Genomic DNA, 57,671 nt, shown 5'->3' with positions numbered 1-57,671 from the left:
CAACACCAGCCGCACCGGCCCGGTGTATCGATGTTGTGGTTGATAAACCGTACGCAGGGCGGTGCCAAAAGCCCGCGCCGGCCCGCGCATCGAATCCACCGCCGAACGCTGCGGCAGCATGCCGGCACGGACCATGCCGGCATGCAGCAAACGCATCTGCGCGTTATCGTCCTGGGCACCGAACACCGTGGCATCGATACCCAGGGACTTGCCGGAAGCCAGCTGCATCGCCTCGATCAACCGGTTCAAGACCCCCGTTGCGGTATAAGGCCTGCCCACCACCCCATTGCCGCCCGGCGACTCACTGTCGATCAGCGTCAACGAGGCCACCTTGCGACCACGGGCATGCAGGCGGGCGGCCATTTCGAAAACGATCCAGCCACCGAAGGAATGGCCAAGCAGATGCACCGGGCCCTGCGGTTGCACCTTGTCGATTGCTTCGAGATAGGCCTGGGCAGCGGTTTCCACGAGGCTGAAAGGCTCGGTGCTGCCGTCCAGTCCGCGAGGTTGCAACCCATGGATGGGCCAGTCCGGGCCGAAGGCATCGGTCAGGCCGATAAAACCGGTCACGCTGTCGCCGGCACCAGGCACACAGAAAATCGGCGCCCGATCGGCGCGCCCGCCCTGGATTGTCAGCAGTGGCTGGTAGCTGTTGCGCCGGGAAGGCGCCGGGCGCGAAGCGACGGTGCGCAATGCATCGTCAATGGCCTGTCCCAAAGCCTTGACCTGTGGCAACTGCATCATCGTCTGGTGGTTGCCCGGAACCTTGACACAATGCATCTGCGCCTTGGGCAGGACAGCGTCCCAGCCCAGGTAGCCGGAATGTTCGGGCGCATCGTCCTTGCGCTCCTCGGCGACCAGCAAGTGCACCGGCACGGAGATCGGATACACCGAGTAATGGGCCAACGCATGACCGTGGGCGACTTCGCGATCCAGGTATTGCCAGAGCTGGGCCGCGCTGTAGTCCGCCAGTTCCGGCGGTAGCAGGCCTTGCTCAGCGCACCGCTGCACCAGCCCCTCGAACTCGAAGTCACTCAGTTGAACCTGCAGGCTGGCCAATTTTGTGAGGACCAGGGCGAGGTCCCCGTCGGCCACTGTCCCAGCCTTCCAAAACACCTCGCAGCGGTCGAGCAAATGACGTTTGTGCGCTTCGTCCGGCGACCAGCGGTCCCTGCCCTGGTCCACCAACCGAGGCAGGTAGCTGTCGATCAGGCCGAGGAACTCGACCTCTTCGTCCAGGCCAATGAGCTGGATGGCGATCTCGTACGCCAGCACGCCACCGAATGACCAGCCCGCCAGGCGATAAGGCCCCTTGGGCTGGACTGAACGGATGATGCCCACCAGCCGCGAAGCCAGGCACTCCATCGTGTGCAACTGTGGTTCACCCCACGCAATGGCGGGCAGGCCATAGACCGGGATATCCGGATCGATGTGCTTGCCCAGCGCCGGGAAGTAGAGATCCAGGCCGCTGAACTCATGCACCAGGAACAACGGGTTCTGCTGGCCGGTGGTGCGCACCGGCACGAACGGCTCCTTCACTTGGACCTCAGTGGTACGGTTCTGCAGCAGCGACGCCATGGACGCGACACTTTCATGCTGGAACAACTCGGCCAGTGACACCGTCAGGTTGGCTTGCGCCAGCAGCCCCACCAAGCGGATCGCCAGTAGGGAATGCCCGCCCATTTCGAAGAAGTTGTCATGGCGACCGACCTGTTGCAGGCCCAGCAAGTCTTGCCAGAGTTGCGCCAGCAGGGTTTCCACCTCGCCTTGCGGGGCTTCATAGGCACGGCTGACGACGGCGTCCTGGTCCGGTGCCGGCAGTGCCTTGCGGTCGAGCTTGCCATTGGCGGTCAGCGGCAATGCATCGAGGCGGACATAGGCGGCCGGCACCATGTAGTCGGGCAACTGCCCATGCAGGTACCCGCGCAAGTCCTCGACTGGCACCGTCTCGCCCAGCGCCTGCTGAGTAAAGTAAGCCACCAGGCGCTTCTCACCCGGGACATCTTCGCGCACCAGGATCACCGCGTCCTTGACGTGCTCGTGTTGGGCCAGTCGGGCTTCGATTTCACCCAATTCGATACGGAAACCACGGATCTTCACCTGGTCGTCGTTACGCCCCAGGTAATCCACCGTGCCGTCCGCGCGCCAGCGCGCCAGGTCGCCGGTGCGGTAAAGCAAGGCACCGGGGTCGGCATTGAACGGATCGGCGACGAACTTCTCGGCGGTCAGTTCTGGGCGGTTCAGATACCCTTTCGCCACGCCGTCGCCACCGATGTACAGCTCACCGGCCACGCCGATGGGCACCGGTTGCCGATTGGCATCCAGTACATAGACGCGGGTGTTGCCAATCGGACGACCAATCGGAATACCGCCCTCGCCCACGGTTTTGATTTCGTGGGTGGTGGTGAAGGTGGTGGCCTCGGTCGGGCCGTAGCCGTTGAGCAGGTGCAGCGGCGCGCCTTCGTTCAGGACGCGACCGATCACCGCCGGGTCGAGCACATCGCCGCCGACGATCAGGTAGCGCAACTGGCTGAACACCGCCATCAAGCCACTGGCGTACTGGTGGAACAGGCCGGCGGTCATCCACAACACGCTAACCGATTGCTCTTGCAGCAGCGCCGCAAAACGCGCTTGCGTCAGCAGTACGTCCTGATCGACCACCACCACGCAGCCGCCGTTGAGCAACGGTGCCCAGACGTCGAGGGTACTGGCGTCGAACGCCGGGTTGGAGGCGAATGCCACCCGGTCCTCGGTGTTGAAGTCGGCGTAGCCATTGTTGATCACCAAGCGGTTGATCGCCCGGTGCGGCACCAGCACGCCTTTCGGGGTGCCGGTGGAGCCCGAGGTGTACATGATGTAGGCGACCGATTCGGCGCTTTGCACCAGACCAGGGTTGTCGCAAGCGCAGTCCAGCACCAGGGTGTCCAGGTTCACGCGCAACGCGCCTTCAGGAGCCATAGCCGTACTCAGCGTGAGCAAAATCCGCGCGCCACTGTCCTGCACCATGAACTGCTGACGCTCCAGAGGTGCGCCGACATCCAATGGCACGTAGACAGCAGCACACTTGAGGGTCGCCAACTGGCTGACCACCAGTTCGGTGGAGCGCTCCAGTGCAATCGCCACGCGATCCCCCGGTTGCACGCCGAGGCCGACCAAATGGCGGGCCAGGCGATTGGCCCGACGATTCAACTCGGCGTAGGTCAAGCGGCTTTCGTTGTGCACAACCGCCGTTGCATCCGGACGGGCCAGCGCCTGGGCTTCGAACAGGCCATGGACGGTCCTGTCCCGCGGATAGCGACGCGTGGTGGCGTTGAAATCCACCAGCAATTGCCGGCGTTCGGCGGACGGCAGGATCGACAGACTGTGCAACGGCGCCTGCGGTGCTTGCTCCAGCGCCTGCACCAGATGCTCCAGGGCAATGTTCATGTAGACACACATCCGCTGCGCGCCGATCCGCGGCAGCGCCAGTGCCGACACGCTGAAACCCTCGCCCAGGTCATCCACCGACAAGGTCAACGGATAGTTGGTGCGTTCCTCACTGCTCAGGGCCTCGATGCCCTCCCAGGCGCTCAGGGCTTCGCTCGAAACCGTCTGGCCAGCGCTGTGTCGGTAATTGAGCAAGGCACTGAACAACGGCAGCGGCGCGGCCACGCCGCTGCAACGTTGGGCCAGGGCCAGCGAAGCGTGCTCATGGCCGAGCAGACCGGTGAGGCGAGCGTGGGTGGCTTTCACCCCGTCACGCACACCCTGGCGACCGAGATCCACTCGCAGCGGCAAGGTGTTGATGAACATGCCCAGTGCCCGGTCGGCGCCCTCGCCACCCTGCATCCGGCCCATCAATACGGTGCCGAACACGACGTCCTGCCTGCCGGACACCTGCCCCAGCACCTGCGCCCAAGCCAGGTGATGCAGGCTCGCGGCGCTCACACCCAATTGACGAGCCTGGGCCCGCAAACGGCGGCTCAGATCGGCAGACAGGTTCAGCCCGGCGGCTTCGATATCGCTGCCGTCGCCACGTACATCCAGCACGCCGAACGGTAATGTAGGCTCGTCCACATCGCCCAACATGTCCCGGAAGAACCCTTCGTGCTCCTGGCGACTGATGCCCAAACGGGCCTGGGCCACGTAGTTGCGGAACGGCACTGCTGTGCCCAACTGATCGGCCTGGCCTAGCAAATGCGCCTGCATCTCGTGCTGCACCACCTCCAGCGCCGTGTGATCGAGGGCCATGTGATGGAACAGCAGGATCGCGATCCAGCGCTGGTTGGCCGGGTCATGGGCGAACGCCATGCGCATCAGCGGTGCCTGGCGCACATCGAGGCTGTAGTGTCGAGGGTTGAAGCGCTCGAGCAGTTGCGCGGTGATGTCATTACTTGGCTCGAAAACACACTCTTGCAGAATCAGTTGCGCCTGGCGAAGCACCACCTGGACCGGTTCGCGCAGTCCTTCCCAGAGCACGGCGGTGCGCAGAATGTCGTGCCGATCGATGACAGCTTGCAAAGCGTCGACAAAAGCCTCCAGCCGGGTACGATCCTTGAAGTTGAACGTGGCCTGCTGCACATAGAGATCGCCCTGCTGCGAAGCCAGGTGGTGATACAGGATCCCTTCCTGCAATGGCGCCAGGGCGTAGATGTCCTGGACGTTTGCCACGCCGCCGGGCACCGTCGCGGCAATCTGATCGATCTCGTCTTGGGACAGGTCGATGAGGGGCAGCATGTCCGGCGTGATGCGTTGGCCTGCCTGGGTAATTCCGTTGTCCGGCACCACGACCTCCGTCGCACCGCCCACTGCCGCCGCCAATGCCGCCAACGTCGGCTGGCCGAACAGTACGCGGACATCGGCGCTCAAGCCCACTTGACGCATGCGCTCGATCAACGTGACCGCCAACAGCGAGTGACCGCCCAGTTCGAAGAAGTGGTCATGCCGCCCCACCCGCTCAACCTGGAGCAAATCGGCCCAAAGCTGCGCCAGCGTTGTCTCGACCGTACCTTGCGGTGCCTCGTAATCCCGGGTGATCACCGCCGAAAGATCCGGCGCTGGCAAGGCCTTGCGGTCGAGCTTGCCGTTGGGGGTCAGCGGCAAGGCGTCGAGGCGCACGTAGGCACTCGGCACCATGTATTCCGGCAGTTGCCCTTGCAGATGGCCGCGCAGAACTTCGATATCGGCAGCGTCCTCGGCAGCGTGTGTGGTGAAATAAGCCACCAGACGCTTCTCGCCTGACGCCTCTTCACGGGCCAGCACCACGGTTTCCTTGATACCCGCGTATTGCGCCAGCCGGGCTTCGATCTCGCCCAACTCGATGCGGAAACCACGGATCTTCACCTGGTCATCGTTGCGCCCCAGGTAGTCGATGTTGCCGTCCGGCAAGTAGCGACCCAGGTCGCCGGTTTTGTACATGCGCGCGTTCGGGGCCGTGCTGAACGGGTCCTTGAGGAACCGCTCGGCCGTCAGTTCCGCACGGTGCAGGTAACCGCGCGCCACCTGGACCCCGCCGATATAAATCTCCCCGGCCACGCCCAGGGGCACCGGTTGTTGATGGGCATCGAGCAGGTAGATCCGCGTGTTGGCGATCGGCTTGCCAATGGGCGTGCTGTCGGGTGTTTCAGCCCCCGCGCAGTCCCACGCCGTCACGTCCACCGCCGCTTCGGTCGGGCCGTACAGGTTGTACAAGCCGGTCTGTGGCAGTTGCGCCTTGAAGCGCCGCACCAGATGCCCCGGCAAGGCCTCGCCGCTGCACATCACCCGCACCAGTCCTTCGCACGCGTCCGCCTCGCCATGGGCCAGGAACACATCGAGCATCGACGGCACGAAGTGCAACGTGGTGATGCCTTGGGCCTGGATCACTTCGCGCAGGTAGGCCGGATCGCGGTGTCCGCCGGGACGAGCCATCACCAACCGTGCGCCGCTGAACAGCGGCCAGAAGAACTCCCACACCGACACGTCGAAGCTGAATGGGGTCTTTTGCAGCACCGCGTCCGCGGCGCTCAATTTGTATTCGTCCTGCATCCACAACAGGCGGTTGACCACCGCGCCGTGCTCGTTCATCACGCCTTTGGGCTGACCAGTCGAACCCGAGGTGTAGATCACATAGGCCAGGTGATTGGCTTGCAGGCCCTCGACCTGTGGGTTGCTGATTGGCTGCGTCGAGAAACCGTCAGCCGCGTCCAGCAACAGAAGCCGGGCTTGCGTTGCTGGCAGGCTGGCCTGCAAGGCACGCTGGGTCAGCACCACTGATGGCGCGCTGTTTTCCAGCATGTAGGCCAGCCGATCGAGCGGGTAATCCGGGTCGAGCGGCACATAAGCCGCACCGGATTTAAGAATACCCAGCAGCCCCGCAACCATCTCCACGCTGCGATCCACGCAGATCGCCACACGGTCGTCCGGGCGGATACCCAGGGCAAGCAGTTGATGGGCAATCTGGTTGGCGCGGCGATTCAGCTCTGCGTAGCTCAGTTGTGCTTCGTCAGACACCACAGCCACCGCATCCGGACTCGTCGCAACCCGCGCCTCGAACAAGCCGTGCAGCGTCAGGCCTTGCGGATAATCGACCGTGGTGGCGTTGAATCCTTCCAGCAGATACTGGCGTTCGCTGTCACCCAACATCGGAATCTGCGCCACGAGGGCCTGCTCGTCAGCGACCATGGCGCGCAATACGCACTCGAGGTAACCGAGGTAGCGCTCCATCGTGGTCTGATCGAACAACGCCGTGGCGTACTCCAACGAACCGAACAGACGCCCGTCGATCAACGCCATGTCCAGCAATACGTCGAACTTCGCGGTGCGACTGGTCACGCCCAGCCCTTGCAGCGACATATCACCCAGTTCCAACCCGGCGGTTTCGTTGTTCTGCCAGGACAGCATCGCCTGGAACACCGGGCTGTGGGACAGGCTGCGCAATGGCCGGACCACTTCAACCACCTGTTCGAACGGCAAGTCCTGATGCGCCTGGGCCCCCAAGGTCTGGGCCTTCACCTGTTGCAGCAAGCCTTGGACCGTCAGTTCGGCCGCCACATCGACGCGCAGCGCCAGGGTGTTGACGAACAGACCGATCAGGCCCTCGACCTCTGTTTGCATGCGGTTCGCCACCGGCGTGCCGATGACGACATCGTGCTGACCGGCCATGCGACTGAGCACCGTGGCCCAGGCGGCCATGACCGTCATGAATAACGTGGCGCCATGGCGTTGGCTCAATGTCTTGAGGTCTTGGGTCAAAGTTTCGTCGAGGACGATCCCCACCGCACTACCGGAGTGGTCTTGCTGGGCAGGCCGTGGTCGGTCGGTTGGCAACGTCAGCAGCGCCGGCGCATCGGCCAGGGTTTGCTGCCAGTAGCGTTCCTGCCGATCCAGGATCTCACCGGTGAGCCAGCGCCGTTGCCAGAGGGCATAGTCGGCGTACTGGATTGGCAAGGCCGGCAGCGGATCATCCCGTCCCTGGCTGAACGCCTCGTACAGCACGCCCAGTTCATGGGTCAGGACATCGGCAGACCAACCATCCGAGACGATGTGATGCAGGGTCACCAACAGCACGTGATCATCGTCAGCCATCCGAACCAGCCGGCCACGAGCGAGTGGGCCGCGGGCCAGGTCGAACGTTTGACGAGCTTCTTGCTCGGCCATGCTCAACAACTCGGCCTCGGCATCCGGACGCCCGGCCAGGACATGCTGTTGCAAAGCGAAACCGATGTCAGCCGGGGCAATGCGCTGCTGCACGTCCTCCCCTTGCGCCTGGGCAAAGGTGGTGCGCAGGGTTTCGTGACGGGCAACGATGCGATCCAATGCGCGAGTAAGCGCCGGGATATCCAGCACCCCCCGTAAACGCAGGCCCGTGGGAATGTGATAGGCCGCACTGCTGCCATCCAGTTGCGCCAGGAACCACAGGCGCTGTTGGGCGAACGACAACGGCAGCATCTGCTCGCGGGACACCGGCACGATGTCTGGCCGGGTGCTGCGTACCGCCTGGAAAAGCACCTGGGCCAGCGCACTGAGCTGCGGTTGGGCGAAGACATCGCCAAGGTTCAACTCCACGCCCAATCGCTCGCGCACCTGGGCAATCAAGCGCATCACCAGCAATGAATGGCCGCCCAGTTCGAAGAAGTGGTCATGACGCCCCACCGACTCGACCTTGAGCAGGGCTTGCCAGATCTGCGCCAGGGCGATTTCAGTGCTGCCTTCAGGCGCTTCATGGCTGCGGCTGGCGTAGGCATCGGCATCGGGCGCCGGCAACGCCTGGCGGTCGAGCTTGCGGTTTGGTGTCAGCGGCAGCGCGGCCAGGCTGACGAAGGCGCTGGGCAGCATGTATTCAGCCAATTGCGTCGACAACAGCGTGCGCAGGGCCGCTGCGCTCAGGCTCGCGCCCACCTGCGGCACCACATAGGCCACCAGGCGTTTGTCGCCCGGGGTGTCTTCGCGCACGATCACCGCCGCTTCCTTGACTCCGGCACAATGACCCAACCGGGCCTCGATCTCGCCCAGTTCGATACGGAACCCGCGGACCTTGACCTGGAAGTCATTGCGGCCCAGGTACTCAAGGCGTCCGTCCGCACGATAACGGGCCAGGTCGCCGGTCTTGTACATCCGCGCATCGGGCTGGTCGCTGAAGGGATCGGCCAGGAAACGTTCAGCGTTGATAGCGTCAAGGTTCAAGTAACCACGCGCCACACCCTCGCCACCGATGAAGATTTCCCCCGCGACGCCGAACGGCACCGGCTGGCGGTACGCGTCGAGCAGGTAGATACGGGTGTTGGCCATCGGCTTGCCAATCGTTGCATTGCCACAGGCAGCGTCGTACTTCATATACGCGGCGGTGCAGGACACCGTCGCCTCGGTCGGGCCATAGGTGTTGATCAGTTGCGTATGGGGCGGACGAATCGCGTCCCACATCTGCAACTTCTGCGTCGACAAGGCATCCCCGGTGACGTTGATCAACCGCACGTCCCGCAGCAGGTCGCGGGCCTGGGCCGGGGTGTTGTGCCCCTCGGCCGCGAGGGTGTGCCAATGGGCCGCCGTCAGGTGCAGGAAGGTCGGACGGACGTCGCCATTGCTTTGCAGCTCGGCACTGCCAAACAGCTGCCGGGTCGGTGCCAGGGTGGCGCCGGCAAGCAGTGCCGGGAAGATCTCCTCCACCGACAGGTCGAAGTTCAGGGTGTTCTGTTGCAGCACCGTATCGGCCGCTGTCAGGTCGAACAGCCGGACCGCATCGACGCAGTAGTTGACCAGCCCCCGATGTTCGATCATCACCCCTTTGGGGTTGCCGGTGGAGCCCGAGGTGTAGATCACGTAGGCCAGGTGACGCACGCCCAGGGATGCTACGAACGGGTTATCGTCGCGCCCGGCGCAAATGCCGCTACGAACGCGCTCAGCGTGATCGAGCAACACCACTGGCACCGTCAATGCCGGCAGACGACCTTGCAATCCACCTTGAGTCAGCAGCGCCACCGGGGCGCTGTCGGCGAGCATGTAGGCCAAGCGCTCGGCCGGATACGCCGGGTCGAGCGGCACATAACCAGCGCCGGCCTTGAGGATCGCCAACAGGCCGACCAGCATTTCAGCACCGCGCTCGACGCAGATCGCCACCCGGTCATCCGGACGGATACCCAGTCCTATCAGGTGATGGGCCACCTGGTTGGCCTGGCGGTTCAGTTGCGCGTAGCTCAGCCGTTCACCGTCGAACAGCACCGCGACGGCTTCGGGTCGAGCCGCGACCTGGGCCTCGAACAACTGATGGATCGTCTGCCCGCGAGGGTACGGCGCCTGGTTAGCATTGAGTCCCACCAACAGATGGTCACGCTCGGCTTCGTCCAACAACTCGATTCGCGCAATCCTCGTCTGGTCACTGGCCACCATGGCCCGCAGCAGACGGTCCAGGTAGCCGATGTAACGCTGCACGGTGGCCTCGTCGAACAGCACCGTGGCATATTCGAGAGAGCCGAACATCTGCCCTTGGACCTCACCCAGCTCCAGGGACAGATCGAACTTGGCGACAGTGCTCGCCGCCCCCAGGCCTTCAAGTTTCAAATCGCCGAGCACCAACTCCGTGCTGTCCAGCGTCTGCCACGACAACATGGCCTGGAACAGCGGCGTATGGGCCAGGCTGCGCACCGGCTTGAGCACTTCCACCACTTGCTCGAACGGCAGGTCCTGATGCGCCTGGGCGCCCAAAGCCTGGGTCTTGACCCGCGCCAACAGGGTTTCAACCGTCGGCGCCCCCGAAACATCGACGCGCACCGCCAGGGTGTTGACGAAGAGACCGATCAACCCTTCGACTTCCGAGCGGGTACGGTTGGCCACCGGCGAACCGATCACCACCTCATCCTGACCGGAAAGCCGGCTCAGCAGCGCACCCCAGGCGGCCATCAACGTCATGTACAGCGTGACGCCGTGACGCTGGCTCAGCGCCTTGAGGCTCGCGGTCAGGTTCGCGTCAAAGGTCACTGGCAGTGTCGCCCCGGCATAGTCCTGCTGTGGCGGGCGCACGCGGTCGGTGGGCAACATCAGCAATGCCGGCGCATCGGCCAGGGTTTGCTGCCAGTAGCGGCTCTGGGTTTGCAATACTTCGCCGCTCAACCAGCGACGCTGCCAGACGGCGTAGTCGCTGTATTGCACTGCCAAGGGCGGCAATGGATCGTCCAGTTCATGCCGGAACGCCTCATAGAGCGCCGCCAGTTCCTTGATCAACACGCCGATGGACCAGCCGTCCGAAACGATGTGGTGCATGGTCACCAACAGCACATGGTCGTCGCTGCCGAGGCGAATCAATCGACCCCGGATCAACGGGCCGTGCTCCAGGTCAAAGGCGTCCATGGCCTCCTGTACCACCAACCCTTGCAGCTGGTCTTCGGCATCGGCGTGGCCGGACAAGTCATGCTGGAGCAGCGCAAAACCGGCGTCGACAGGCGCGATGCACTGCCGTGCCTCCTGGCCCTGACCCTGCACAAAGGTAGTCCGCAATGCCTCGTGGCGAGCGACGATGCGATCCAGCGCCCGCTGCAAGGCGGGGCGATCCAGCACGCCGCGCAGACGGAGCCCGGCGGGCATGTGATAGGCCGCGCTGGCACCTTCCATCTGCGCCAGGAACCATAGGCGCTGCTGGGCGAACGACAGCGGCAGGTCTTCATCACGGGAAACCCGGACGATCTCCGGCAATGTGCTGCGCCCTGCCCGAGTCACTGCCTGCGCCAACCCCATCAGTTGGGGATGGGCGAACAGCTCGGCCAGGCTCAGCTCAACGCCCAGGCGCAGGCGCACCTGGGAAATCAGCTGGATTGCCAGCAATGAGTGGCCACCCAGCTCGAAGAAGTGGTCATGGCGACCGACCTGTGGCAGGCCTAGCAGGTCCTGCCAGATTTGCGCCAGGGTGGTTTCGACCTCACCTTGCGGGGCTTCGTAGCCACGGGTGATCAATGCGTCGAGATCCGGCGCCGGCAAGGCCTTGCGGTCGAGCTTGCCATTGGGGGTCAACGGCAATGCATCCAGACGCACATAAGCGGCGGGCACCATATAGGCCGGCAGTTGTGCTTGCAGGTGCGCACGCAGGGCGTCGATGTCCGCTGCCTGACCCGATTGCGCGGTGTAATAGGCCACGAGGCGCTTATCGCCTGGAACATCTTCCCGGGCCAATACCACGGCCTCTTTCACGGCATCGTGTTGGGCAAGCTTGGCTTCAATCTCCCCTAGTTCGATGCGGAAACCGCGGATCTTCACCTGGTCGTCGTTACGCCCCAGGTATTCGATGTTGCCGTCCGGCAGGTAACGGCCCAGGTCGCCGGTTCTGTACATCCGGGCATTTGGCGTGGTGCTGAACGGGTCCTTGAGGAAACGCTCGGCGGTGAGGTCATCGCGATTCAGGTAACCCCGCGCCACCCCGGCGCCACCGATGTAGATTTCACCCGGCACGCCCAGTGGCACCGGTTGTTGGTGCTCGTCCAGCAAGTAGAACTGGGTATTGGCCACCGGTTTGCCGATGTGTGCCGCGAACCCGTCCTCACGGGCCATCGACACCCAACTCGAATACGTCGTAGTTTCCGAAGGGCCGTAGAGGTTGCACAGGCGCTTGACCTGGGTCTGTTCGAACAGCGTTTCCACCAGGCTGCGCTTGAGCGCTTCACCAGCGACGTTGACCGTGTCGACACCCTCGCCTACACCGCCCGACTCCAGCAACGCCTTGAGCGCCGACGGCACCGTGTTGATCAAGGTGATGTCGTGCTCGCCTTGTTGCAGTTCCAGCACATTAGTCACGACTTCGATGCTGCCGCCGCAGGTCAGCGGCGCGAAGCACTCGTAGACCGCCAGGTCGAAGTTCAACGAAGTCGAGAACAGGGTTTTCGCCAAGGTCTGCGAATCGAATGAACGATGCGCCCATGTGAGGAAATTCACCGTATTGCGGTGTTCGATCATCACGCCCTTGGGCAGACCAGTCGAACCCGAGGTGTAGATCACATAGGCCAGGTGCGACGAGGTCAGGCCCGGCACCTGTGGATTAGGCGCCGCTTCGTCCTGCCAGACACCTTTGTCGAGGTCGATCACCGGCACCATGGTCTCGCCCAGCAAGTGACGCGTGGTTCCTTGAACCAGGATCGCCGCCGGGGCACTGTCTTCGAGCATGTAGGCAATGCGGTCCTGCGGATAAGCCGGGTCCAGCGGCACATAACCACCACCGGCCTTGAGAATCGCCAGCAGGCCAACGACCATGTCGATGCCGCGTTCGACGCAGATTGCCACCCGCGAATCGGGTTTTACGCCCTGCCTGCGCAGGTAATGGGCCAAGCGGTTGGCCAGGCCGTTGAGCTCGCGATAGTTGAGCTGGCGTCGGCCATGGCGCACCGCCACGGCATCCGGCGTACGCTGCACCTGTTCTTCGAACAAGCCATGAATCGTCTGCTGCCGCGGATAGTCTGCCTCGGTGGCGTTGAACGTCACCAGCAGTTGCTCGCGCTCCGCCGCCGGCACAATCGACAGTTCACGCAACGCCAGATCAGGCGTGTGCTCCAACGCCATCACCAGGCTTTCCAGCGCCATGTGCATGTAACCACAGACACGCCGGGCGCCCACTGCGACCACGGCCTGGGCCGTGAGCCGGAAGCCTTCGCCCAGGTCGTCCACGTTCAGGCACAACGGATAGTTCGTCCGCTCCTCCATGCTCAGGGTTTGAATGCCGTGCCAGGCCGAAATGGCCGTGTCGGACACCGCTTCAGCCGCGCTGTGTCGATAGTTCAACAAGGTACTGAACAACGGCAGCGAGGTCGGTACGCCACTGCAACGCTGGGCCAGGGACAACGAAGCATGCTCATGCCCAAGCAAGGCCGACAGCCGCCCATGGGTCGCCCTGACACCCGCGCGGGCGCCTTGGGCGCCGACGCTGACGCGCAATGGCAGGGTGTTGATGAACATGCCCAGGGCCCGATCAGCCCCTTCGCCACCCTGCATCCGCCCCATCAGTACGGTGCCGAACACCACTTCTTCACGGCCCGAGACCCGGCCGACCACCTGCGCCCAGGCCAGATGGACCAGGCTTGCCGCGCTCACCCCCAGCTGACGGGCCTGCATCCGCAGGCGCTGGGCCAGTTTGGCATCCACGTCCAGGTGCTGTTCTTCGATACCGCTGCCGTCGCCCTGCACATCCTGCAGGCCGAATGGCAGCGTAGGCTCATCGATATCGGCGAGCATGTCGCGGAAAAACGCTTCGTGCTGCTCACGACTGACCCCAAGCCGGGCCTGCGCCACATGGTTGCGATACGGTACCGCTGGCGAAAGCAACTGGCCCTGCCCCAACAGACTGGCCTGCATTTCGTGCACCACCACTTCCAGCGCCGTATGGTCCAGGGCCATGTGATGGAACAACAGGATGCCGACCCAACGCTGATTCGCCACATCCTGGGCATAGGCCAGGCGCATCAGCGGTGCCTGAGCGATATCGAGACGGTAATGACGCGGGTCGAAGCGTTCGTGCAGTTGCTGCACCACGTCGTCCCCGGCCGGATCCACCGCGATCTCCTCGAGGCCCAGGGTTGCCTGGCGCCAGACCACTTGCACCGGTGTTTCCAGGCCTTGCCAGACCATGCTGGTGCGCAAGATATCGTTACGCAAGACCACGCTCTGCAAGGCATCGGCGAAGGCTTGCAGCCGCTCACGGTTGTCAAAGCCAAACAGCACCTGCAACACGTAGGGGTCGCCCTGCTCGGCGGCAAGGTGGTGGTAGAGAATCCCTTCCTGCAACGGCGCCAGGGCGTAGATATCCTGCACATTGGCCACGCCGCCCGGCACCGTGGCCACGATGCGGTCGATGGCAGCCTGGTCCAGATCGGCCAGGGGCAACATGTCTGGGGTGATACGTGTGCAGCCGTCCGGGATGGCGTTATCCGGCACGACGACATCCCTGCTCCCGCCCACCGCTGCGGCCAATGCCGCCAGCGTCGGCTGGCCGAACAGCACCCGCACATCGGCGGCCAGGTCGACCTGACGCATACGCTCGATCAACTTCACGGCCAACAACGAGTGCCCGCCCAGCTCGAAGAAATTATCGTGGCGACCGATCTGCTCGATCTTGAGCAAGTCCTGCCAGATTCGCGCGATAGCCACTTCGACTTCGCCTTGCGGAGCCTGGTATTCACGACTGATCACCGCCGACTGATCCGGTGCCGGCAGCGCCTTGCGGTCGAGCTTGCCATTGGCGGTCAACGGGAACGCGGCCAGCGTCACAAAGGCGCTAGGCACCATGTAATCGGCCAACGAAGCCAGCAACTGGGTGCGCAGGTCAGCGGCTGACAGTTGCGCCTCTTCTGCAGCGATGACATAGGCCACCAGGCGCTTGTCGCCCGGATCGTCCTCGCGGGTGATCACCACCGCTTCGCTGACACCCTCGCACGCGGCCAGCGCCGCTTCGATCTCGCCCAGTTCGATGCGGAAACCACGGATCTTCACCTGATCATCGTTGCGGCCCAGGTATTCGAGGCTGCCGTCCACCTGCCAGCGACCGAGGTCGCCGGTCCTGTACATCCGGGCATTCGGCGCAGAACTGAACGGGTCGTCGAGGAAACGCTCGGCGGTCAATGCCTCGCGGTTCAGATAACCGCGGCTGACGCCCGCCCCTGCCACGTACATTTCACCGACCACACCCACCGGCACCGGCTCGCGCTGGGCATCGAGCACGTACAGCTGCAAGTCAGGAATACGCTTGCCGATCGGGCTGACACCCGTCAATTGCGCGTCCGCTGCGGTCAGTGGACGGTACGTCACGTGCACCGTGGTTTCGGTGATGCCGTACATGTTGACCAGTTGCGTCCCGGCATTGATTCCACGGGCATACCACGGCTTGAGAATGCCGGTTTCCAGTGCCTCACCGCCGAAGATCACCTGGCGCAGGCTATGGCTCAGGTCGCTTTCGCCCTGGGCCGCGATCAACTGCCGGAAAGCACTCGGCGTCTGGTTCAGCACCGTGACACCCGCCTCGCACACCAGCGCGTAGCAGTCCTGTGGAGAACGGCTGACCAGTTGCGGCACCACCAGCAAGCGGCCGCCATGGGTCAATGCGCCCCAGATTTCCCATACCGAGAAATCGAAGGCAAAGGAATGGAACAACGCCCACACGTCGTGCGGACCGAAGTCGAACCACGGTTGTGTCGCCGAAAACAGCCGGGCGACGTTGCGGTGCTCGACCATCACGCCCTTGGGTAGGCCAGTGGAGCCCGAGGTGTAGATCACGTAGGCCAGATGGCTGGCATCCAGGCCCGGCACTTGTGGGTTGGCGTCGGACTGGTCCTGCCAGCTGCCGTCATCGAGCGCCAGCACCGGTACCGCGACTTCAGCCACTGCACGGTATGTGGCGGCCTGGGCCAACACTGCCATGGGCGCGCTGTCACGCAACAGGTAGGCAATACGTTCGGCCGGATAGGCCGGATCCACAGGCACATAACCGGCGCCGGATTTCAGGATCCCCAACAGACCAACGATCATGTCCAGGCCACGCTCGACACAGATCGCGACCCGATCATCCGGGCGAATACCTAGCGATAGCAAGCGATGAGCGACCCGGTTCGCCCTGGCGTTGAGTTCGCCATAGGTCAGCGTCCGATCTTCGAACACCACCGCCACCGCATCGGGCTGCGCGGCGGCGCGAACTTCGAATTGGCCATGGATCAATGAGTCATCGGCGTACAAGGCATCCGTCGTATTCCAGGTATCGAGCAACTGCCGACGCTCGGCCGGCGGCAGGATTGCCAACCCGTGCAACGGGGCCAGCGGTGATTGCTCCAGGGCCTGCACCAGGTTTTCCAGAACGCAGTTCACATAACCGCAAACCCTCGCGGCGCCAATCGGTGCCTGGGCCATGACCGTCAGGTTGAAGTCTTCACCCAGGTCATCCACCGACAACGTCAACGGATAGTTGGTGCGCTCTTCACCTTCCAGCGTCTGGATACCGTCCCAGGCGGCTACGACTTCGCTGGAAGCCGTCTGCGCACCGAGATGGCGATAGTTGAGCAACGCGCTGAACAACGGTGCCGGCGCGGCCACGCCGCTGCAACGTTGCGCCAGCACCAGCGAGGCGTGCTCGTGTCCCAGCAACGCCGTTAAACGTGCGTGGGTAGCCTTGACCCCGGCGCGCACGCCTTGCGCCCCCAGGCCTACGCGCAACGGCAGGGTGTTGATGAACATGCCCAACGCCCGGTCGGCGCCGTCGCCGCCCTGCATGCGCCCCAGCAACACAGTGCCGAAGACTACGTCATCCTGGCCCGATACCTTGCCCAACACCTGCGCCCAAGCCAGGTGATACAAGCTTGCCGCGCTTACGCCGAGCTGGCGCGCCTGCGCCCGCAGACGCCGGCTGAGCGGGGCATCGACCCTCTGGCGCACCTCCTCGATATCGTGTCCATCGCCCTGCACATTCTGCAAACCGAAGGGCAGCGTCGGTTCGGTCACATCACCCAGCATTTCGCGGAAGAAGGCTTCGTGGTCCTCGCGGCTCACGCCCAGCCGCGCTTGTGCGACATAGTTGCGATACGGCACCGATGCTGCCAATTGCAGCCCGTTCCCGCCCATGAAGGCGCCAATTTCCGCAGTGAGCATGCCCAGGGAGGTCGCGTCATCCACCATGTGGTGGAACAGCAACATGCCCACCCACCGGTTGTTCGTCACATCTTGGGCATAACCGATACGCATCATCGGCGCCTGGCGAATGTCCAGGCGATAGTGCCGCGGGTCCAGGTGTTGGCGCAGTTGCCGGGCAATATCCCCTGCCTCAGCGTCCAGTGCTATCTCCTCGAGCCCCAGTTGCGCCTCACGCCAGACCACCTGGACCGGGTCGTCCAAGCCTTCCCAGAGCACTGCGGTGCGCAGGATGTCATGCCTGGACACCACGTTCTGCAGTGCCTGGGCGAAGGTATCCAGATGTGCACGGCTGTCGAAAGCAAACAGCACGTATTGCAGGTAGGGATCGCCTTTGGCCGCCGCGAGGTGGTGATACAAAATCCCTTCCTGCAGCGGTGCCAGGGCGTAGATGTCCTGCACATTGCCCACGCCGCCGGGCACCGTCGCCACGACGCGGTCGATCTCGTCCTGGCTCAGCATGGCCAGTGGCAACAGGTCGGGCGTGATCCGCGAGCAGTCGTCCGGAATGAGGTTGGCCGGCACCCGCACTTCCTGGCTGCCACCCACCGCCGCAGCCAGGGCCGCCAGCGTCGGCTGGCCGAACAGTACCCGCACGTCGGCGGCCAGGTCGACCTGACGCATGCGCTCGATCAACTTCACCGCCAACAACGAATGCCCACCCATTTCAAAGAAGTGGTCATGACGGCCGACCCGGTCCACCTGCAACAGGTCTTGCCAGATCCGCGCAATGGTCGTCTCGACTTCACCTTGGGGCGCTTCGTATTCGCGGGTCACCACCGACGACTGATCCGGCACTGGCAAGGCCTTGCGATCCAGCTTGCCGTTGGTAGTCAGCGGGAAGACCGTCAGCATCACGAACGCGCTGGGCACCATGTATTCGGCCAGTGAACCCAGCAACTCAGCGCGAAGCTCAGCGGCCGACGGTGGCTCGCCCTCTTCGGCAATCACATAAGCCACCAGGCGCTGATCGCCCGGCGCATCCTGGCGGGCCATCACCACGGCCTCACGTACACCGTTGCAGGCCGCCAGCTTCGCCTCGATCTCCCCCAGTTCGATACGGAAACCGCGGATCTTCACCTGGTCGTCATTGCGCCCCAGGTATTCAATGCTGCCGTCCGCCAACCAGCGGCCGAGGTCACCGGTCTTGTACATGCGGGCGTTTGGCGCAGAGCTGAACGGGTTGTCGAGGAAACGCTCGGCGGTCAGTTCGTCACGGTTCAGGTAACCACGACTGACACCCGCCCCACCCACGTACATTTCACCGACCACCCCCACTGGTACCGGCTCACGCTGGGCGTCGAGCACGTACAGCTGCAGGTCGGGAATGCGTTTGCCGATCGGGCTGACACCCGTCAATTGTGCGTCCGCTGCGGTCAGTGGACGGTAGGTCACGTGCACGGTGGTTTCGGTGATGCCGTACATGTTGACCAGTTGCGTCCGAGCGTTCGCTTGGCGGGCATACCAGGGCTTGAGAATGCCGGTCTCCAGCGCTTCACCACCGAAGATCACCTGGCGCAGGCTGTGGCCCAGGTCGCTTTCACCTTGGGCGGCAATCAGTTGGCGGAAGGCACTCGGCGTCTGGTTGAGGATGGTCACGCCCGCTTCGCATAACAAGGCATAGCAATATTGCGGTGAACGGCTGACCAGTTGCGGCACCACCAGCAAGCGGCCACCGTGGGTCAGCGAGCCCCAGATTTCCCAGACCGAGAAATCGAAGGCAAAGGAATGGAACAGCGCCCACACGTCTTGCGGGCCGAATTCGAACCAGGGCTGGGTTGCCGAAAACAGCCGTGCGACGTTGCGATGCTCGACCATCACGCCCTTGGGCAGGCCAGTGGAGCCAGAGGTGTAGATCACGTAGGCCAGGTGGCTGGAGTCCAGGCCCGGGACGTCGGGGTTGTGCTGCGGTTGCTGGCTCATTTCGCCAGCGTCGGCCAGGTCGAGCACCAGGGTAGGCACCGGCAATACCGGCAGGCTGTCGCGCCATTGCGACTGGGTCACCACCGCCACAGGGCTACTGTCATCCAGCATGTAGGCGATGCGCTCGGGTGGATAAGCCGGGTCCAGCGGTACGTAGCCCGCACCGGCTTTCAGGATACCCAGCAGGCCAACGATCATGTCCAGGCCGCGTTCGACACAGATCGCCACTCGGTCATCCGGACGAACACCCTGGGCCACCAGGCTGTGGGCCAGTTGGTTGGCGCGGGCATTGAGCTCACCGTAGGTCAATGCCTGGTCTTCATATACGACGGCCACAGTGTCGGGTTGGGACGCGGCCCAGCCCTCGACTTGCCGATGGATCAGGGCATCGTCGGCATACGCGGCGTCGGTCGTGTTCCAGGTTTCCAGCAACTGCCGACGCTCGGCGGCTGGCAGGATCGCCAAGGTGTGCAGCGGAGTGTGCGGTGCCTGCTCGAGGGCCACGACCAGGTTTTCCAGGGCCACTTGCATGTAGCCGCAAATGCGCGGCGCACCGATGGACGTATCGACCATCGCCGTGAGGAGGAAGCCGTCGCCCATATCATCCACGTTGAGGGTCAACGGATAATTGGTCCGCTCATCACCGCCCAGCGCGTTGATCCCGCTCCAGGCCGACAGGGCGTCCTGGGTCACTTGGACCGCACTGTGGCGGTAGTTGAGCAAGGCGCTGAACAGCGGCGTCGGCGCGACCACGCCACTGCACCGTTGCGCCAGTGCCAGCGAGGCATGTTCGTGGCCCAGCAAGGCCGTCAATCGACCGTGAGTGGCCTTGACGCCGCTGCGTACGTCCTGACTGCCCACATCCACCCGCAACGGCAAGGTGTTGATGAACATCCCCAGGGCACGGTCCGCACCGTCGCCGCCCTGCATCCGCCCCAGCAGGACCGTACCGAACACCACCTCCTGTTTGCCGGACACCTTGCCCAGCACCTGTGCCCAGGCCAAGTGCACCAGGCTGGCGGCACTCACCCCCAGGTGGCGTGCCTGTGTCCGCAGGCGCCTGGACAACGCCAGATCCACCGGCTGGCGGACCTCATCGATACCGTGCCCCTCACCCTGCACGTCCTGCAGACCAAAGGGCAGCGTCGGCTCGTCGATATCGCCGAGCATGTCGCGGAAAAAGGCTTCGTGTTCTTGTTCGCTTGCCCCCAGACGGGCCTGGGCCACGTAGTTACGATACGGCATTGCTTCGCCCAATTGGCCGTCCTGGCCCAACAGGTGCATCTGCATCTCGTGCTGCATCACATCCAGCGCCGTGTGATCCAGGGCCATATGATGGAACAGCAGGATCGCTACCCAGCGATCCTGGGCCTCGTCGCGGGCGTAAGCCAATTGCAGCAACGGCGCCTGGCCCAAGTCGAGGCGATAGTGCCGGGCATCGAAGCGGCTGGCCAGTTGGGTGGCAATATCCCCAGCCGAGGCCTCTGGAACAATGCACTGCGGCTCCAGCACCACGTGGCGCCAGACCACTTGCGCCGGCTCATCCAACCCTTCCCAGACCACGCTGGTGCGCAAGATGTCGTGGCGATCGATCACCACTTGCAGCGCCCCGATGAAGGCGTCGAGGCGTTCACGGTTGTCGAAGGCGAATTGCGTCTGCAGTACGTACGGGTCGCCCTGTTCGGCGGCCAAGTGATGATAAAGGATGCCTTCCTGCAACGGTGCCAGCGGGTAGATATCCTGCACGTTGCGCGCCCCACCGGGAACGGTGGCGACGATCTGGTCGATGGCGTCCTGGGACAGGTTGACCAGCGGTAATAGCTCAGGGGTGATGCGTTCGCAACCCAGAGCAATCAGGTTTGCCGGCACGCTGACTTCCCTGCCGCTGCCAATCGCCGCGGCCAGCGCCGCCAGGGTCGGTTGGCTGAACAGCACGCGCACGTCGGCGCTCAAGCCAGCCTGGCGCATGCGTTCGATCAATGTCACGGCCAGCAGCGAATGGCCGCCCAGCTCGAAGAAATGATCGTGGCGACCCACCTGCTCGACCTTGAGCACGTCAGCCCAGATTCGCGCCAGGATCTGCTCCACCTCGCCCTGCGGCGCTTCATATTCGCGAGAGGCATAGGCCTCGGCGTCCGGCGCTGGCAGTGCGCGGCGGTCCAGCTTGCCGTTGGCGGTCAGCGGGAAGGCTGGCAACACCACGAAGGCGCTGGGCAGCATGTAGTCGGCCAGCACGCTCGACAATTGCCCCCGTAAGTCGTGAACCGACAAGGTCACGCCCGGTTCAGCAATCACATAACCCACCAGGCGCTTGGGACCGGCATCGTCTTGTCGCGCCAGTACCACCGCGTCTTTCACGCCAGGGCACTGGCCCAAGCGGGCTTCGATCTCGCCCAATTCGATACGGAAACCACGGATCTTCACCTGGTCGTCGTTACGCCCCAGGTAATCCACCGTGCCGTCCGCTCGCCAGCGGGCCAGGTCGCCGGTGCGGTAAAGCAAGGCACCGGGGTCGGCATTGAACGGATCGGCGACGAACTTCTCGGCGGTCAGTTCTGGGCGGTTCAGATACCCCTTCGCCACGCCGTCGCCACCGATGTACAGCTCACCGGCCACGCCGATGGGCACCGGTTGCCGGTTGGCATCCAGCACATAGACACGCGTGTTACCAATCGGACGACCGATCGGAATACCGCCCTCGCCCACGGTTTTGATTTCGTGGGTGGTGGTGAAGGTGGTGGCCTCGGTCGGGCCGTAGCCGTTGAGCAGGTGCAGCGGCGCGCCTTCGTTCAGGACGCGACCAATCACCGCCGGGTCGAGCACATCGCCGCCGACGATCAGGTAGCGCAACTGGGCGAACACCGGCATCAGCCCGGCGGCGTATTGATGGAACAGGCCGGCGGTCATCCACAACACGCTGACCGATTGCTCTTGCAACAGCGCCGCAAAACGTTCTTGCGTCAGCAGCACGTCCTGGTCGACCACCACCACGCACCCACCGTTGAGCAACGGTGCCCAGACGTCGAGGGTACTGGCGTCGAACGCCGGGTTGGAGGCAAACGCGACCCGGTCCTGGGCGTTGAAGTCGGCGTAGCCATTGTTGATCACCAACCGGTTGATCGCCCGGTGCGGCACCAGCACACCTTTCGGAGTGCCGGTGGAACCGGAGGTGTACATGATGTAGGCGACCGATTCGGTGCTTTGTATCAATCTCAGGTCGTGATCCGCCTCGCTATCCATGACAACGGTGTCCAGATCCACACGGGCAATCCCCTCGGGGGCCGTCATCGTGCTCAGGGTCAGAAGCGTCCGGGCACCGCTGTCGCGCACCATGAAATCCTGACGCTCCAGCGGTGCGCTGACGTCCAGCGGCACGTAGGCGGCGGCGCACTTGAGAATCGCCAGTTGGCTGACCAGCAGCTCGAGCGAACGCTCCAGCACAATCGCCACCCGGTCACCCGGTTGAATCCCCAGGCCGATCAGATGGCGGGTCAGGCAATTGGCGCGGCGGTTCAACTCGGCGTACGTCAGGCTATGGCCGTTGTGTACAACCGCCATTGCATCCGGACGCTCCTTGGCCTGGGCTTCGAACAGGCTATGGACGGTCCTGTCCTGGGGATAGCTGCGAGTAGTGGCGTTGAACTCCACCAGCAATTGCCGACGCTCAACCGACGGCAGGATCGACAGGCTGTGCAACGGCGTCTGCGGAGCGTGTTCCAGCGCCTCGACCAGATGCTCCAGGGCAATGCCCATGTAGGCACACATCCGTTGCGCGCCGATCTGCGGCACCGCCAGCGCCGACAAGCGGAAATCTTCGCCCAGGTCATCCACCGACAAGGTCAGCGGGTAGTTGGTGCGTTCTTCGTTGCTCAGCAGTTGAATACCGTCCCAAGCCACCAACGCTTCGCTCGAGGCAGCATCTGCGGCGCTGTGCCGGTAATTGAGCAAGGCGCTGAACAACGGCAGCGGCGCGGCCACGGCGCTGCAACGCTGGGCCAAGGCCAACGAGGCGTGCTCGTGCCCCAAAAGACCGGTCAGGCACGCGTGGGTGGCTTTCACCCCGTCGCGCACGCCTTGGGCTCCGACACCCACTCGCAGCGGCAAGGTGTTGATGAACATGCCCAGTGCCCGGTCGGCGCCCTCGCCACCCTGCATCCGGCCCATCAATACGGTGCCGAACACGACGTCCTGCTTGCCGGACACCTGCCCCAGCACCTGCGCCCAAGCCAGGTGATGCAGGCTCGCGGCGCTCACACCCAATTGACGAGCCTGGGCCCGCAGACGACGACTCAAGTCGGCAGGCAGGCTCAGTCCAGCTTCTTCGATATCGCTACCGTCGCCGCGAACGTCCAGCACACCGAACGGCAATGTCGGCTCGTCGACATCACTCAACATGTCCCGGAAGAACCCTTCGTGCTCCACGCGGCTCACGCCCAAGCGGGCCTGGGCCACGTAATTGCGGAACGGTACTGCGTCGCCCAACTGGTCGGCCTGGCCCAGCAGGTGCGCCTGCATCTCGTGTTGCACCACTTCCAGCGCCGTATGATCGAGCGCCATGTGGTGGAACAGCAGCATCGCCACCCAGCGTTGATTGGCCGGATCGTGGGCGTATGCGATGCGCATCAATGGCGCCTGTTGCATGTCCAGGCGGTAATGCAGGGTGTCGAAGCGCTCGCGCAACTGCCCGGCGATGTCGCCCGCCTCGGCGACCAGCGCCAGCTCTTCCACCGCCAATTGCGCTTTGCGCCAGACCACCTGTACCGGCTCGTCCAGGCCTTCCCAGACCACCGAGGTGCGCAGGATGTCATGGCGATCGATGACGCCTTGCAGAGCCAGGGCAAACGCCTCCAGCCGCTCGCGATCGGTGACGATGAACGTGGCTTGCAACACATAGGGATCCCCCGTGTGCGCAGCGATGTGGTGATAGAGGATCCCCTCCTGCAACGGCGCCAATGGGTAGATGTCCTGCACGTTGCGCGCACCACCTGGCACCGTCTCCACGATGCGGTCGATGTCTAGCTGGTCCAGCGCCACCAAGGGCAGCATCGATGGCGTGATCCGGGTACACCCCAGCAGAATGCCGTTGTCCGGCACCACAACCTCACCGCCACTGCCAACCGCCGACGCCAGCGCCGCGAGCGTTGGCTGGCTGAACAGCACCCGCACGTCCGCCGACAAGCCGAGCTGACGCATCCGGCCAATCAAGCTGACCGCCAGCAGGGAATGGCCGCCCAGTTCGAAGAAATGATCATGACGGCCCACGCGCTCAACCTTGAGCAAGTCTTGCCAGAGCTGCGCCAGGGCGGTTTCGACCTCACCTTGCGGGGCTTCGTAGCCACGGGTGATGACGGCATCGAGGTCCGGCGCCGGCAGGGCCTTGCGATCAAGCTTGCCGTTCGGCGTCAGTGGCAACGCGTCGAGGCGCACGTAGGCGGCGGGCACCATGTATTCCGGCAGTTGTGCTTGCAGGTGCGTGCGCAGGGCTTCGATTTCTGCTGTTTCGTCCAGCGAGTGCTGGGTGAAATAGGCCACCAGGCGCTTGTCACCCGGCACATCTTCCCGGGCCAGGACCACGGTTTCCTTGATGTTTGGAGCCTGGGCGAGCTTGGCTTCGATCTCCCCCAGTTCGATGCGGAAACCACGGATCTTCACCTGATCGTCATTGCGCCCCAGGTATTCGATGTTGCCATCCGCCAGGTAGCGCCCCAGGTCACCGGTCTTGTACATCCGGGCATTTTGCGTGGTGCTGAACGGGTCCTTGAGGAAGCGTTCAGCGGTGAGGTCATCGCGATTCAGGTAACCCCGCGCCACCCCGGCCCCGCCGATGTAGATTTCACCCGGCACACCCAATGGCACGGGTTGTTGGTATTCATCGAGCAAGTAGAACTGGGTATTGGCCACCGGCTTGCCGATGTGTGCGGCAAAACCGTCCTCACGAGCCATCGACACCCAGCTTGAGTAAGTCGTGGTTTCCGACGGGCCGTAGAGGTTGCACAGGCGCTTGACTTGGGTCTGTTCGAACAGGCTTTCCACCAGACTGCGCTTGAGCGCTTCACCGGCGACGTTGACCGTGTCGACACCCTCGCTTACACCGCCCGACTCCAGCAACGCCTTGAGCGCCGAAGGCACGGTGTTGATCAGGGTGATGTCGTGCTCGCCCTGTTGCAGTTCCAGCACATTAGTCACGACTTCGATGCTGCCGCCTGAAGTCAATGGCGCAAAGCATTCGTAAACCGCCAGGTCGAAGTTCAGCGAGGTCGAGAACAGGGTTTTCGCCAAGGTCTGCGAATCGAACGAACGATGCGCCCAGGTCAGGAAGTTCACTGTGTTGCGGTGTTCGATCATCACGCCTTTAGGCAGACCAGTCGAACCCGAGGTGTAGATGACATAGGCCAGATGCGCGGACGTCAGCTCGGCGACCATCGGATTCCGGACGGATTCGTCCTGCCACAGCCCGCTATCCAGATTGATCACTGGCATCGAAGCGCCGGCCAGCAGTTCGACCGTCGCGTCCTGGGCCAACACCGCCGCTGGCGCGCTGTCCTCCAGCATGTAGGCAATCCGCTCCAGCGGATAGACCGGATCCAATGGCACATAACCGCCACCGGCCTTGAGAATCGCCAGCAAGCCCACGACCATGTCGATGCCGCGCTCGACACAGATCGCCACCCGCGAATCGGGTTTCACCCCTTGCGAGCGCAGGTAATGCGCCAAGCGGTTGGCCCGTTCGTTCAACTCGCGATAGTTCAGGCGTTGCTCGCCACGGATCACCGCAACGGCATCCGGCGTACGCTGCACCTGCTCTTCGAACAACCCGTGAATGGTCTGCTGCTGTGGGAAATCGGCTTCGGTGGCGTTGAACGTCACCAGCAGTTGCTCGCGTTCCGTAGCGGGCAAGATCGACAGACGATACAGAGCCGCCTGTGGCGTCTGTTCCAGTGCCTGCACCAGTGTTTGCAGCGCTGCGTGCATATAGGCGCAAACCCGTTGGGCGCCGATCTGCTGCGCGACCAGCACCGTCAGGTTGAAACCGGTCCCCAGGTCATCGACGTTCAAGGTCAACGGATAATTGGTACGGTCTTCCCCATCCAGGACGTTGATACCGCGCCATGCTTGCAATGCCTGCGTCGACGCCTCGCCCGAGGCGCGGTGCCGATAGTTGAGCAAGGCGCTGAACAGCGGCAACGGCGCCGCCACACCACTGCAACGCTGGGCCAGCGCCAGCGAAGCATGTTCGTGCCCGAGCAAGGCCGTCAGTTGCCCATGGACCGCCTTGACGCCAGCCTTGACACCTTGGCCACCCAAGCTCACGCGCAGCGGCAAGGTATTGATGAACATCCCCAGTGCGCGGTCGGCGCCCTCGCCAGCCTGCATCCGGCCCATCAGGACCGTACCGAACACCACCTCCTGCTTGCCGGACACGTTAGCCAGCACTTGCGCCCACGCCAGGTGTATCAGGCTGGCGGCACTTACCCCCAGTTGGCGGGCCTGGGCCCGCAGGCGCAGGTCCAAGGCGGCATCCACTGCCTGGCTGCTTTCTTCAATGTCGCGGCCACCACCCTGCACGTCCTGCAGATTGAATGGCAGCGTCGGCTCGTCGATATCGCCGAGCATGTCGTGAAAGAACGCCTCATGTTCTTCCCGACTCACACCCAAGCGTGCCTGGGCCACGTAATTGCGATAGGGCACCGCTTCGGACAGTTGCCCGGCTTCCCCCAGCAAGTGCGCTTGCATCTCGTGCTGCACCACGTCCATCGCCGTGTGGTCCAGGGCAATGTGATGGAACAACAGTGTCGCGACCAAGCGATGATTGGCCTCGTCCCGTGCATAAGCCAAGCGCATCAGCGGCGCCTGGGCGACATCGATACGGTGGTGGCGCGGGTCGAAACGCTGGCGCAGTTGCCCAACGATATCGCCAGCGGCCGGGTCGAGATCGAGCGCTTCGAGGGGCAGCCTGGCTTCACGCCAGACCACTTGCATGGGCTCGTCCAGACCTTCCCACACGATGCTGGTGCGCAAGATGTCGTGACGATCGATGACGACCTGCAATGCCTGGACGAACGCCTCGAGACGTTCCTGGCTGTCGAAGGCAAACTGTGACTGGAGCAGATACGGGTCGCCCTGCTCGGCGGCGAGGTGATGGTAGAGAATGCCTTCCTGCAGCGGCGCCAACGGATAAATATCCTGAACGTTGCACGCACCACCTGGCACCGTCGCTACGAGACGGTCGATGGTCGCCTGGGACACGTTGGCCAGCGGTAGCAGCTCGGGAGTGATGCGCTCGCAGCCGAGCGCAATCAGATTGGCCGGAACGCTGACCTCCTTCCCGCTGCCGACAGCAGCCGCCAGCGCGGCCAGGGTCGGTTGGCCGAACAGCACACGTACGTCAGCGCTCAACCCGGCCTGACGCATGCGCTCGATCAGGCTGACCGCCAGCAGGGAATGCCCGCCCAGCTCGAAGAAATGGTCGTTGCGGCCTACTCGCTCGACCTTGAGCAAGTCTTGCCAGAGCTGCGCCAGGGCGGTTTCGACCTCGCCTTGCGGGGCTTCGTAGCCACGAGAGATGACGGCATCGAGGTCCGGCGCTGGCAAGGCCTTGCGGTCGAGCTTGCCGTTCGGCGTCAGTGGCAACGCATCGAGGCGCACGTAGGCGGCGGGCACCATGTATTCCGGCAGTTGTGCTTGCAGGTGCGTGCGCAGGGCTTCGATTTCTACTGTTTCGTCCAGCGAGTGCTGGGTGAAATAGGCCACCAGACGCTTGTCGCCCGGCACGTCCTCACGGGCCAGGACCACGGTTTCTTTCAGCGCATCGTGGCGAGCAAGTTTGGCTTCGATCTCGCCGAGTTCGATGCGGAAACCGCGGATCTTGACCTGATCGTCGTTGCGCCCCAGGTATTCGATGTTGCCATCCGCCAGGTAGCGACCGAGGTCACCGGTCCTGTACATCCGGGCATTTGGCGTGGTGCTGAACGGGTCCTTGAGGAAGCGTTCAGCGGTGAGGTCATCGCGGTTGAGATACCCACGAGCGACCCCAGCCCCGCCGATGTAGATTTCGCCCGGCACGCCCAGTGGCACCGGTTGTTGGTGCTCATCGAGCAAGTAGAACTGGGTATTCGCCACCGGTTTTCCAATGTGTGCCGCGAACCCGTCCTCACGGGCCATCGACACCCAGCTCGAATACGTCGTGGTTTCTGAAGGGCCGTAGAGGTTGCACAGGCGTTTGACCTGGGTCTGTTCGAACAGCGTCTCCACCAGGCTGCGCTTGAGCGCTTCACCGGCAACGTTGACCGTGTCGACGCCCTCGCCCAACCCACCGGACTCCAGCAAGGCCTTGAGCGCCGAGGGCACGGTGTTGATCAGGGTGATGTCATGCTCACCCTGTTGCAGTTCCAGCACATTAGTCACGACTTCGATGCTGCCGCCAGACGTCAGCGGCGCGAAGCATTCATAGACCGCCAGGTCGAAGTTCAACGAGGTCGAGAACAGCGTTTTCGACAACGTGGCGTCATCGAAGGAACGATGGGCCCAGGTCAGGAAGTTCACCGTGTTGCGGTGTTCAATCATCACGCCTTTAGGCAGGCCGGTCGAACCCGAGGTGTAGATGACATAGGCCAGATGCGCTGAAGTCAGCTCGGCAACCACCGGATTCTGGACGGACTCGTCCTGCCACAGCCCGCTATCCAGATTGATCACTGGCATCGAAGCGCCGGCCAGCAGTTCGACCGTCGCGTCCTGGGCCAACACCGCCGCCGGCGCACTGTCTTCGAGCATGTAGGCGATGCGGTCCAGCGGATAGGCCGGATCCAGCGGCACATAACCACCGCCAGCCTTGAGGATGGCGAGCAGCCCTACAACCATGTCGATACCACGCTCGACACAGATCGCCACCCGCGAATCGGGTTTCACCCCTTGCGTGCGCAGGTAATGCGCCAAGCGGTTGGCCCGTTCGTTCAACTCGCGATAGTTCAGGCGCTGCTCGCCACGGATCACCGCCACGGCATTCGGCGTACGCTGCACCTGCTCTTCGAACAACCCGTGAATGGTCTGCTGCTGCGGGTAATCGGCTTCGGTGGCGTTGAACGTCACCAGCAGTTGTTCACGTTCCGAGGCCGGCAGGATCGACACGTGCTGCAAGGGCTGGTCCGGCGTCTGTTCGAGCATGCCAACCAGGCTTTCCAGCGCCTGGCGCATATAGCCAGCAATGCGCTGGGCGCCAATCCCGGCCAGGGCCAGCACGCTGAGACTGAAACCTTCGCCCAAATCATCCACCGATAAGGTCAGTGGATAGTTGGTGCCCTCCGCTCCACCCAGCGAATGCAAACCTTCCCACGCCTCCAGCGTCTGTGCCGTGGGTGCTTGCGCCGTGCCGCTGTGTCGGTAGTTGAGCAACGAACCGAATAACGGAGCAGGTGCGGGCACGCCGCTGCAACGCTGGGCCAAGGCCAACGAAGCGTGTTCATGGCCGAGCAACGCCGTCAGGCCGGCGTGCGTGGCCTTTACGCCCTCGCGCACGCCCTGCCCGGCCAATTTCACCCGCAATGGCAGTGTGTTGATGAACATGCCCAGTGCGCGGTCGGCACCGTCGCCACCCTGCATCCGGCCCATCAGCACCGTGCCGAACACCACGTCCTGCCGGCCGGAAACAGCGCCGACCACCCGCGCCCAGGCCAGGTGATACAGGGCTGCCGCACTGACACCCAACTGACGGGCCTGCGCTCGCAAGCGACGGCTCAATTCTCCATCGATCGGCAGGTGGACTTCCTCGACCACCGATTCGCCTTCGGGCACCGCGGAAAAACCCAGCGGCAACGTTGGCTCATCGACATCGCCCAGCATCTCGCGGAAAAACGCTTCATGGGAATCGCCGCCCACACCCAGGCGGACCTGCGCCACATAGTTGCGATAAGGCACAGGCTCGGGCAACTCGTCGGCCTGCCCGAGCAGGAACGCCTGCATCTCATGCTGCACCAGCTCCAGCGCCGCATGATCCATCGCCATGTGGTGGAACAACAGGATCGCCACCCAACGCTGGTGGGTTTGATCCTGCGCACAGACCAGGCGCATCAGCGGCGCCTGACCGACGTCCAGTCGGTGATGCCGGGTGTCGAAACGCTGCTGCAGTTGCCAGAGGATGTCGCCATCGGCAGGGTCCAGCACGATCTCTTCGAGCGATAATCTGGCCTGGTGCCAGACCACTTGCACGGGCTCGTCCAAGCCTTCCCACACCATCGAGGTGCGCAATATGTCGTGGCGATCGATCACGCCTTGCAGAGCCTGGGCAAAGTCATCCAGTCGTGCGCGTCGGTCCGCGCCGAACAAGGCCTGCAGCACATAGGGATCACCCTGCTCTGCGGCGAGGTGATGATAGAGAATGCCCTCCTGCAACGGCGCCAGGGGGTAAATGTCCTGCACGTTGCCCGCACCGCCAGGAACGCTGTCGACGATCCGGTCGATCGCCTCCTGACTGAGGCGAGCCAGGGGCAACATGTCTGGCGTGATACGAAATGCCGGGCTCAGCCAGTCGCCACCGTTTCTCTCCACCAACTCAAGCAGTTCGCGCTTATGGGCAATGAGGCTGTCCCACAGCGCGTTGTCCAGTCCTTCGTCGTCGCCCAGGATCACAAGGTTGTCGTCGTCCTGTTGGAGACGGATCGGGTGCTGGGACAGAGCTGTCATCAATTCGCTGAATTGCATCGAAGAACCTGCTTTTCTAGTTCGGAGTGGTTGACGATAAAAACGTGTTTTTCAGGTACGGCGCGGCGCCTGGACGGCGGTTTGGCCGACCTCGGCGCACGGGCCAAAGCGATGGATAATCGTCACGTTCAACCGAAGGAGGCGGTTTGCGAACCGCCTCCTTACAGGCCAAAAAAAATTAGAGCATTCGGTAGGTGATGTCTGTCATGGGAAGCAGGGACAAGCCCCGACGTCGCTCAGCCAGGACGTACAGACGCGCAGGATTCAGGGCGAGCGCCCTGCCCGCAAAGCCCGGGACAGGGCATTCACCCTTCAGGTGAAGCTGTCGACTCAGATACTGCGTTTGCGCGTGAGCGCGGGAATTTTCGTCACCGGCACATCGATATGCCGTACCTCGCCCACGGCGGCAGCCACGAGGGCCAGGGTGGGCTGGCCGAACAACACACGGATATCGGCCTCCATGCCGTCCTTGCGCATGCGCTCGATCAGCGTCACGGCAAGCAATGAGTGACCTCCCAGTTCGAAGAAGTGGTCATGACGCCCCACCCGCTCGATCTTGAGCAACTCCGCCCATAACGCCGCAAGCTTGACCTCTATGTCGCCCACCGGAGCCTCATACACACGCGTGGTGTACGCATTGCTATCGGGGGTCGGTAGCGCCTTGCGGTCGAGCTTGCCATTGGGGGTCAACGGCAATGCATCCAGGCGCACGTAGGCAGCGGGAACCATATAGGTCGGCAACTGCGCTTGCAGGTACGTACGCAGGGCTTCGATGTCCAACGTTTCGTCCGGCGAGTGCTGGGTGAAATAGGCCACCAGACGCTTGTCGCCCGGTACATCTTCACGGGCCAGGACCACGGTCTCCTTGAGCTTCGGATACTGGGCGAGCTTGGCTTCGATCTCGCCCAGCTCGATGCGGAAACCGCGAATCTTGACCTGATCGTCGTTACGACCCAGATACTCGATGTTGCCGTCCGGCAGATAACGACCTAAGTCGCCCGTCCTGTACATCCGGGCATTTGGCGTGGTGCTGAACGGGTCCTTGAGGAAACGTTCGGCAGTCAGGTCGTCGCGGTTGAGATACCCACGAGCGACCCCAGCCCCGCCGATGTAGATTTCGCCCGGCACGCCCAATGGCACCGGTTGTTGGTGCTCATCCAGCAAGTAGAACTGGGTATTCGCCACCGGTTTGCCGATGTGTGCCGCAAACCCCTCTTCACGGGCCATCGACACCCAGCTTGAGTAGGTCGTGGTTTCCGAAGGGCCGTAGAGGTTACACAGGCGCTTGACCTGGGTCTGTTCGAACAGCGTTTCCACCAGGCTGCGCTTGAGCGCTTCGCCGGCAACGTTGACCGTGTCGACGCCCTCGCCTACACCGCCCGACTCCAACAAGGCCTTGAGCGCCGAAGGCACGGTGTTGATCAGGGTGATGTCGTGCTCGCCCTGTTGCAGTTCCAGCACATTAGTCACGACTTCGATGCTGCCGCCGCAGGTCAGCGGCGCGAAGCACTCGTAGACGGCCAGGTCGAAGTTCAACGAGGTCGAGAACAGGGTTTTCGACAACGTGGCCTCATCGAAGGAACGATGGGCCCAGGTCAGGAAGTTCACCGTGTTGCGGTGTTCGATCATCACGCCCTTGGGCAAACCAGTGGAACCGGAGGTGTAGATCACATAGGCCAGATGCGCTGAAGTCAGCTCGGCAACCACCGGATTCCGGACGGACTCGTCCTGCCACAGCCCGCTGTCCAGATTGATCACTGGCATCGAAGCGCCGGCCAGCAGTTCGACCGTCGCGTCCTGGGCCAACACCGCCGCTGGCGCACTGTCTTCCAGCATGTAGGCGATGCGGTCCAGCGGATAGGCTGGATCCAATGGCACATAACCGCCACCGGCCTTGAGAATCGCCAGCAAGCCCACGACCATGTCGATGCCGCGCTCGACACAGATCGCCACTCGAGAATCGGGCTTCACCCCTTGCGTGCGCAGATAGTGGGCCAAACGGTTAGCCCGCACGTTCAACTCACGATAAGTCAGGCGCTGCTCCCCACGAATCACCGCAACGGCATCCGGCGTACGCTGCACCTGCTCCTCGAACAACCCATGAATGGTCTGCTGCTGCGGGTAATCGGCTTCGGTGGCGTTGAACTTCACCAGCAGTTGCTCACGTTCCGAGGCCGGCAGGATCGCCAACTGATGCAGCGGCGCCTCCGGCGTCTGCTCCAGCATTCGGACCAGATTCTCCAGCGTGTGCTGCACATAACCACAAAGCCGCTGCGCACCAATGCGTGCCGGGGTCATGACGGTAAAGCTGAACGCCTCGCCCTGGTCATCCACCGACAACATCAATGGGTAGTTGGTCCGCTCTTCGCCACTGAGAATCTGGATACCGTTCCAGGCCGACAGTGCCTCGCTCGATACTGTCGCGCCGGTGTGGCGGTAGTTGAGCAAGGCACTGAACAATGGCGTCGGCGCGGCCACACCACTGCAGCGTTGCGCCAGCGCCAAGGCGGCGTGTTCATGACCGAGCAATGCGGTCAGGCGAGCGTGGGTCGCTTTCACACCTGCACGAACGCCGGTTTGCCCGACACTCACTCGCAACGGCAAGGTATTGATGAACATGCCCAGCGCCCGGTCGGCACCCTCGCCGCCCTGCATCCGACCCACCAGCACCGTACCGAACACCACATCGTCCTTGCCCGACACCTTACCCAGCACCTGCGCCCAAACCAGGTGATACAAGCTCGCCGCGCTCACCCCAAGCTGTCGCGCCTGGGCCCGCAGCCGGCGACTCAGGTCGGCCTCGACCTCCTGGCGCACCTCTTCGAGGCCGCTGCCGTCGCCTTGCACATCCTGCAAATCGAACGGCAACGTCGGCTCTTCGATGTCGCCGAGCATGTCGCGGAAAAAGGTTTCGTGCGCTTCACGGCTCACGCCCAAGCGGGCCTGGGCCACGAAGTTGCGGTACGGCACCGATGCCGGCAGCCGCTGCGCCTGGCCGAGCATATGCGCCTCGATTTCCGCGGACAGCACCGCCAGTGACGTAACGTCGTCCACCAGATGGTGAAACAACAGCATGCCCACCCAGCGTTGGTTCGCCGGGTCTTGCCCATAGACGAGCCGCATCATCGGCGCCTGGCGAATGTCCAGGCGGTAGAACCGCGGGTCGAACCGCTGGTGCAACTGCGTGGCGATGTCACCCTGGGCCGGATCCAGATCGACCGACTCGACACTCAATGGCGCGTCACGCCAGACCACCTGCATCGGCTCGGGCAGGCCTTCCCAGAGCACGGCGGTGCGCAGGATATCGTGTCGGGCAATGACGGCTTGCAGCGCGTGGGCGAAATCCTCCAGGCGCGTGAAACGGTCGAAAGCGAATATCACTTGTTGCAGATAGGGGTCGCCTTCGGCGGCGGCCAAGTGGTGATAGAGGATCCCTTCCTGCAACGGCGCCAGGGCATAGATGTCCTGGACGTTTGCCACGCCGCCGGGCACCGTTGCGGCAATCTGATCGATCTCTTCTTGGGACAGATCCGCCAGCGGCAGCATGTCCGGTGTGATGCGGGTGCAACCGGCCGGGATACCGTTGGCCGGCACCACGACTTCCCGGTAGCCACCGACGGCGGCGGCCAACGCGGCCAAAGTGGGCTGGCCGAACAAAACCCGGACATCGACGCTCAAGCCCACCTGGCGCATGCGTTCGATCATTTTCACCGCCAACAGCGAGTGCCCGCCCAGCTCAAAGAAATTGTCGTGACGACCAACCTGTTCAAGCTTGAGCAAGTCCTCCCAGATCAGGGCAATGCTGGTTTCCACTTCACCTTGTGGCGCCTCGTATTCACGGGCGATCACCGCCGAAAGATCCGGCGCTGGCAAGGCCTTGCGATCGAGCTTGCCGTTGGGGGTCAGCGGCAAGGCGTCGAGGCGCACGTAGGCGCTCGGCACCATGTATTCCGGCAGTTGCCCTTGCAGATGGCCGCGCAGGGCTTCGATATCGGCAGCGTCCTCGGCAGCGTGCGTGGTGAAATAAGCCACCAGACGCTTCTCGCCTGACGCCTCTTCACGGGCCAGCACCACGGTTTCCTTGATACCCGCGTATTGCGCCAGCCGGGCTTCGATCTCGCCCAACTCGATGCGGAAACCACGGATCTTCACCTGGTCATCGTTGCGCCCCATGTACTCGATGTTGCCGTCCGGCAAGTAACGTCCCAGGTCGCCGGTTTTGTACATGCGCGCGTTCGGGGCCGTGCTGAACGGGTCGTTGAGGAACCGCTCGGCCGTCAGTTCCGCACGGTGCAGGTAACCGCGCGCCACCTGGACCCCGCCGATATAAATCTCCCCGGCCACGCCCAGGGGCACCGGTTGTTGATGGGCATCGAGCAGGTAGATCCGCGTATTGGCGATCGGCTTGCCAATGGGCGTGCTGTCGGGTGTTTCAGCCCCCGCGCAGTCCCACGCCGTCACGTCCACCGCCGCTTCGGTCGGGCCGTACAGGTTGTACAAGCCGGTCTGTGGCAGTTGCGCCTTGAAGCGCCGCACCAGATGCCCCGGCAAGGCCTCGCCGCTGCACATCACCCGCACCAGTCCTTCGCACGCGTCCGCCTCGCCATGGGCCAGGAACACATCGAGCATCGACGGCACGAAGTGCAACGTGGTGATGCCTTGGGCCTGGATCACTTCGCGCAGGTAGGCCGGATCGCGATGCCCGCCGGGACGAGCCATCACCAACCGTGCGCCGCTGAACAGCGGCCAGAAAAACTCCCACACCGACACGTCGAAGCTGAATGGGGTCTTTTGCAGCACCGCGTCCGCGGCGCTCAATTTGTATTCGTCCTGCATCCACAACAGGCGGTTGACCACCGCGCCGTGCTCGTTCATCACGCCTTTGGGCTGACCAGTCGAACCCGAGGTGTAGATCACATAGGCCAGGTGACTGGCTTGCAGGCCCTCGACCTGTGGGTTGCTGATTGGCTGCGTCGAAAAGCCTTCTTCGTCGGCCGCGTCCAACAGCATGACTCGGGCAGTGGTCGCCGGCAGGCTGGTTTGCAAGGCACGCTGGGTCAGCACCACTGATGGCGCGCTGTTTTCCAGCATATAGGCCAGCCGATCGAGCGGGTAATCCGGGTCGAGCGGCACATAGGCCGCACCCGCCTTGAGGATGCCCAGCAGGCCCGCAACCATCTCCACGCTGCGATCCACGCAGATCGCCACACGGTCGTCCGGGCGGATACCCAGAGCAAGCAGTTGATGGGCAATCTGGTTGGCGCGGCGATTCAGCTCTGCGTAGCTCAGTTGTGCTTCGTCAGACACCACAGCCACCGCATCCGGACTCGTCGCAACCCGAGCCTCGAACAAGCCATGCAGCGTCAGGCCTTGCGGATAATCGACCGTAGTGGCGTTGAATCCTTCCAGCAGATACTCGCGCTCGGCCTTGGGCAGGCTCGCAAGTTCGTACAGTGGCGTCTCCGGCGCCTGTTCCAGGGCCGTGACCAAGCTTTCAAGCGTGGTCTGCATGTACTCGCCGACACGTTGCGCGCCCGTCCCGGCAAGCGCCTGCACCACCAGGCTGAAGCCCTCGCCCTCATCGTCCACGGCAAGCGCCAGGGGATAATTGGTCCGTTCTTCGCCGCCAATCGACTCGATGCCTTGCCACGCCGTCAGCGCCTGAGCCGTCACCTCGACCCCGCAATGGCGATAGTTGAGCATCGAACTGAACAGCGGCGTCGGTGCAAGCACACCGCTGCAGCGCTGAGCCAGTGCCAGCGGAGCGTGCTCGTGGCCCAACAGGCCGGTGAGCCGCTTGTGCGTAGCCTTCACGCCATCGTATACACCTTGCCTACCCAGGCTCACCCGCAGTGGCAGGGTGTTGATGAACATGCCCAGGGCCCGGTCAGCGCCCTCACCGCCCTGCATCCGCCCCAATAGCACGGTGCCAAAGACCACTTCGTCACGGCCACTGACACGGCCCAACACCTGCGCCCAGGCCAAGTGCATCACACTCGCCGCACTGACGCCCAACTGACGGGCCTGTGCACGCAGGCGACGGCACAAGCCCGGCGCCAGCGCCAGTTTCACTTCCTCGACACCGGTGCCATCGCCTTGCACGTCCTTCAAGCCGAACGGCAGCGTCGGCTCGTCGATATCGCCGAGCATCTCGCGGAAAAACGCTTCATGTTCCTGCTGGCCGACACCCAGGCGCGCCTGGGCCACGTAGTTACGATAAGGCACCGCGGCGCCCAGTTCGTGGCCCTTGCCAAGCAAATGGGCCTGCATCTCGCGTTCCAGGGTTTCCAGCCCGGTATGGTCCAGCACCATATGGTGGAACAGCAGCATCGCAACCCAACGTTGGTTGGCCACGTCTTCGGCGATGGCCAGGCGCAACATCGGCGCCTGGCGCACATCCAGCCGGTAATGCCGGGCATCGAAACGCTCATGCAACCGGGCGACGGTATCCCCGGCACTCGGGTCTGGCGCCAGCTCATCGACACTGAGCCGAGCCCGCCGCCACACGACCTGCATAGGTTCTTCGAGGTTTTCCCAGACCATCGAAGTGCGGAGGATGTCGTGGCGGTCGATCACCCGTTGCAACGCCTGGGCGAAGTCGTCCAGACGGGCACGGTTGTCAAAGCTGAACAGGGTCTGCAGGACGTACGGATCACCTTTTTCCGCCGTCAGGTGGTGATACAGAATGCCTTCCTGCAACGGCGCCAGGGGGTAGATGTCCTGGACGTTACCCGCGCCTCCCGGCACGCTCGCGACGATTCGATCGATCGCCTCCTGGCTCAATGCCGCCAGCGGTAGCAGGTCCGGCGTGATGCGTTCACAGCCTTCGACAATCGCATTGGCCGGCACCACCACGTCATGGTGCCCGCCCACCGCCGCAGCCAGAGCCCGTAACGTCGGTTGGCTGAACAAAACCCGCACGTCCACCGACAACTCGACCTGGCGCATGCGCTCGATCAGCCTCATCGCCAACAGTGAATGACCACCCAGTTCGAAGAAGTTGTCGTGACGACCGACCCGCTCTACCTTCAACAACTCGGCCCACAAACCTGCCAGCATCTGCTCGATTTCCCCCTGCGGCGCCTCATAGGCCTGACTGGCGTAGGCCTCGGCTTGCGGCGCCGGCAAGGCTCTGCGGTCGACCTTGCCGTTGAGTGTCAAGGGAAAGGCCGGCAGCATCACGAACGCCGCAGGCACCATGTATTCGGCCAGGACCGTGGACAATTGCTCGCGCAACGCGGCCACGCTCAGCGTGACCTGCGGCTGTGCAATGACATAGGCCACCAGCCGCTTCTCACCCAGCTCGTCGGCCCGCACCATGACCACCGCGTCCTTCACGCCATGGCAGGTGACGAGTTTGGCCTCGATCTCGCCCAGCTCGATCCGGAAACCGCGGATCTTCACCTGGTCATCGTTGCGCCCCAGGCACTCCAGGCTGCCCTCCGGCAACCAGCGGCCCAGGTCGCCGGTGCGGTACAGCAATGCGTCGGGTTCATGGCTGAACGGGTCGGCGATAAATTTTTCCGCAGTCAGGTCCGGTCGATTCAGATAACCCTTGGCCACGCCCTTGCCGCCGATATACATCTCGCCGACGACACCCAATGGCGCCAGTTGCTGGCGCGCGTCGAGCACATAGACCTGGGTATTGGAGATCGGTCCACCAATGGGCACGCTTTGCGCGTCCTCGGCCACGCTCTTCACTTCCAGGGTGGTCGCATAAGTGGTGGTTTCGGTCGGACCGTAGCAGTGCACCAGGCGCAAGCCCGGAGCCAGGCTCAACAGTCGCTGGAACGACGCCACATCAGCCCGTTCACCGCCGCACAACAGGATGCGCAAGGCGCCAATGGCCTCAGGGATCAGTTGCACGTACTGATTGAAAATGGCCGTGGTCACGAACAGCACCGTGACGCCCGCCTCCTCCAGCACCCGGGCAAAACGCGAGGGTTCAAGCAGGGTCTCATGGTCGATCACCACCACCTGTCCGCCATTGAGCAAGGCACCCCAGACATCCATGGTACTGGCGTCGAACGCCGGGTTGGAGGCAAAGGCGATCCGGTCGTGCTCGTTGAAATCGGCATAACCGTTGTTGATCACCAGCCGGTTGATGGCCCGATGGGGAACCAGGACCCCCTTGGGTTGCCCCGTGGAGCCCGAGGTGTACATGATGTAGGCAATCGACTCGCTGGACTGCGCCAGTGCCGGGTTATGCACGGCCCCCTGGGGATCCAGGCTATCCAGATCGACACGGCGCGTGCCTTCGGGAACGACCTCGGTACTGAAGGTCAGCAAAAACTTCGCCCGGCAATCCTCGAGCATGAAGCCCTGGCGTTCCAGCGAGGCGTTGCGGTCCAGGGGCACATAGGCCGCCGCACACTTGAGGATCGCCAGTTGGCTGGCCAGCAGATCGATCGAGCGCGGCAGCAGGATCGCGACACAGTCATCCGGCTGTACACCGAGGCCGATCAGATAATGGGCCAGGCGATTGGCTCGCTCGTTCAGTTCCCCATAACTTGCCTGGCGCTGTCCATGCACCACCGCAATCGCTTGCGGCAGGTGCGCCGCCTGGGCCTCGAACAGCGCCAGCACGGTCTGGTCCTGCGGATAGGCGCGCTTGGTGGCGTTGAAATCCACCAGTAACTGGTTGCGCTCGGTGTCCGGCAAGATCTCCAGACGGTTGAGCGGCGTTTGCGGTGCCTGTTCCAGCGCTTGCACCAATCCCTCGAGGGCCGTGTGCATATAGGCGCAGATACGCTGCGCACCGATCCCTTGCGACACCAGGGTACTGAGCACGAAACCGTCACCCAGATCATCCACCGACAGGGTCAGCGGGTAATTGGTGCGTTCTTCGTTGCCGAGGATTTCCATGCCCTGCCAGGCAGCCGTGGCTTCAGCCGAAGCTGAACCGCTCGCGCTGTGCCGGTAGTTCAGCAACGCACTGAACAATGGCGCCGGCGCGGCCACGCGACTGCAACGTTGCGCCAGGGCCAGGGACGCATGCTCGTGACCAAGCAATGCGGTCAGTCGCCCATGGGTGGCCTTGACCCCGGCGCGCACGCCCAGCTCATCCAGATTGACACGCAACGGCAAGGTATTGATGAACATGCCAAGAGCGCGGTCGGCCCCGTCGCCGCCCTGCATCCGCCCCATCAGAACGGTGCCGAACACCACGTCCTCACGCCCGGATAACCGTCCCAGCACCTGCGCCCAAGCCAAATGATGAAGGCTCGCCGCACTCACGCCGAGCTGCCGCGCTTGGGCCCGCAGCCGTCGGCTCAAACCGGCGTCCATCTCAAGCCTGGCCTCTTCGATACCGCGACCGTCACCCTGCACCTGTTGCAACCCCAGGGGCAGCGTGGGTTCGTCGACATCGCCGAGCATGTCGCGGAAAAACGCTTCGTGCTCGGCCTCGCTGACACCCAGGCGCGCCTGGGCCACATAGTTGCGATACGGCATTGCGGCGGCCAGTTGGTCGGCCTGGCCCAGCAGGTGCGCCTGCATCTCCTGCTGCACCACTTCCAGCGCCGTGTGATCCAGGGCGATGTGGTGGAACAGCAGCATCGCCACCCAGCGCTGGTTGGCCGGATCATGGGCGTAGCGCAGGCACATCAGCGGGGCCTGGCGAATATCCAGGCGATGATGACGGGAGTCGAAGCGCGCGTGCAGTTGACCCACCGCATCAGCGTCCGTGGCTTCCAGAACCAGCTGTTCGACACTCAATTGCGCGTTGCGCCAAACCACCTGAACCGGCTGCTCCAGCCCCTCCCACAATACCGCCGTGCGCAGGATATCGTGCCGATCGATGACGCCCTGCAACGCCAGTGCGAAGGCCTCGAGACGCGCCTCGTCCTGGAATGCGAACATCGCCTGCAGCACGTAGGGGTCGCCCTGCTGGGCTGAGATATGGTGATAGAGGATGCCTTCCTGCAGCGGCGCCAGCGGGTAGATATCCTGTACGTTCGCGACACCACCCGGCACCGTTGCGACAATTCGCTCGATCGCATCCTGGGTCAAGCAGGCCAGCGGCAGCATGTCCGGGGTGATCCGCTCGCAGCCGGGAGTGACCCCATTCGCCGGAACCTCGACCTCATTGCCACCACCCACTGCTGCGGCCAACGCCGCGAGGGTCGGCTGGCCGAACAGCACGCGAACGTCTGCACTTAAACCCACCTGGCGCATCTGCTCGATCAGGTTGACCGCTAGCAAGGAGTGCCCGCCCAATTCGAAGAAATGATCGTGACGCCCCACCCGCTCGACATTGAGGACTTGCTGCCACAGGCGGGCCAGGGTGATTTCGGTTTCGCCCACAGGGGTTTCGTAGCCCCGGGTGACGATCGAAGCCTGGTCCGGCGCCGGCAAGGCCTTGCGGTCGAGCTTGCCATTGGCGGTCAGCGGCAACGCATCGAGCCGCACATAGGCGGCCGGTACCATATAGTCCGGCAGGCGGGCTTGCAGGTGCGCGCGCAGTACTTCGATATCGGCTACACCATCGTTCGAATGCAAGGTGAAATAGGCGACCAACCGTTTCTCGCCCGGAACGTCTTCGCGAACCAGCACCGCCGCATCCTTCACGTCTTCGTGCTGGGTCAACCGGGCTTCGATCTCCCCCGGTTCAATGCGAAACCCACGGATCTTCACCTGGCCGTCGTTACGGCCCAGGTACTCGATATTGCCGTCGGCCAGGAAGCGCCCCAGGTCGCCAGTGCGGTACATCAGGGCCTGGACTTCCTGGCTGAATGGATCGACCACAAACTTCTCGGCGGTCAGTTCCGGTCGGTTCAGATAGCCCTTGGCGACGCCCATGCCACCGATATACAGCTCACCAGCCACCCCAAGTGGCACAGGCCGTAGCTGCGAATCGAGGATATAGACCCGGGTATTGCCCAAGGGCCGGCCAATCGGGATGCTGCCCTCGCCGACCGCCTTGACTTCGTAGGTGGTGGAGAACGTAGTCGCCTCAGTGGGGCCGTAGCCGTTGAGCAGATGGGCTGGCGCACCTTCTCTCAGGACGCGTGCGATCACTGCCGGATCGAGCACATCGCCACCGACGATCAAGTAGCGCAATTGACTGAATACAGTCATCAACCCGGCGGCATATTGATGGAACAGGCCCGCGGTCAGCCATAACACGCTGACCGATTGCTCGCTCAGCAGCGCCGCAAAACGTTCCTGCGCCAGCAGCACATCCTGCTCGACCACCACCACACAACCACCGTTGAGCAATGGCGCCCAGACTTCAAGAGTGCTGGCATCAAAGGCCGGGTTCGAGGCAAAAGCCACCCGATCCAGCTCGTTGAAATCCGCGTAACCGTTATTGATCACCAGCCGGCTGATCGCCCGATGCGGCACCAGCACGCCCTTGGGCGTACCCGTGGAACCCGAGGTGTACATGATGTAGGCCGGCGCTTCGCTCGACTGTAGCCGCTGCCCGTCGTGGGCCGGCAGCTCGGAAAGATCAACAATATCCAGGTCCACCCGGCGTATGTCCTGGGTCAACACCTCAGTACTGTGGGTCAACGCCAGCACGGCGCAGCTGTCCTGGATCATGAATTGCTGGCGTTCGGCCGGCGCGTTGACGTCCAGCGGCAGGTACACCGCCGCGCACTTGAGGACCGCCAATTGACTGATCAACAGATCGAGCGAGCGCGGCAGCAGGATGGCTACGGTTTCACCCACTTGCAGGCCAAGACCGATCAGGTGGCCGGCCAGGCGCTCAGCGTGTGTGTTCAGTTCACGATACGTCAGGACTTGCCTGCCGTGCAGTACGGCCGGTGCGTCCGGGCGAGCTTCGACCTGCGCCTGGAACAAGGTGTGGATCAGCTGGTCTCGGGGATAATCGCGCGCGGTGTCGTTGAACGCCAGCAACACACGTTCGCGCTCCGACGCCGGCAGGAACGACAGGCTGTTGAGCATCGATTCCGGCGCGGACTCCAAGGCGTTGACCAGGCTTGCGACGGCGGCCTGCATGTAATCGCCGATGCGTTGCGCGCCAATCAGCGCAGTGGCTTGCACCGACAAGGCGAAGTCATCGGAAAAATCGTCCACCGAGAGGATCAGCGGGTAATTGGTGCGTTCTTCCGCGCCCAGCGCCTCGATACCGTCCCAGGCCAGGCTGACCTCGGCCGGCAGCTCCTGAGCGGCGCTGGCACTGTGGCGATAGTTCAGCAATGTGCTGAACAGCGGCGCCGGCGCGGCCACGCCGCTGCAACGTTGGGCCAGGGCCAGGGACGCATATTCGTGACTGAGCAGGCGGCTCAACCAGCCATGGGTGCTTTTCACCCCTTCGCGCACATTCTGTGCACCGACGTTCACGCGCAGCGGCAAGGTATTGATGAACATGCCCAGCGCCCGGCTCAGGCTTTCGCCGGCCTGCATGCGCCCCAGCATCACCGTGCCGAACACCACGTCCTCGCGACCCGAGACACAGCCAAGCACCTGCGCCCAGGCCAGATGAAAAATACTTGCCGCACTCACGCCCAACTGACGTGCCTGCGTGCGCAGGCGGTGACTGAGGTCTGGGGCCAGTGTCAGATGACTTTCTTCGATGGCACTACCGTCGCCCAGCACATCCTGCTGGCCAAAGGGCAAGGTCGGTTCCTCGACGTCGCCCAGCATCTGGCGGAAGAACCTCTCGTCGGCCTCGCGCTGGCCGGCCTGCCGGGTCCGAGCGACATAGTTGCGGTAAGGGACAGCGGGCTGCAATTGCCTCGCCTGGCCCATCAGAAAAGCCTGCATTTCACTCTGCACAACGGTCAGCGCCGCGTGGTCGAGGGCCATGTGATGGAACAGCAGCATGGCGACCCAGCGTTGGTTGGCCGGGTCTTCGGCGACCACCAGTAGCAACAGCGGCGCCTGACTGACGTCCAGGCGATAGTGACGAGGATCGAAGCGCGCCTGCAATTGCGCCATGACGTCGCCCTCGACGAGATCGGCGCTGATGTCCTTGACCCCCAGCCGGGCCTCGCGCCAGACCACCTGCACCGCCTCTTGCAACCCTTCGCGGACGATGGCGGTGCGCAGAATGTCGTGACGATCGATCACGCTTTGCAAGGCGTCGACAAAATCCACCAGGCGTTCGCGCCGAGAAATGCTGAACTGCGCCTGCAACACGTAAGGATCGCCCTGGGTGGCAGTCAGGTGGTGATAAAGAATGCCCTCCTGCAACGGTGCCAGCGGGTAGATATCCTGCACATTGGCCGCACCACCCGGCACGGTGGCAACGATACGGTCGATGGCCGCCTGGTCCAAGGTCACCAACGGCAGCATCTGCGGCGTGATGTGCGGGCAACCGGCAGGGATGGGGTTGGCCGGAATGTCAACCTCACCGGCCTTGCTGGCGTCGTACTGTCCAGCCTGGATCAACTCGATCAGCGCGGCCTTGTGCTCGCGCAGCAAGGCCAGCACCGCCGGCTCGCTCAGCGACTGCTTGCGTCCCCGTACCACGAGCTGATCGCCCTTGACTGAAAGCTGTACGTCTTTTTCTTTTAGTGTCGCCAACAGTTCGATCACACTCACAGGACAATCTCCATTTTTTCTGTCGTTGCCGCGTATTCCGAGAGCGTGGGCCGCTCGAACAACGTCCGTACATCCGCTTCCATACCCTCTTGGCGCATCCGCTCCATCAGGCTGACGGCAAGCAAGGAATGCCCACCCAGTTCGAAGAAGTGATCGTGGCGGCCAACGCGCTCTACGTTGAGTACTTCAGCCCACAACTGGGCCAGTGTGATTTCGGTTTCACCGATGGGGGCTTCATAGCCCCGGGTGATGAAGGCATCCAAGTCCGGTGCTGGCAGCACTTTGCGGTTGAGCTTGCCGTTGGGCGTCAGCGGCATGGCGTCGAGGCGCACATAGGCCACCGGCACCATGAAGGCCGGCAGTTGCGCCAACAGGCAGGTACGCAGCGCGTCGATGTCCACCGCTTCGTCCGCCGCGTATTCGGTGAAATAGGCCACCAGGCGTTTTTCCCCCGGTACGTCCTCACGGACCAGTACCGCTGCCTCTTTCACCGTATCGTGCTGGGCGAGCTTGGCTTCGATCTCACCCAGTTCGATACGGAACCCGCGGATCTTCACCTGATCGTCGTTACGGCCCAGGTACTGCAACGTGCCGTCCGGCAACCAGCGACCGATGTCGCCGGTCTTGTACAGCCGGGCGTCGGCCTTGCCATAGAACGGGTCGGCGATAAAGCGCTCGGCGCTGAGCTGCGGCAGGTTGAGGTAACCGCGCGCGACTCCGATACCGCCGATGTGGATCTCACCGGGTACGCCCACCGGCAGCAACTGCCCGTGGCTGTCCAGTACATGCAATTGCATGTTGCGGATCGGTCGGCCAATCGGGATCGACTGGTGCCGGTAGGTCTCGAGATCGCTATCAGCGGTGTACCAGGCGACCACGTCACTGCACTCGGTCGGCCCGTAGCTGTTGATCACCGTTGGCCGTGGCAGAGGGAGTTTTTCCAGCATGGCGAGCTGGATCGGCTCACCGCCCAACACCACCCGTTTCAGACAGGCAAGGGCTTGCTGATGGTCGGCATCCACCAGCGCGTGGAAGGCGCTGGGCGACATGTTGAGGTGCGTGATGCCGGCGTCGGCGATCTGCGCGACGATGGCGCCGGGGTTGAAGGGTTCTTCGGCCAGGTGCAGCGTGGCGCCGACCAGCAGTGGCGCGAGGATGTTTTTCTGGGTCAGGTCGAAGTTGTAGGAGGACGCGAGCAGCACGGCATCGCCAGCATCGAACGCCAGGTCTTCGAGGTACCAGTCCAGCAGGTTGCGCAAGCCGCGATGTTCGACCATCACGCCTTTGGGCAAGCCGGTGGAGCCGGAGGTGTAGATCACGTAGGCCAGGTGGGCCGGCGTCAGTTCGCTGACCTGCGGAGTATGTTCCGACTCGTCTTGCCAAGGGCCGGCGTCCAGGTCGATCAGTGGCACCTGGACCTGCGACAAGAGCCCTCGGGTCGCTGCCTGGGCCAACACCGCAGCCGGCTCGCTGTCGGCCAGCATGTAGGCAATCCGTTCCGCAGGATAAGCCGGATCCAATGGCACATAACCACCGCCCGCCTTGAGAATCGCCAGCAGCCCGACCACCATCTCGGCGCTGCGCTGGACACAGATCGCCACGCGCGAATCCGCATGCACGCCCTGCTTGCGCAGGTAATGCGCCAACTGGTTGGCTCGCGTGTCCAACTGGCGATAGCTCAACGCGTGCTCGCCATGCAGGACGGCGACACTGTCCGGCGTACGCTGGACCTGGGCTTCGAACAGCCCGAGAACGGTCTGCTCCTGCGGGTTATCGGCACCACCGGTATTGAACTCGGCCAACAGTTTCAGACGCTCGCTCGGCGGCAGGATCGACAACTGGTGCAACGGCGCTTCTGGCGTCTGCTCAAGCATCTGGATCAGGCCTTCCAGCGCCTGCCGTACATACCCACAAAGCCGCTGTGCACCAACGCGGGCCGGGGTCATGACGGTAAAACTGAACGCCTCGCCCTGGTCATCCACCGACAACGTCAGCGGGTAGTTGGTCCGCTCTTCGCCACCCAGCACCTGGATACCGTCCCAGGCCGACAGCGCTTCGGCGGAAGCGGCCGCGCCGGTGTGGCGATAGTTGAGCAAGGCACTGAACAATGGCGTCGGCGCCTCGACGCCGCTGCAGCGTTGCGCCAGCACCAGCGAGGCGTGCTCGTGGCCGAGCAAGGCGGTCAGTCGAGCATGGGTCGCTTTCACACCGGCACGGACACCGGTCTGCCCCAGGCTCACCCGCAGCGGCAACGTATTGATGAACATCCCCAGTGCCCGGTCGGCCCCCTCGCCGCCCTGCATCCGTCCCACCAACACAGTGCCGAACACCACATCGTCACGACCCGACACCGTGCCCAGTACCTGGGCCCAAACCAAGTGATACAGGCTCGCCGCACTCACCCCGAGCTGACGGGCCTGGGCCCGCAGCCGACGACTGAGGTCGGCCTCGACCTCCTCGCGAACCTCCTCGATGCCACTACCATCGCCCTGCACATCCTGCAAATCGAACGGCAAGGTCGGCTCGTCGACATCACCGAGCATGTCGCGGAAGAACCGTTCATGGGCTTCGCGACTCACACCCAAGCGAGCCTGGGCCACGTAGTTGCGGTACGGCACCGATGCCGGCAAGCGTTGCGCCTGGCCGAGCATGTGCGCTTCGATCTCCGCCGACAGCACGGCCAGCGAGGTGGCATCGTCCACCAGGTGATGGAACAACAACATGCCCACCCAGCGCTGGTTGGCCGGGTCTTGCGCATAAGCGACCCGCATCAGCGGCGCCTGGCGGATGTCCAAACGATAGTGCCGGGGATCGAAACGCTGATGCAGCTGCGTGGCAACTTCCCCGGCCGCTGGATCCAGCTCAACCGACTCGACCACCAGCCGTGCCTCACGCCAGACCACCTGCATCGGCTCGGCCAGGCCTTCCCAGAGCACGCCGGTGCGCAGGATATCGTGACGGGAGACGACGGCTTGCAGCGCTTGGGTGAAATGCTCCACGTGGACGAAGCTGTCGAACGCGAACATCACGTATTGCAGGTAGGGATCGCCCTGGGCGGCAGCGATGTAGTGATACAGGATCCCTTCCTGCAACGGTGCCAGGGCGTAGATATCCTGCACATTCGCCACACCACCCGGCACCATGGCCACGATCCGGTCGATGGCGTCCTGGTCCAGATCGGCCAGGGGCAACATGTCCGGGGTGATCCGCGTGCAACCGGCCGGGATCGCGTTGCCCGGCACCACGACCTCCGTGTGCCCGCCCACGGCGGCGGCCAACGCGGCCAGCGTCGGTTGGCCGAACAGCACCCGCACATCGGCGCTCAAGCCAACGTGGCGCATGCGCTCGATCAGCTTCACCGCCAGCAGCGAATGACCGCCCAATTCGAAGAAATTGTCGTGACGACCGATCCGCTCGAGGTCCAGCAGGTCTTGCCAGATCACGGCGATGACCGTCTCGGCCTCGCCTTGCGGCGCTTCGTATTCACGGGTCGCCACCGCCGATTGATCCGGCACGGGCAAGGCCTTGCGGTCGAGCTTGCCGTTGGTGGTCAGCGGGAACGCCTCAAGGACCACGAAGGCACTGGGCACCATGTAGTCCGCCAGCGAAGCCAGCAATTGTGTACGCAGCTCGGTGGCTGACGGTTGTGCGCCGTCTGCGGCAATCACATAACCCACCAGGCGCTTGTCGCCCGGCGTGTCTTCACGGGCAATCACCAGCGCCTCGCTGACGCCCTCGCAGGCGGCCAAGGTCGCTTCGATTTCGCCCAACTCGATACGGAAACCGCGGATTTTCACCTGGTCATCGTTGCGGCCCAGGTATTCGATGCTACCGTCGGCCAGCCAGCGACCAAGGTCACCGGTCCGGTACAGGCGTGCTCCCTCACACCCACTGAAGGTGTCGACGATAAAGCGTTCCTGGGTCAACTCGGGCCGGTTCAGGTAACCCCGCGCCACGCCCGCGCCACCCACGTACATCTCCCCCACCACCCCCACTGGCACCGGCTCGCGCTGGGCGTCGAGCACGTACAGCTGCAGGTCGGGAATGCGCTTGCCGATCGGACTGACGCCGGTCAACCGCGCATCGGCCGCTTCAAGCGGACGATAGGTTACGTGCACCGTTGTCTCGGTAATGCCGTACATGTTCACCAACTGTGTCCCGGCGTTGGCTACACGGGCATACCACGGCTTGAGAATGCCGGTTTCCAGCGCTTCGCCACCAAAGATCACCTGGCGCAGGCTGTGACGCAGATCGCTTTCGCCCTGGGCCGCGATCAACTGCCGGAAAGCACTCGGCGTCTGGTTCAACACCGTAACCCCGGCCTCGCACAACAGCGCGTAGCAGTCCTGCGGGGAACGGCTGACCAACTGCGGTACCACCAACAGGCGGCCACCATGGATCAACGCCCCCCAGATCTCCCAGACCGAGAAGTCGAACGCGAAGGAATGGAACAGCGCCCACACATCCTGCGGACCGAACTCGAACCACGGCTGGGTCGCCGAGAACAGCCGCGCGACGTTGCGGTGTTCGACCATCACCCCTTTGGGCAGGCCGGTGGAGCCGGAGGTGTAGATCACGTAGGCCAATTGCGACGACGTCAGGCCAGGCACTTGCGGGTTGACAGTGGGCTGGCTGCGCAACGCCGGGCTATCGAGTTCGATCACCCGTCCGGATTCTTCGGCCAGCAGCACTTGGGTGGCGGCATGCACCACGATCGCCACGGGGGAACTGTCCTCGAGCATGTAGGCAATGCGTTCGGCCGGATAAGCCGGATCCAGCGGCACATAACCGGCGCCGGACTTCAAGATGCCCAGCACGCCGACGATCATATCCAGGCCGCGTTCGACACAGATCGCCACCCGGTCATCCGGGCGAATGCCCAGCGACAGCAGGCGATGGGCGAGCTGGTTGGCCTGGGCGTTGAGTTCGCCGTAGGTCAGTGCCTGATCCTCGAACACCACCGCCACCGCGTCGGGTTGCGTCGCAACCTGGGCCTCGAATTGACGATGGATCAGCGCGTCATGGGCGTACGTCGCCTCTGGCGCATTCCAGGTTTCCAACAGTTGCTCACGTTCGGCCGCAGGCAATACCGCGAGGTTGCGTACCGCCGTTTGCGGCGCGTGTTCCAGGGAGTCGACCAGGCTCTGCAGGGCCACCTGCACATAGTCACAGATACGTTGCGCACCGATCCGGGACTCGACCTGCACCGTCAGGCTGAAGCCTTCGCCCAGGTCATCGACGTTCAGCGTCAGCGGATAGTTGGTGCGCTCCTCGCTGGACAACATTTGCATGCCGCTCCAGGCCGACAAGCCCTCATCCGTCACCTGCAGCGAACTGTGGCGGAAGTTCAGCAGCGTGCTGAACAGTGGCGCTGGCGAGGCCACGTCACTGCAGCGTTGAGCCAAGGCCAGGGACGCATGCTCATGCCCCAGCAACCCGGTCAGGCGTGCATGGGTGGTCTTCACTGCATCCCGCACGCTTCGCTCATCCACGGGCACGCAGATCGGCAAGGTGTTGATGAACATACCCAGGGCCCGGTCAGCCCCGTCGCCGCCTTGCATCCGCCCCAGCAGGACCGTGCCGAAGACCACGTTCTCCTGGCCCGAGGCCACGGCCAGTACCCGAGCCCAGGCCAGATGGACCAGGCTGGCGGCGCTGACACCAAGCTGGCGGGCTTGAGTCCGCAGGCGCAGGCTCAGGGCGTCATCGACAAACCCTTTCACTTCCTCGATGCCATGCCCGTCGCCCTGGACCTGGGCCAGGCCGAATGGCAACGTCGGCTCGTCGATATCGCCGAGCATCTCGCGGAAGAATTTTTCGTGTTCCTCTTCGCTCATCCCCAGACGGGCCTGGGCCACGTAGTTGCGATAAGGCACCGATGCGCTCAGGTGTTCATCCTGACCCAACAGGTGCATTTGCATTTCATGCTGCATTACATCCAGGGCGGTGTGATCCAGGACCAGGTGATGGAACAGCAGGATCGCTACCCAGCGATCCTGGGCCTCATCGCGGGCGTAAGCCAATTGCAGCAACGGCGCCTGGCCCAAGTCGAGGCGATAGTGCCGGGCATCGAAGCGGCTGGCCAGTTGGGTGGCAATATCCCCAGCCGAGGCCTCTGGAACAATGCATTGCGGCGCCAGCGCCACCTCGCGCCAGACCACTTGCACCGGCTCATCCAACCCTTCCCAGACCACGCTGGTGCGCAAGATGTCGTGGCGATCGATCACCACTTGCAGCGCCCCGATGAAGGCGTCGAGGCGTTCACGGTTGTCGAAGGCGAATTGCGTCTGCAACACATAGGGGTCGCCCTGTTCAGCGGCCAAATGGTGATAAAGGATGCCTTCCTGCAACGGAGCCAGCGGGTAGATATCCTGCACGTTGCGCGCCCTACCGGGAACGGTGGCGACGATCTGGTCGATGGCGTCCTGGGACAGGTTGACCAGCGGTAATAGCTCAGGGGTGATGCGTTCGCAACCCAGAGCAATCAGGTTTGCCGGCACGCTGACTTCCCTGCCGCTGCCAATCGCCGCGGCCAGTGCAGCCAAGGTCGGTTGGCTGAACAACACGCGCACGTCGGCGCTCAAACCGACCTGGCGCATGCGTTCGATCAATGTCACGGCCAGCAGCGAATGGCCGCCCAGTTCGAAAAAGTGATCGTGACGACCGACCTGCTCGACCTTGAGCACATCGGCCCAGATCTGCGCCAGTGTCTCTTCGATCTCGCCCACAGGCGCTTCATACTCACGACTGGCATAGGCCTCGGCGTCCGGCGCTGGCAGTGCGCGGCGGTCCAGCTTGCCGTTGGCGGTCAGCGGGAAGGCTGGCAACACCACGAAGGCGCTGGGCAGCATGTAATCAGCCAGTGATGCGGCCAGCGATGCGCGCAGATCCTGCACTGACAGGGTGAAACCCGACTCCGGGATCACGTAAGCCACCAGGCGTTTCGGCCCGGCATCGTCTTGTCGCGCCAGCACCACCGCGTCTTTCACGCCAGGGCACTGGCCCAAACGGGCCTCGATCTCGCCCAGTTCGATACGGAAACCGCGGATCTTCACTTGGTCGTCGTTACGCCCCAGGTAATCCACCGTGCCGTCTGCTCGCCAGCGCGCCAGGTCGCCAGTGCGGTAAAGCAAGGCGCCTGGGTCCACGCTGAACGGATCGGCGACGAACTTCTCGGCGGTCAGTTCAGGGCGGTTCAGATACCCCTTTGCCACACCGTCGCCACCGATGTACAGCTCGCCCGCGACACCGATAGGCACTGGCTGACAATTGGCATCCAGCACATAGACACGGGTGTTGCCAATCGGACGACCAATCGGAATCCCGCCCTCGCCCATGGTTTTGATTTCGTGGGTGGTGGTGAAGGTGGTGGCCTCGGTCGGGCCGTAACCGTTGAGCAGGTGCAGCGGCGCGCCTTCCTTCAGGACGCGGCCGATCACTGCTGGATCGAGCACATCGCCGCCGACGATCAGGTAGCGCAACTGGGCGAACACCGGCATCAGCCCGGCGGCGTATTGATGGAACAGGCCGGCGGTCATCCACAACACGCTGACCGATTGCTCTTGCAGCAGCGCCGCAAAACGTTCTTGTGTCAGCAACACGTCCTGATCGATCACCACCACGCAGCCGCCATTGAGCAACGGCGCCCAGACGTCGAGGGTACTGGCGTCGAACGCCGGGTTGGAGGCAAACGCGACGCGGTCCTCGGTGTTGAAGTCGGCGTAGCCATTGTTGATCACCAACCGGTTGATCGCCCGGTGCGGCACCAGCACACCTTTCGGAGTGCCGGTGGAACCGGAGGTGTACATGATGTAAGCCACCGATTCGGCGCTTTGCGTCAGGTCGAGGTTATCGGAGGCCTCATTGAAGCCCTCCGTATCCAGGTCCACCCGTCGCGAGGCTTCAGGCACTAGCGCCGTGCTCAACGTCAGCACGACCTGCGCGCCGCTGTCCTGCACCATGAACTGCTGACGCTCCAGCGGTGCACTGACATCCAGCGGTACGTAGGCGGCAGCGCACTTGAGAATCGCCAGTTGGCTGACCAGCAGCTCGAGCGAACGCTCCAGCGCAATCGCCACCCGATCCCCCGGTTGTACACCGAGGCCGATCAGATGCCGGGCCAGGCGATTGGCCCGACGGTTCAACTCGGCGTAGCTCAGGCTGTACGCGTCGTGCACAGCTGCAATAGCCTGCGGACGGGCCAGCGCCTGGGCTTCGAACAGGCCATGGACGGTCCTGTCCTGGGGATAGCTGCGAGTAGTGGCGTTGAACTCCACCAGCAATTGCCGACGCTCGGCCGGCGGCAGGATCTCCAGGCGGTTGAGTGGGGTCTGGGGCGCCTGCTCAAGCGCTTGCACCAGGCTTTCCAGGGCGGTGTGCATGTAGCCGCAGATGCGCGCCGCACCGATCCCTTGCAACACCAGGGCGCTCAACATGAAACCGTCGCCCAGGTCATCCACCGACAGAGTCAGTGGGTAGTTGGTCTGCTCTTCGTTGCTCAGGAACTCGATGCCCTGCCACGCGGCCAAGGCTTGATTGGAGACCTCGGCCGCTGCGCTGGCGCTGTGCCGATAATTGAGCAACGCGCTGAACAGCGGCAGCGGCGCAACCACGCCACTGCAACGCTGGGCCAAGGCCAGCGAGGCGTGTTCATGGCCCAATAGCCCGGTCAGCCGTGCGTGAGTGGCTTTCACCGCCTCGCGCACGCCTTGGCTATTCACTTCAACCCGCAACGGCAGGGTATTGATGAACATACCCAGTGCCCGGTCGGCGCCATCGCCGCCCTGCATCCGGCCCAGCAGGACCGTACCGAACACCACATCATCCTTGCCGGACACACGCCCCAGTACCTGCGCCCAGGCCAGGTGAACCAGGCTGGCGGCACTCACGCCCAACTGCCGGGCTTGTGCCCGCAGCCGCTGGCTCAAAGTGGCCTCGACAACTTGCCTGGCATGCTCGATGGCTTGTCCGTCACCGCTCACGTCCTGCAAGCCGAACGGCAAGGTCGGCTCGTCGACATCGCCGAGCATTTCGCGGAAAAAACCTTCGTGTTCTTGTTGACTCACGCCCAGGCGTGCTTGCGCCACATAGTTGCGGTACGGCATCGCCACGGGCAGTTGGTCGGCCTGGCCCAGCAGGTGCGCCTGCATCTCTTGCTGTACGACCTCCAGCGCCGTGTGGTCGAGGGCCATATGGTGGAACAACAACACCGCCACCCAGCGCTGGTTGACCGCGTCTTCGGCAAACACCAGACGCATCAGCGGGGCCTGGGTGATGTCCAGCCGGTAGTGCTGCGGGTCGAAACGCGCCTGCAACTGCGCCGCGATCTCGCCCTCGGCAATGTCCAGGGCGATCTCTTCCAGATGCAGTTTCGCTTCGCGCCACACCACTTGGATCGGCGCGTCGAAGCCTTGCCACACCACACTGGTGCGCAGGATGTCGTGCCGGTCGATGACGTATTGCAGCGCGTCCACGAACGCCGCCAACCGGTCGCGACTTTGCAGTTCGAACACGGTTTTCAGCACATAGGGATCGCCCTGATCGGCGGCCAGGTGATGGTAGAGAATGCCGTCCTGCAGCGGCGCCAATGGGTAGATGTCCTGTACATTCGGCGCCCCTCCCGGCACCGTCGCCACAACCCGGTCAATGGCCGCCTGATCAAGCTGTATCAGCGTGAGCATATCCGGGGTGATCCGTTCACAGGCCGGGACAATCCGGTTCACCGGGACAGTCACCTCCCGGCCACTGCCAATGGCCGCACCCAATGCGGCCAGGGTCGGCTGACTGAACAACACCCGCACGTCGGCGCTCAAGCCGACCTGGCGCATGCGTTCGATCAGCGTGACCGCCAACAGCGAATGGCCGCCCAGTTCGAAGAAATTGTCGTGGCGCCCCACTTGGTCAACCCGGAGCAGCTCGGCCCAGAGTTGTGCCAATAGCTGTTCGACCTCACCTTGGGGCGCTTCATATTCACGGCTGACGTAGGCGTCGCTATCCGGCGCCGGCAATGCACGGCGGTCGAGCTTGCCGTTGGCAGTCAGCGGCAGTGAGTCGAGGCGGACATAGGCCACCGGAATCATGTAGTCCGGCAATTGCCCCTGCAGGTGAGTACGCAGGGTTTCGATGTGCGGCGCAACGTCCAGCGCCTGCGGCGTGAAATACGCCACCAGGCGCTTCTCACCCGGGGCGTCTTCGCGCACCAGCACCACCGCTTCCTTGACCTCGTCATGCAGGCTCAACCGGGCTTCAATCTCGCCCAATTCGATACGGAAACCACGGATCTTCACCTGGTCGTCGTTACGCCCCAGGTAATCCACCGTGCCGTCCGCTCGCCAACGGGCCAGGTCGCCGGTGCGGTAGAGCAAGGCACCGGGATCGGCATTGAACGGATCGGCGACGAACTTCTCGGCGGTCAGTTCAGGGCGGTTCAGATACCCTTTCGCCACGCCGTCGCCACCGATGTACAACTCGCCGGCCACGCCGATAGGCACGGGTTGCTGGTTGGCATCCAACACATAGACACGGGTGTTGCCAATCGGTCGGCCAATCGGGATTCCACCCTCGCCCACGGTTTTGATTTCGTGGGTGGTGGTGAAGGTGGTGGCCTCGGTCGGGCCGTAGCCGTTGAGCAGATGAGCCGGTGCGCCTTCGTTCAGGACGCGGCCGATCACCGCCGGGTCGAGTACGTCACCGCCGACGATCAGGTAGCGCAACTGGCTGAACACCGCCATCAAGCCACTGGCGTATTGGTGGAACAGGCCGGCAGTCATCCACAACACGCTGACCGATTGCTCTTGCAGCAGCGCCGCAAAACGCGCTTGCGTCAGCAGTACGTCCTGATCGACCACCACCACGCAGCCGCCGTTGAGCAACGGCGCCCAGACGTCGAGGGTACTGGCGTCGAACGCCGGGTTGGAGGCGAATGCCACCCGGTCCTCGGTGTTGAAGTCGGCGTAGCCATTGTTGATCACCAACCGGTTGATCGCCCGGTGCGGCACCAGCACGCCTTTCGGGGTGCCGGTGGAACCGGAGGTGTACATGATGTAGGCCACCGATTCGGCGCTTTGCGTCAGGTCGAGGTTATCGGAGGCCTCATCGAAGACCTCCGTATCCAGGTCCACCCGTCGCGAGGCTTCAGGCACTAGCGCCGTGTTCAACGTCAGCACGACCTGCGCGCCGCTGTCCTGCACCATGAACTGCTGACGCTCCAGCGGTGCGCTGACGTCCAGCGGCACGTAGGCGGCGGCGCACTTGAGAATCGCCAGTTGGCTGACCAGCAGCTCGAGCGAACGCTCCAGCGCAATCGCCACGCGATCCCCCGGTTGTACACCGAGGCCGATCAGATACCGGGCCAGACGATTGGCCCGGTGGTTCAACTCGGCGTAGGTCAGGCTTTGCGTATTGTGTATGGCTGCAATGGCCTGCGGACGCTCGTTGGCCTGGGCCTCGAACAGACCATGGACGGTCCTGTCCTGGGGATAGCGACGGGTCGTGGCGTTGAAGTCGGTCAGTACCTGTTGACGCTCGGCTTGCGGCAGTACCGTCAGGGTCTGCAAGCGCGATGCCGGGTTGGATTCCAATGCCGTGGCCAGGCTTTGCAGCGCGGTCGCCATGTAGGCACAGACCCGCTGCGCACCGACGCCACTCGTGGCCAGGACGGTCAGGGCGAAGTCTTCACCCAAGTCGTCGACACACAGCGTCAAGGGGTAGTTGGTACGCGCTTCGCCACTCAACGTCTCGATGCCATGCCAGGCCGACAGCGCCGCCTCGGTATCGGCCTGCTCGCTGGAGTTGCGGTAGTTCAACAAGGCGCTGAACAGCGGCAGCGGCGCGGCCACGCCGCTGCAACGCTGGGCCAGTGCCAACGAGGCGTGCTCATGGCCCAACAGTGCGGTCAATTGCCCGTGGACCGCCTTGACACCAACCTTGACGGTCTGGTCGCCAACGCTCACGCGAAGCGGCAAGGTATTGATGAACATGCCCAACGCACGGTCAGCACCCTGGCCGCCCTGCATCCGGCCCATCAGCACGGTACCGAACACCACGTCCTGCTTGCCGGACGCCTGCGCCAAAACCTGTGCCCAGGCCAAGTGATGCAAGCTCGCGACGCCCACGCCCGCTTGGCGTGCCAGGCGCCGCAGCCGGCGACTCAAGTCGCTGTCGAGCATCAGGCTCGCATCCTCGATGTCCTCCTGCACCTGCTGCAAACCGAATGGCAGCGTGGGCTCGTCGACATCGCCAAGCATGTCGCGGAAGAACGCTTCCTGCGCTTCATGATCCCCACCCAAGCGAGCCTGGGCCACATAGTTACGATACGGTACCGGGACGTCCAATTGATCGGTCTGCCCCAGCAGGTACGCCTGCATCTCGGCCTGTACGACTTTCAGCGCCGCATGATCGAGGGCGATGTGATGGAACAACAGCATCGCCACCCAGCGCTGGTTGGGCTTGTCCTGGGCAAAGGCCAAGCGCATCAGCGGTGCCTGGGACATGTCCAGGGCATAGTGCCGAGTGTCGAAACGGTCCTGCAGCTGTTGGGTGATCGCCCCGGCCTGCGGGTCCAGTACCAGTTCTTCAAGGCCCAGCCGCGCTTCACGCCAGACCACTTGTCGAGGCGCGTCGAGACCTTCCCAGAGAATGGCGGTGCGCAGCATGTCGTGACGGTCGATGACGCTTTGCAGGGCCTGGGTGAAAGCGTCGAGGCGTTCGCGGCTGTCAAAGGCAAACTGCGCGTGCAAGACATAGGGATCGCCCTGTTCAACCGACAGGTGATGGTAAAGAATGCCCTCCTGCAACGGTGCCACCGGGTAAATCTCTTGCACGTTGCGGGCACCACCCGGCACCGTCGCCACGATGCGGTCGATGGCGTCCTGGTCGAGGCTTGTCAGCGTCAGCATGTCCGGCGTGATTCGCTCGCAACCGAACGGAATGCCGTTGACCGGCACATCGATTTCACGGCCGCCCCCCACTGCCGCCGCCAGCGCGGCCAGGGTCGGTTGATTGAACAGTACGCGCACATCAGCGCTCAACCCGGCCTGACGCATGCGCTCGATCAGGCTGACCGCCAGCAGGGAATGCCCGCCCAGCTCGAAGAAGTGATCGTGACGGCCCACGCGCTCAACCTTGAGCAAGTCTTGCCAGATCTGCGCCAAGGTGGCTTCGACCTCGCCTTGTGGGGCTTCGTAGCCACGGGTGATCAGCGCGTCGAGGTCCGGCGCCGGCAGAGCCTTGCGGTCGAGTTTACCGTTGGGGGTCAGCGGTAAGGTATCCAGGTGCACATAGGCCACCGGCACCATGTAGTCCGGCAGTTGTGCTTGCAGGTGCGTGCGCAGGGTTTCTATTTCTACTGCTTCACCCGGTGAGTGCTGGGTGAAATAGGCCACCAGGCGCTTGTCGCCCGGTACATCTTCACGGGCCAGGACCACGGTTTCTTTCAGCGCATCGTG

Annotated in this window: 3 protein-coding genes (2 of these 3 running past the window's edge); all 3 read right to left on the bottom strand. The window is 63.4% G+C overall.

Features of this window, described 5'->3' with window-relative positions; translation table 11 throughout:
- Positions 1–30,714, bottom strand: the 5' portion of a protein-coding gene (locus tag J9870_RS13235) for a non-ribosomal peptide synthetase (RefSeq protein WP_210644691.1). Its footprint begins 213 nt before the window's first position; 30,714 of the gene's 30,927 nt are visible here — the first part of the coding sequence; the start codon lies at positions 30,712–30,714; the stop codon falls past the left edge of the window.
- 330 nt (positions 30,715–31,044) lie between these two features.
- Positions 31,045–44,226 carry a non-ribosomal peptide synthetase gene (locus J9870_RS13230; RefSeq protein WP_210644688.1) on the bottom strand — a complete coding sequence of 4,394 codons (13,182 nt, stop codon included), beginning with the start codon at positions 44,224–44,226 and terminating at the stop codon, positions 31,045–31,047.
- A protein-coding gene (locus J9870_RS13225) for a non-ribosomal peptide synthase/polyketide synthase (protein WP_210644686.1) crosses the window boundary here: on the bottom strand, positions 44,223–57,671 show its final stretch. It continues 15,642 nt past the right edge of the window; 13,449 of the gene's 29,091 nt are visible here — the last part of the coding sequence; its start codon lies beyond the right edge, outside the window — the gene reads right to left on this strand; it ends in the stop codon at positions 44,223–44,225. Before J9870_RS13225 ends, J9870_RS13230 begins: the two co-directional genes overlap by 4 nt.

Source organism: Pseudomonas sp. Tri1, assembly GCF_017968885.1.
Taxonomy (GTDB): Bacteria; Pseudomonadota; Gammaproteobacteria; order Pseudomonadales; family Pseudomonadaceae; genus Aquipseudomonas.
Note: the sequence above shows the minus strand (reverse complement) of the source record. Positions and strands in the feature narration are given on the sequence as shown.